This is a genomic window from Kineococcus gypseus, from assembly GCF_050871305.1.
Classification (GTDB): Bacteria; Actinomycetota; Actinomycetes; order Actinomycetales; family Kineococcaceae; genus Kineococcus; species Kineococcus gypseus.
In genome coordinates, this window is the sequence record NZ_JBJLRD010000004.1 from 1 (window position 1) to 56860 (window position 56860).

At 72.5% G+C, this 56860-nt stretch carries 55 protein-coding genes (1 of these 55 cut by a window edge); 30 read left to right on the forward strand and 25 right to left on the reverse strand.

Annotated features, from left to right (window positions below):
- Window positions 1-557: 557 nt before the first annotated feature.
- Window positions 558-920, reverse strand: a complete 363-nt coding sequence (locus ACRYMN_RS01930) for a hypothetical protein (RefSeq protein WP_432491412.1) — start codon at window positions 918-920, stop codon at window positions 558-560.
- 582 nt (window positions 921-1502) lie between these two features.
- Between ACRYMN_RS01930 and ACRYMN_RS01935 the strand changes: the two genes are divergently transcribed.
- The 4 genes from ACRYMN_RS01935 to ligA all read left to right on the forward strand — a co-directional run bounded on the left by ACRYMN_RS01935 (window position 1503) and on the right by ligA (window position 5144).
- Complete coding sequence (locus tag ACRYMN_RS01935; RefSeq protein ID WP_432491414.1) at window positions 1503-1757, forward strand: hypothetical protein; 255 nt, start codon at window positions 1503-1505, stop codon at window positions 1755-1757.
- Window positions 1758-1925: 168 nt separating this feature from the next.
- Window positions 1926-2474 carry a hypothetical protein gene (locus ACRYMN_RS01940; RefSeq protein WP_432491416.1) on the forward strand — a complete coding sequence of 183 codons (549 nt, stop codon included), beginning with the start codon at window positions 1926-1928 and terminating at the stop codon, window positions 2472-2474.
- 191 nt (window positions 2475-2665) lie between these two features.
- The gene (locus ACRYMN_RS01945) at window positions 2666-2860 is read left to right on the forward strand and encodes a hypothetical protein (protein ID WP_432491418.1); all 195 of its coding nucleotides are present in this window, start codon (window positions 2666-2668) and stop codon (window positions 2858-2860) included.
- A gap of 202 nt (window positions 2861-3062) precedes the next feature.
- Complete coding sequence (gene ligA, locus ACRYMN_RS01950; protein WP_432491420.1) at window positions 3063-5144, forward strand: NAD-dependent DNA ligase LigA; 2082 nt, start codon at window positions 3063-3065, stop codon at window positions 5142-5144.
- 327 nt (window positions 5145-5471) lie between these two features.
- Here ligA and ACRYMN_RS01955 read toward each other — a convergent pair whose 3' ends face one another.
- Both ACRYMN_RS01955 and ACRYMN_RS01960 read right to left on the reverse strand, forming a co-directional pair.
- On the reverse strand, window positions 5472-5789 hold the full coding sequence (locus ACRYMN_RS01955) for a DUF4258 domain-containing protein (protein WP_432491422.1): 318 nt from the start codon (window positions 5787-5789) through the stop codon (window positions 5472-5474).
- Window positions 5786-6124, reverse strand: a complete 339-nt coding sequence (locus ACRYMN_RS01960; RefSeq protein ID WP_432491424.1) for a hypothetical protein — start codon at window positions 6122-6124, stop codon at window positions 5786-5788. The genes ACRYMN_RS01955 and ACRYMN_RS01960 overlap by 4 nt, the downstream gene beginning before the upstream one ends.
- A 521-nt stretch (window positions 6125-6645) precedes the next feature.
- Between ACRYMN_RS01960 and ACRYMN_RS01965 the strand changes: the two genes are divergently transcribed.
- Window positions 6646-7680, forward strand: a complete 1035-nt coding sequence (locus ACRYMN_RS01965; protein WP_432491426.1) for a DNA cytosine methyltransferase — start codon at window positions 6646-6648, stop codon at window positions 7678-7680.
- Window positions 7681-7818: 138 nt separating this feature from the next.
- Entirely contained in the window at window positions 7819-8289 is a 471-nt protein-coding gene (locus tag ACRYMN_RS01970) for a hypothetical protein (protein ID WP_432491428.1), read from the forward strand.
- Window positions 8290-8307: 18 nt separating this feature from the next.
- Here ACRYMN_RS01970 and ACRYMN_RS01975 read toward each other — a convergent pair whose 3' ends face one another.
- The 3 genes from ACRYMN_RS01975 to ACRYMN_RS01985 all read right to left on the reverse strand — a co-directional run bounded on the left by ACRYMN_RS01975 (window position 8308) and on the right by ACRYMN_RS01985 (window position 10583).
- Complete coding sequence (locus tag ACRYMN_RS01975) at window positions 8308-9153, reverse strand: hypothetical protein (RefSeq protein WP_432491430.1); 846 nt, start codon at window positions 9151-9153, stop codon at window positions 8308-8310.
- Window positions 9154-9383: 230 nt separating this feature from the next.
- Complete coding sequence (locus tag ACRYMN_RS01980; RefSeq protein WP_432491432.1) at window positions 9384-10343, reverse strand: hypothetical protein; 960 nt, start codon at window positions 10341-10343, stop codon at window positions 9384-9386.
- Between the two features lie 48 nt (window positions 10344-10391).
- Window positions 10392-10583 (reverse strand): hypothetical protein, encoded by a 192-nt coding sequence (locus ACRYMN_RS01985; RefSeq protein ID WP_432491434.1) that lies wholly within the window; start codon window positions 10581-10583, stop codon window positions 10392-10394.
- A gap of 68 nt (window positions 10584-10651) precedes the next feature.
- On the opposite strand from ACRYMN_RS01985, the gene ACRYMN_RS01990 reads away from it, so the two are divergent.
- The 5 genes from ACRYMN_RS01990 to ACRYMN_RS02010 all read left to right on the forward strand — a co-directional run bounded on the left by ACRYMN_RS01990 (window position 10652) and on the right by ACRYMN_RS02010 (window position 16171).
- Complete coding sequence (locus tag ACRYMN_RS01990; RefSeq protein ID WP_432491436.1) at window positions 10652-11617, forward strand: hypothetical protein; 966 nt, start codon at window positions 10652-10654, stop codon at window positions 11615-11617.
- Between the two features lie 166 nt (window positions 11618-11783).
- Entirely contained in the window at window positions 11784-12095 is a 312-nt protein-coding gene (locus tag ACRYMN_RS01995; protein WP_432491438.1) for a hypothetical protein, read from the forward strand.
- Window positions 12096-12922: 827 nt separating this feature from the next.
- A complete protein-coding gene (locus ACRYMN_RS02000) occupies window positions 12923-13759 on the forward strand; it encodes a GmrSD restriction endonuclease domain-containing protein (protein ID WP_432491440.1) in 837 nt (278 codons plus the stop codon).
- 68 nt (window positions 13760-13827) lie between these two features.
- Window positions 13828-14790 (forward strand): phosphorothioated DNA-binding restriction endonuclease, encoded by a 963-nt coding sequence (locus tag ACRYMN_RS02005; RefSeq protein WP_432491643.1) that lies wholly within the window; start codon window positions 13828-13830, stop codon window positions 14788-14790.
- Window positions 14791-15640: 850 nt separating this feature from the next.
- Window positions 15641-16171 (forward strand): hypothetical protein, encoded by a 531-nt coding sequence (locus tag ACRYMN_RS02010; protein WP_432491442.1) that lies wholly within the window; start codon window positions 15641-15643, stop codon window positions 16169-16171.
- 268 nt (window positions 16172-16439) lie between these two features.
- On the opposite strand, the gene ACRYMN_RS02015 is transcribed toward ACRYMN_RS02010, so the two are convergent.
- From ACRYMN_RS02015 to ACRYMN_RS02030, 4 genes are all read right to left on the reverse strand, one after another.
- Complete coding sequence (locus tag ACRYMN_RS02015; protein WP_432491444.1) at window positions 16440-20501, reverse strand: PHP domain-containing protein; 4062 nt, start codon at window positions 20499-20501, stop codon at window positions 16440-16442.
- 9 nt (window positions 20502-20510) lie between these two features.
- Window positions 20511-21314, reverse strand: a complete 804-nt coding sequence (locus tag ACRYMN_RS02020) for a hypothetical protein (protein ID WP_432491446.1) — start codon at window positions 21312-21314, stop codon at window positions 20511-20513.
- Window positions 21315-21540: 226 nt separating this feature from the next.
- Window positions 21541-21714, reverse strand: coding sequence for a hypothetical protein (locus ACRYMN_RS02025; protein WP_432491448.1), 174 nt, complete (start codon window positions 21712-21714; stop codon window positions 21541-21543).
- A gap of 125 nt (window positions 21715-21839) precedes the next feature.
- Window positions 21840-22139: a DUF5983 family protein gene (locus ACRYMN_RS02030; protein ID WP_432491450.1), complete on the reverse strand. Its 300-nt coding sequence runs from the start codon at window positions 22137-22139 to the stop codon at window positions 21840-21842.
- A 338-nt stretch (window positions 22140-22477) separates the two neighbouring features.
- Between ACRYMN_RS02030 and ACRYMN_RS02035 the strand changes: the two genes are divergently transcribed.
- The 12 genes from ACRYMN_RS02035 to ACRYMN_RS02090 all read left to right on the forward strand — a co-directional run bounded on the left by ACRYMN_RS02035 (window position 22478) and on the right by ACRYMN_RS02090 (window position 33917).
- Complete coding sequence (locus ACRYMN_RS02035; protein WP_432491452.1) at window positions 22478-23647, forward strand: ATP-binding protein; 1170 nt, start codon at window positions 22478-22480, stop codon at window positions 23645-23647.
- Window positions 23644-24969 (forward strand): vWA domain-containing protein, encoded by a 1326-nt coding sequence (locus ACRYMN_RS02040; RefSeq protein WP_432491454.1) that lies wholly within the window; start codon window positions 23644-23646, stop codon window positions 24967-24969. The genes ACRYMN_RS02035 and ACRYMN_RS02040 overlap by 4 nt, the downstream gene beginning before the upstream one ends.
- 148 nt (window positions 24970-25117) lie before the next feature.
- On the forward strand, window positions 25118-25450 hold the full coding sequence (locus ACRYMN_RS02045) for a hypothetical protein (protein WP_432491456.1): 333 nt from the start codon (window positions 25118-25120) through the stop codon (window positions 25448-25450).
- Window positions 25447-26877 carry a hypothetical protein gene (locus ACRYMN_RS02050; RefSeq protein WP_432491458.1) on the forward strand — a complete coding sequence of 477 codons (1431 nt, stop codon included), beginning with the start codon at window positions 25447-25449 and terminating at the stop codon, window positions 26875-26877. The genes ACRYMN_RS02045 and ACRYMN_RS02050 overlap by 4 nt, the downstream gene beginning before the upstream one ends.
- A 287-nt stretch (window positions 26878-27164) precedes the next feature.
- Window positions 27165-27407: a WhiB family transcriptional regulator gene (locus ACRYMN_RS02055; protein ID WP_432491645.1), complete on the forward strand. Its 243-nt coding sequence runs from the start codon at window positions 27165-27167 to the stop codon at window positions 27405-27407.
- A gap of 53 nt (window positions 27408-27460) precedes the next feature.
- Entirely contained in the window at window positions 27461-28885 is a 1425-nt protein-coding gene (locus ACRYMN_RS02060) for an AAA family ATPase (RefSeq protein WP_432491460.1), read from the forward strand.
- A gap of 248 nt (window positions 28886-29133) precedes the next feature.
- Window positions 29134-29868, forward strand: coding sequence for a serine/threonine-protein kinase (locus ACRYMN_RS02065; protein WP_432491462.1), 735 nt, complete (start codon window positions 29134-29136; stop codon window positions 29866-29868).
- Between the two features lie 165 nt (window positions 29869-30033).
- Complete coding sequence (locus ACRYMN_RS02070; protein WP_432491464.1) at window positions 30034-30939, forward strand: hypothetical protein; 906 nt, start codon at window positions 30034-30036, stop codon at window positions 30937-30939.
- A gap of 77 nt (window positions 30940-31016) precedes the next feature.
- Window positions 31017-31277: a hypothetical protein gene (locus tag ACRYMN_RS02075; RefSeq protein WP_432491466.1), complete on the forward strand. Its 261-nt coding sequence runs from the start codon at window positions 31017-31019 to the stop codon at window positions 31275-31277.
- 616 nt (window positions 31278-31893) lie between these two features.
- A complete protein-coding gene (locus ACRYMN_RS02080) occupies window positions 31894-32196 on the forward strand; it encodes a DUF4193 domain-containing protein (protein ID WP_432491468.1) in 303 nt (100 codons plus the stop codon).
- A gap of 485 nt (window positions 32197-32681) precedes the next feature.
- On the forward strand, window positions 32682-33170 hold the full coding sequence (locus tag ACRYMN_RS02085; protein WP_432491470.1) for a GNAT family N-acetyltransferase: 489 nt from the start codon (window positions 32682-32684) through the stop codon (window positions 33168-33170).
- A gap of 153 nt (window positions 33171-33323) precedes the next feature.
- Window positions 33324-33917 (forward strand): hypothetical protein, encoded by a 594-nt coding sequence (locus tag ACRYMN_RS02090; protein WP_432491472.1) that lies wholly within the window; start codon window positions 33324-33326, stop codon window positions 33915-33917.
- A gap of 100 nt (window positions 33918-34017) precedes the next feature.
- Here ACRYMN_RS02090 and ACRYMN_RS02095 read toward each other — a convergent pair whose 3' ends face one another.
- From ACRYMN_RS02095 to ACRYMN_RS02125, 7 genes are all read right to left on the reverse strand, one after another.
- On the reverse strand, window positions 34018-34338 hold the full coding sequence (locus ACRYMN_RS02095; RefSeq protein WP_432491474.1) for a hypothetical protein: 321 nt from the start codon (window positions 34336-34338) through the stop codon (window positions 34018-34020).
- Between the two features lie 213 nt (window positions 34339-34551).
- The gene (locus ACRYMN_RS02100; protein WP_432491476.1) at window positions 34552-37968 is read right to left on the reverse strand and encodes an ATP-binding protein; all 3417 of its coding nucleotides are present in this window, start codon (window positions 37966-37968) and stop codon (window positions 34552-34554) included.
- 148 nt (window positions 37969-38116) lie between these two features.
- A complete protein-coding gene (locus ACRYMN_RS02105) occupies window positions 38117-38725 on the reverse strand; it encodes a hypothetical protein (protein ID WP_432491478.1) in 609 nt (202 codons plus the stop codon).
- Window positions 38722-39273 carry a hypothetical protein gene (locus tag ACRYMN_RS02110; RefSeq protein ID WP_432491480.1) on the reverse strand — a complete coding sequence of 184 codons (552 nt, stop codon included), beginning with the start codon at window positions 39271-39273 and terminating at the stop codon, window positions 38722-38724. The genes ACRYMN_RS02105 and ACRYMN_RS02110 overlap by 4 nt, the downstream gene beginning before the upstream one ends.
- 124 nt (window positions 39274-39397) lie before the next feature.
- On the reverse strand, window positions 39398-40057 hold the full coding sequence (locus ACRYMN_RS02115; protein ID WP_432491482.1) for a 3'-5' exonuclease: 660 nt from the start codon (window positions 40055-40057) through the stop codon (window positions 39398-39400).
- Between the two features lie 126 nt (window positions 40058-40183).
- On the reverse strand, window positions 40184-40888 hold the full coding sequence (locus tag ACRYMN_RS02120) for a metal-dependent hydrolase (RefSeq protein ID WP_432491484.1): 705 nt from the start codon (window positions 40886-40888) through the stop codon (window positions 40184-40186).
- Window positions 40889-40944: 56 nt separating this feature from the next.
- Window positions 40945-41439: a hypothetical protein gene (locus ACRYMN_RS02125; RefSeq protein ID WP_432491486.1), complete on the reverse strand. Its 495-nt coding sequence runs from the start codon at window positions 41437-41439 to the stop codon at window positions 40945-40947.
- A gap of 198 nt (window positions 41440-41637) precedes the next feature.
- On the opposite strand from ACRYMN_RS02125, the gene ACRYMN_RS02130 reads away from it, so the two are divergent.
- From ACRYMN_RS02130 to ACRYMN_RS02145, 4 genes are all read left to right on the forward strand, one after another.
- On the forward strand, window positions 41638-42264 hold the full coding sequence (locus tag ACRYMN_RS02130; RefSeq protein ID WP_432491488.1) for a hypothetical protein: 627 nt from the start codon (window positions 41638-41640) through the stop codon (window positions 42262-42264).
- Window positions 42265-42330: 66 nt separating this feature from the next.
- Window positions 42331-43965, forward strand: coding sequence for a hypothetical protein (locus tag ACRYMN_RS02135; protein ID WP_432491490.1), 1635 nt, complete (start codon window positions 42331-42333; stop codon window positions 43963-43965).
- 159 nt (window positions 43966-44124) lie between these two features.
- A complete protein-coding gene (locus tag ACRYMN_RS02140; RefSeq protein WP_432491492.1) occupies window positions 44125-44397 on the forward strand; it encodes a type II toxin-antitoxin system VapB family antitoxin in 273 nt (90 codons plus the stop codon).
- Complete coding sequence (locus ACRYMN_RS02145) at window positions 44394-44810, forward strand: PIN domain-containing protein (protein WP_432491494.1); 417 nt, start codon at window positions 44394-44396, stop codon at window positions 44808-44810. Before ACRYMN_RS02140 ends, ACRYMN_RS02145 begins: the two co-directional genes overlap by 4 nt.
- 192 nt (window positions 44811-45002) lie before the next feature.
- On the opposite strand, the gene ACRYMN_RS02150 is transcribed toward ACRYMN_RS02145, so the two are convergent.
- From ACRYMN_RS02150 to ACRYMN_RS02160, 3 genes are all read right to left on the reverse strand, one after another.
- Window positions 45003-46235 (reverse strand): RNA polymerase sigma factor, encoded by a 1233-nt coding sequence (locus ACRYMN_RS02150; protein WP_432491496.1) that lies wholly within the window; start codon window positions 46233-46235, stop codon window positions 45003-45005.
- Between the two features lie 71 nt (window positions 46236-46306).
- The gene (locus ACRYMN_RS02155; protein WP_432491498.1) at window positions 46307-46657 is read right to left on the reverse strand and encodes a YciI family protein; all 351 of its coding nucleotides are present in this window, start codon (window positions 46655-46657) and stop codon (window positions 46307-46309) included.
- Window positions 46658-46897: 240 nt separating this feature from the next.
- Window positions 46898-49147, reverse strand: coding sequence for a MinD/ParA family ATP-binding protein (locus ACRYMN_RS02160; protein ID WP_432491500.1), 2250 nt, complete (start codon window positions 49145-49147; stop codon window positions 46898-46900).
- 697 nt (window positions 49148-49844) lie between these two features.
- On the opposite strand from ACRYMN_RS02160, the gene ACRYMN_RS02165 reads away from it, so the two are divergent.
- The gene (locus ACRYMN_RS02165; protein WP_432491502.1) at window positions 49845-50324 is read left to right on the forward strand and encodes a helix-turn-helix domain-containing protein; all 480 of its coding nucleotides are present in this window, start codon (window positions 49845-49847) and stop codon (window positions 50322-50324) included.
- Between the two features lie 33 nt (window positions 50325-50357).
- Here ACRYMN_RS02165 and ACRYMN_RS02170 read toward each other — a convergent pair whose 3' ends face one another.
- The 4 genes from ACRYMN_RS02170 to ACRYMN_RS02185 form a co-directional block, all read right to left on the reverse strand.
- On the reverse strand, window positions 50358-50984 hold the full coding sequence (locus ACRYMN_RS02170; RefSeq protein WP_432491504.1) for a phosphoesterase PA-phosphatase: 627 nt from the start codon (window positions 50982-50984) through the stop codon (window positions 50358-50360).
- A gap of 1 nt (window position 50985) precedes the next feature.
- Window positions 50986-52224 (reverse strand): hypothetical protein, encoded by a 1239-nt coding sequence (locus ACRYMN_RS02175; protein WP_432491506.1) that lies wholly within the window; start codon window positions 52222-52224, stop codon window positions 50986-50988.
- The gene (locus ACRYMN_RS02180) at window positions 52221-52808 is read right to left on the reverse strand and encodes a hypothetical protein (RefSeq protein ID WP_432491508.1); all 588 of its coding nucleotides are present in this window, start codon (window positions 52806-52808) and stop codon (window positions 52221-52223) included. The genes ACRYMN_RS02175 and ACRYMN_RS02180 overlap by 4 nt, the downstream gene beginning before the upstream one ends.
- Window positions 52809-52988: 180 nt before the next feature.
- Complete coding sequence (locus tag ACRYMN_RS02185; RefSeq protein WP_432491510.1) at window positions 52989-53498, reverse strand: helix-turn-helix domain-containing protein; 510 nt, start codon at window positions 53496-53498, stop codon at window positions 52989-52991.
- A gap of 461 nt (window positions 53499-53959) precedes the next feature.
- Here ACRYMN_RS02185 and ACRYMN_RS02190 point away from each other — a divergent pair, with 461 nt between their 5' ends.
- Together ACRYMN_RS02190 and ACRYMN_RS02195 are read left to right on the forward strand one after the other, a co-directional pair.
- Window positions 53960-54325: a hypothetical protein gene (locus ACRYMN_RS02190; protein ID WP_432491512.1), complete on the forward strand. Its 366-nt coding sequence runs from the start codon at window positions 53960-53962 to the stop codon at window positions 54323-54325.
- Window positions 54326-55051: 726 nt separating this feature from the next.
- Window positions 55052-55579, forward strand: coding sequence for a hypothetical protein (locus ACRYMN_RS02195; RefSeq protein ID WP_432491514.1), 528 nt, complete (start codon window positions 55052-55054; stop codon window positions 55577-55579).
- A 160-nt stretch (window positions 55580-55739) separates the two neighbouring features.
- On the opposite strand, the gene ACRYMN_RS02200 is transcribed toward ACRYMN_RS02195, so the two are convergent.
- Window positions 55740-56860, reverse strand: the 3' portion of a protein-coding gene (locus ACRYMN_RS02200; protein WP_432491516.1) for a GDSL-type esterase/lipase family protein. Its footprint extends 577 nt past the window's final position; only the last 1121 of its 1698 coding nucleotides appear in the window; the start codon falls outside the window, past its right edge — the gene reads right to left on this strand; its stop codon occupies window positions 55740-55742.

Consider the following 56860-nt stretch of genomic DNA (forward strand, 5'->3'; position numbering starts at 1 on the left):
GGGGGGGGGGGGGGGGGGGGGGGGGGGGGGGGGGGGGGGGGGGGGGGGGGGCGGCCCGCCGCCCCCCCCCCCCCCCCCCCCCCCCCCCCCGCCCCTCACCACCAGGCGGGGCGGCGAGGTCTACGGGCCGCTGGCCGCCCCCAGCCTGACGCCGGCGCCGACCACGAGACGACGGAAGGGGGCCTCAGCCGTTGCCCCGCCCCTCGTCCCGCCCCTCGTCCCGCCCGTCGACGGCCCGGCAGAACGCCAGGTAGGCGGCGGGGTCCGCCGGCGCACGGTGAGCACCGTGCGCCGACCCCAGGGATCGACGGCTACGACCGCCTCGACGTCGCTGACCGTCGAGGTCATCAGCAGGCGCCCCTCCTCGGTGACCTGCACCGCGCCCTCAGCCAGTACCTCCCGCAGCGCGGCAAGCTCCACCCCGCGCTGACGCATCCGCAGCCGGCAGTGCCTGGTCAGCCTCACCTCCGCCCCCACCGAGGTCCGCTCCGCTTGGGATGTGGACCTGTGTCGGAGAGGGAGTGTCGAGCGCCGCTGGGGCGAGCGACCGCGGCGGCTCACGCGACCCACACCAGCCGTGCCAGCACTGCCTTGTCCAGGTGGCGCGTCACCACCCCGCCCTCGAGGTCCACCTCGAAGCGGCCGCCGGCAGGGCGCCAGGCGAGGTAGGCCTCAACGCAGGGGGCCAGGGCGCGGGTCAGCTTGGGCGTCGACTCCCGCAGCGGCGGCCAGTGGTAGCCGCGACTGTCGACGACGAACACCTCGTGGTGGCGGTTGCAGCTGAACTCCGTCGGCCAGGCCGGGTAGTCCAGGGATTTCATGGCGCGGCGCCAGGCCTTCGCCGACATCACGACGGTGGGCTGAAGGTTCTGAGCCGCGATCAGCTGGCTCACGGCCTCGAGCATGGATTCGGTGCTCACGGGGTCCTCCGGTCGTTGACCGGCACCACGGGGATGCCGGGTCACCAGACGTTGGTGACGTCGACCAGTGAGGAGCAGAAGGGGCCAAGAAGCAACGTCGCCTCAAAGGGCCCAGGGACACCGAAAAGGCCCTGCCGCCTCGTGCTCGCGGGCGGGGACCGTTGCGGCAGATGAGGTTGCCGCGACCTTGGATACTCCGCGCAGGACTCGCCCACGCAGGAGAGCAAGCCTGCCGGACAGGCGACTTGACACGCGGGTCAGAAGAACTGCAACGCGCCCGGTCGCGTGAAAAGTTCATCCGGTCGACGCAACAGGTCTTGCGATTCTGTCGCGTGTCTGCTGCAGCCGAGTGCCGGCAGGCTGCAGCCATCTTCAAGGCGCCAGGGGTGCCTAGGTCGCCAACTTCGCGAGGGCCGTCGCGGCCATCGACGGACTCCGCGAGCACCATGTCAATCGCGTGCCAACTCATTGACCCAGCAGCATCTTGACCCGATAGCGTTAGCGCGCTAATATTTAGCGTAGGAGAGGGACAGCGACCCACTCCCACAACGCGATGAACCCAGCGACTCCAGGAGCGCCACCGTGGCCGACGTCATCATCAGCGTGCGCATCGAGAACGTCTACGAGGACGGCACGGAGATCGAGACGACCGTCACCGACTCCAGCCTGCCTGCCCCGATGAGCACCGGCAGCGAGGAGCTGGAGCTGTGGGCCGAGGAGTACCTGCGCCCACTCACCGGCACAGGCCGCGTCAGCGGCGATGCCTGCTACGACGTGCACGTCACCGCCTGCAGCCTGCCCGCGCTCGTCGGCCAGCACTTCGCCTACGGCTACTGACCAGCCATCGAGCAGGCATCGAGCGGCTGCTGAGTCGCTTCCCTGCCCGGCGCCCCACGCCCACCGGGCACCCCCTTCCCGCGCCCCGCCGGCACCGGCGGGCTGCGGCTGCCGCGGGACAGCGACCCGCCGGCCTCTCACCAGCGACCACCTGGAAGGACACCAGCCGTGAAGCACCCCAGCACCGCCGCCCACTTGCCCGGCCCCATCAGCAGCTGCAGCGAACTACCCCGCGCCGCGGCCGCCATGCGCGCCTCGAGCGCCGCCGCGCTCGCCTCAGCCCCCGAGGCTGCCACCGGCACCGCCACTGACGGCTGTCCGAGTGCCGCGCACGAGCGGGCCGAGAACACCCAGCGTGCCGCCAACGCCGCGCGCACCCTGGCCGCCTACGCCCACCTGACCGCCAGCTGCGAGGCCGAGCCCCGGGAGGCCGCCGAGCACCTGCTGACCGATCTGATGCACCTCTACGACGCCCTGGGCGCCTCCTTCACGGCCGCCCTGAGCACCGCGAGCGCCCACCACCAGCACGAGCGGCGGGCCGGCGCCGTGCGTCCCGAGCCCGCCGAAGACTCCGAAGCGGTCGAGGAGGCGGGCACAGCACCCCTCACAGCACCGGCCGCAGTACCCGACACAACGCTCGCCGGAGCGCCTGCCGCCGTCCTGCAGCTGGTGCCGCCGATCACTGAGGCCCCGCAGCATGCGGGGTGGCAGCAGTGAGCCCGCGGGTCGTGCGGCGGGTGCTGACGGGTCTGGGGCGAGCGCCGGGCCGCCTGCTGAGCGGGGACGCCTCAACTGGTGACCCGGGCGGCAGGCGAGGCGGCGGCCCGGCCGGTGAGCTCGCACCCGGTGGACTCGTGCCCGGCGAAGCCGCGGCCGCGGAGGATACGGCCGCGGAGGATGCGCACGAGGTGGAGACGGTGGTCGAGGTGATGGACGGCCCACGCGTCGTGGGCACGGTGGTGGTGCACACCAGCCGCGCCGACCACGGGGACTTCCTCACCGAGCCGGCGCTCATCGCCGGCATCGCGGTGGCGGCAGTGACCTTCCGGGTGGCCGGACGCTGCTTCGACGCCGAGGACGTCCAGCGCTGGTGGTGGGACTGAGAGACGCCCCGGGGCGGGCTGGGGGCGCTGGCGGCCGAGCGCTCTCGGCCGTGTCCGAGGTCGGCTCTAGCCTGCGGGCAGACGACAGCGCGGCGGTGGCGAGCCGGACACCACCTCGCCCTCACGTCGTTAGCGTGCTATTGTTCAGGCTGTGGCCCGGACAGCGACCAGGTCACACCCAGCGACCCGAGGAGTTCCCCTGATGAGCCAGAGCACCGCGCACGCCCCCACCACGACGGACCCGGCCGCTGAGGTGTTCGCCGACCAGGCATCGTTCACCGCCGCCGTCGCCCAGGTGCAGGAAGCCGAGATCGCCTACCGCCTCGAGCAGCCCCTGATGCCCGACTCCGCCTTCGACGCCCTCAAGGACCGGGTGATCGCCACCAAGGCCGCGCACCCGGGCTGGGACGACGAGGGCGTGAGCACGCAGGTGGCCTCCGGCGCCCCGGTCGGTGGGGAGGTCCGCCACAGCAGCCCGATGCTCAGCCTGGCCAAGGCCACCACCGCCGAGGAGGTCCGCACCTTCCTGGCCGGCCTCAGCGCAGACGGGCAGGACGGGCAGGAGCCCGGCCCGCTCGTGGTCGAGGTGAAGCTGGACGGCTGCGCGATCAGCGCCGTCTACCAGGACGGCGTGCTCGTGCAGGCCGCCCAGCGCGGCGACGGCACCAGCGGTGACCCCGTCACCGAGCAGCTGCTGCGCGGGCAGGGCGTGGCGGGCCTGCCCGCCCGCCTGACCACTCCCTCGGGCGCCGGCTGGTCCGGGGAGGTCCGCGGGGAGCTGTTCATGTCCGACGCCGACTTCGAGGTCGCCAACGAGATGCGGGTCGCCGCCGGGCGCCCGGCCTTCGCCAACCCCCGCAACGCCACCAGCGGCACCCTGCGCAACCTCAACCGCACCTACGAGGTGCCGCTGTCCTTCGCCGCCTACGACATCTCCGGTGACGGCATCCCGGAGCAGGAAAACGCGACGTACAGCGAGCGCCTGGACGCCGCTGAAGCCCTCGGCTTCGCCACCGGCCGCCAGCTGCTGCCCGAGGAGCTGCGCGCCCCGCGTGAGGGTGCCGAGCAGGTGCTGGGCGCCATCGAGACCATCGAGGCGCTGCGCCCCACCCTCGGCTTCCCCATCGACGGCGCCGTCCTCAAGGCCGACTCCCTGGCCACCCGCCGCCGCCTGGGCCAGCGCACCGGCTCCCCCCGCTGGGCACTGGCCTACAAGTACGCCCCCGACACCGCCGTCACCACGCTGCGCGAGATCGAGATCAGCGTCGGGCGCACCGGCCGCCTCGGCTTCCGCGCCGTCCTCGACCCCGTCAGCGTCGGCGGCACCACCATCACCCACGTCACCATGCACAACGCCCCCTGGATCACCGAGCGCGACCTGCGCGTCGGCGACGAGGTCTGGGTCTACCGCGCCGGGGACGTGATCCCCCGCGTCACCAGCGCCAACCTCGCCGCCCGTCCCGCCGACGCCGAGGCGTGGGTCGCGCCCACGCACTGCCCGCAGTGCGGGGAGGAGCTGGACACCACCTCCTTGCTGTGGCGCTGCCACACCCCCTCCTGCTCCATCGCCGGAGCCCTGGACTACTGGGCCTCCCCCGACGCCCTGGACATCGACGGCATCGGCGACGCCGTCTGCGTGGCGCTCGCCGAGAGCGGCCTGGCCACCAGCGTCGCCGACCTCTACGACCTCACCCTGGAGCAGTGGGCCGCCCTGCCGCTGGGCGTGACCAAGACCGGCGCCGCCCGCACCCTTGGGGAGCTGAACGCCGCCAAGGTCGTCGAGGGGCTGGAGGCCAGCAAGGCGCAGCCGCTGAACCGCGTCATCACCGGCCTGGGCATCCGCATGACCGGCCGCTCCGTAGGGCGCTGGCTGGCCTCCCGCTTCGGCTCCATGGACGCCCTGCGCGCGGCGAGCGTGGAGGAGCTGGCCGCGATCAACAAGCTCGGCACCATCAAGGCCCAGCACATCGCCGACGGCCTGGCCCGCCTCAGCGAGGTCATCGACCGCCTGGCCGCGCACGGACTGACGATGACCGTGCCCGACGACGGCGCCGACAAGCCGCTGGCGGGCAAGACCTACGTCGTCTCCGGCGCGGTGCCCGGCTACACCCGCACCACCATCGCCGAGCGCATCGAAGCCCTCGGCGGCACCGCCAGCAGCAGCGTCTCGGCCAAGACCACCGCCCTGGTGACGGCCGAGAGCGACACAGCCAAGGCGCGCAAGGCCGCCCAGCTCGGCATCCCCGTCATCGACCCGGCCACCTTCGCCGCCACCCTCGCGTGAAGCAGCTGGCCTGAAGCCGCTGACCTCGGGCCGCCGGGTCAGCCGAGCTGACCCGGCATCCGCGCCGGCCCGGGCACTTCCCCGCCCGGGCCGGCGCGCCCTGTCAGCTCGAGCAGCCTGTGCAGCCCGGTGCAGGACACACGCCTGCACCGGGCTGCACGAGACTCACCAGCTCACCCGCCGCGCGCGCAGCGAGCGCCCCTCGGAGCGCAGGAGGTGCTGGTGCCGGCGACCGGGGAGGCGCTCGCTGGCACGCCCAGTTCACGACGATCCCCGCACCGCGGGAGCCGATCGGCAGTCCTCGTCCGCCTTCCTTACTCACCTCGCTCACCACGCCCACGCGCGCTGCCCGCTCCCTGCGGCCTGCCGGCGCCGGAAGGCGGTGAGGACCGTGCGACCTCCCCACCGCGCGATGGCCACCACGGCCACGACGTCGCTGCTGGTGCAGCTGAACACCAGGCGCCCGTCCTCCAGGACCTGCGCGGTGCCCTCCTGCAGCACCTCGAGCAGTTCTCGGTGGCTGATGCCGCGCTCCCGCAGCCGACTGCGGCAGTGATTGCTCAGCCCGTCGATGCCGCGGGCAGGCTCGTGCGCTGCAGCCGAGCGGTGGGCGTCGCGGGCGGGGCGCCGGCGCCGACGGCTCACGGCAGCCACCGCAGCTGGGCGACGACGGCCGCGTCGACGTGGCGCACGATCAGACCGCGGGTGATGTCCAGGTAGAAGCGGCCACCGGCACCGCGCAGCCGCAGGTACGCCGAGACGCAGCCGTCCAGCGCACGGGTCAGCTCGCGGGTGATGAGGCGGTCCGACTCACGGCTGTACCCACGACCGGGAACCGGCCATACCGCGCCGCGGGCGTTGCAGCTGAACTCGGTGAAGGGACCGGCCCAGCGTGAGGCCGTGGCCGCCTGCAGCCAGTCGGTGATCGAGACGCAGACCACGGGCAGCTTCTTGAACTGCTTCTTGACCTTCTTGCTCACGGAAAACTCCAAGTGCCACGCACCACCGGCACCACGAGGGGCGCCGGGTCGCCAGGGGTTGGCGACGGGGACAGTGAGCACCGGGGCAGCGATCGACGGCAACCCTGCTGTGGAGCACCTGATCCGCTGGAGCAGAGAGCCGCTCAGCTGGGTCACGATGGGCCGTCTTGCACGCGTGATTATGCGCGTCAGGCGTACACGCATGAGCAGCGCCAAAGAGACTGCCGCAGCCGCCGGCTAGCACCGACCACGGCGGCCAAAGTCCACCCTTACGGCCCACGTCGGAGCCAGGTTCGAGAGGGCCGAACGAGTGAGGCGGTGCGCTGAGGACACCACCGCTGCATCGTCGCAGGATGCTCCTCAACGCCGCCGACTCAGCGAGAACCGATACCCACCGATCATAGTTAATATGCTATTGTTAACGCACCGGTGATGGGGACAGCGACCCCTCGCCGCACCAGCGACACCCTCAAGGAGCCCCCGTGGCCAGCACGACGGCAACCTCACGGCACCCACATCTCATGCCTTCCCCGCAGGTCGACATCAGCCCGACCACACCCCAGCCAGCCCTCACCCTCGTCCCCACCCTGGCCAGCGCCCGCACCATCGACCTGTGCGCCGGCCCCGCCGGCTGGGAGGAAGGCGTACGCATCCTCGGCGGCGCCGCCCTGCTCGACGAGCTCGCCATCCTGGGCATCGAGCTCAACGCCGACGCTTGCGCCACCGCGCGCGCCGCCGGCCACCACCGCCTGCAGGCCAGCATCACCGACATGGATCCCACCCAGGCGCTCGCGGCCACCGGCCTGATCGTCTCCACCCCCTGCCCCACCCTCAGCAGCAGCGGCAAGCGCACCGGCCTGGGCGAGGACTACGGGCGCGCGCTGGATGCCATCACCTGCTTCGGCGCCGGCTGCGGCTGCGAGTACGCCACCCTCACCTCGCGGGTGGTGGACCCGCGCACCGCGCTGGTCGTCGAGGCCGCCCGCTGGGCCCTGACTATGCCGAGGATCGAGTGGATGGCCTGCGAGCAGGTGCCCAGCGTGGAGTACCTGTGGGAGGACTTGGCCGCCGAGCTGTACGCCGCCGGGTGGGAGTGGGTGGATGTGCTCACCTTCGACGCGCTGCAGCACGGCACCGCCGCCCGCCGCCGGCGCAGCTACCTGATCGCCCGCCGCTACGTGCCCGGCACGGTGCAGAGCCCGGACCTCGGCGTGCCCCTGCCGCCGCGCACGATGGCCGGCGCGCTGGGCTGGGGCCCGGGCGAGTACGTCATCACCCGCGGCAACCGGCGCCCGACCGGCGGGAACGCCTTCAGCGCCGACGGGCCCTCCTGGTGCCTGACCGGCAAGGCCCGCACCTGGCAGCGCCGATCCGACGGGCTGCGCCTGAGCGCCCAGGAGGCCGGGGTGCTCAACGGCTTTCCGGTCGACTACCCCTGGACCGGTTCGCGCACCGCGCAGTTCCAGCAGGCCGGCGACGTGGTGTGCCCGCCGGCCTGGGCGGCCGTCCTGGGGGCAGCGCTCGGCGTCGACTGGTGCGCCCCGGTCAGCGCTTAGGCTCAGGCCACGGCCGCGCGCGAGCAGTTCGCCCTCAGCAGCTGAGGCACCTCCATCTGCCATCGGGCTGCTCGCCGACCTGGTGAGTAGCCGCCCCCGCGAGCGCCCCCCTCTTCCGAGACCTCTGGAGACCACGACATGAGCACCAGCACCCCGCACGACCGAGAGCACCGCCGCCAGCACGGCCAGCAGCGCAGCCAGCAGCGCAGCCAGCAGCACAGCTGGCAGTACGTGGCCGCCGACGGCAACTACGGCGACGCCAGGGACTTGCGCTTCCTGCCCACCCCGGTGCAGATCACCGGCGACGGCATCGACGCCGTCGACGTCGATGCCGGCTTCGCCTCCGCCTTCGACCCCGAGAGCGAGAGCGCGGTCACCGGCTGGGCCGCGACCCACGGCGTGCACCAGGTGCACGTGCTCGTGTGCATCGACGACAAGGACACCCACATCACCGTGCACCCCGATGAGGACGACGCCCTGGAGGCGGTGCGCGCCAACTACGTCACCGCCAAGGACGGAGTCGTCAGCGACGAGGAGCTGCTCGACTTCTGCCACCGCCAGGGTCTGCTGGTGTACCTGCGGTGCACGCCAATCCCCTTTGTAAAGTGACAATCTGACCGAGGCGCATCACTCCGCGCCTGCCCTGGTCGACGGTGGGCGGTCCAGCAGCTCCGAGACGTCGAAGTGGTGGGTCTGTCGACTGCCGTCCTCACCACTCACCCGTAGGACGCCCTGCCCGAACTGCGGCAGTGCCTCGGCGTGGGCCAACCCCAACTCCAGGCCAGCGCTGTCGGGGTAGGGCAGTTGCATGATGCTGGTGAACCCGGCAAGGATGTTCAGCACCCAGTCCTTGGGCGGATCCATCGCTGCGGCCAGGTGCACGAAGTGGTCGGGACTGTCGTGCACCTGGAGGGAGGGTGCAGCGGCGAACATGGGACGGAGCACGACCTCGGTCGCCTCGTCAGGCCGCCGCAGGACCAGGCGCAGGAGGACGTCACCGGCTTCCACCGGGCCCTCCTGGCGCCACTCCGACAGCACGGGCATCTCCGGTTCGGCTTCGACGACGGTGGATCCGAGAGGCAGTTGCACCATGTTGATCACGTGCAGGAAGCGATGCTTGTCCATGTTGGAGAGCCAACGAAGCCGCTCCAGCGGATGGGCGCTCGCGTCGGCGTCCCAGTGGAAAGGTTGAGCCTGCTCGATCAACTGCCAGACGTCAGCAGGAACGAGCTCCTGTAACTCCTTGGCGTGGTTCTTGAAATCCCGCCGAGAAGCGTCGATCGGGAACTGGATGCGGCTAGGCCGCTCTGGCTGTCCGGAGTGGGCGTTCACAGCGGCCCAGAACGCGTGATCCAACGCGCCGCGCAGGTTAGTCAAGACGTCGCCGATGAGCACCGACCATCGTTCCGGGATGGGATGCTCGATGCGCAGCCGCCACTCCACCTGCAGGCCGCGTTCGTAGAAGGAGCTCACCCGGTCACTGCGCTCGTAGCGGTGAGGGTCCGAGGCTTGCCACTCACGGGTGGCTCTGGCCAGGACGTTGGCGTGCTCGACCGCACGCGCCCACTTCAACCATGCCGAACGCAGGGGCGAGGACGCATCATCAGCCACCACTGGTCGACCCTTCCATCGTGTCATCCCCCTTCTTCATGCCGCAGAAGTAGCGCACAGGAGCAGTAGGCACCGACCACCCTGCACCGGCATCATCGGGCGCTCGGCGTCGTTGGCGCATCACCCAGGGGGTACAACTCGCTCTGGAGGTGCGACAGGCCCACCCGGCGCTCTCCGGTGAGCCAGTGCAGCGGCGCCTGGTCGGCGCGCGCTCGGACTTGGTCGACCTTGGCGGCCCGCTCGGCCGCCTCGGCGCCCGAGCTGTGCAGGGACAGGTGCACCACGGCGCCGTCGGCTGCTTCGCGGCCCACCAGGACCTGCACTTGAGCCCGGGCCGCGTCGGTGGCCAGCAGGTAGTCAGTCTGCACCTTGCCGCCGGGAGTGCAGCCGAGGCGCTCGACGACCTCCACGGTGCTGGCCGCTAACCGGAGAGTCAGCAGTCGGCGCACGATGAGCGTCTCGGAGCACTTGAACCGTGCAGCCAACTGCGGCAAGGCGGTACCGGCCTCCCAGCCGGCGGTGAGCGCGACATCGTCGTCCTTCAGCCACACGGGGCCGTCGGTGTTGGCGCGCAGCGGGGTGCGCCAGTCGTAGTGCTCGTCGGCGAGCAGCTGCTCGCGCAGCCACGCCAGCCGCCGCACCTTGCCGCCCTCAAGGGGGGCATCGGCCGGGACCATGCGCGCAGCCTGCGTCCGGACTGCGGACTCCCTGCGCTGAAGATCAGCGGCGATGTCCGACAGTGGCAACCCGGCACGCAGTCCGGCCACCAGACGCGCCCACTCAGGCTCGCTCCAGCTTTCGTAGGCGCGCGCCGGACCGGCCTTGACCGAGGCATCCGCCTCCTCCTGCGCCGAGCTGGGCTCGCCGACCGTGGCGGACTCCTCGTCCTGCACGTCGTCTTGCACATCGTCCCACCCCTCCTTTGGAGTGTCATCCTGCTTGTGGTCCTGCGCGGAGGTGCGCGCTGCCGCTACAGCATCAGCGGTGCCTCGGCGGGCCTTGCTGGCCAGCACCTGCCGCCAGGGGTAGTCACCGGCCTGCAACTGCTGCACCAGCCAGGCCCGGCGCCCCGAGGCGGCCGCCGGCACCTGGCCGCTGGACTAGCGGGAGCCGGCCGGGGGCACCATTCGCTCCATGCGGCTGGTGATCGCCCCTCGCGAGCGCCGGTGAGCGATGGCGATGTCGTTCACGCTGGTGCCTGCGATCAAGGCAGCGATCAAGCGGGCGTCCTCGTCCTGGCTCCACGGCGTGCCCTGCGCGTCCACGCAGGCCCCCGACTGCTCCTCGCTCATGATCGGGAGTGTGGCGCAGTCCTCGGACACGGCCTCCCCGCAGCCGGCGGGGCAGGCACGATGAGCCGATGAGCATGCAAGGACTGCGGGCCCTACCGGACGGCTCGGCCGGGGACTGGATCGCCGCCCGGCTGCGCGGCTTCGGCAGCACGGTGGCGTGCACGGTACCCACCGGCTTCGCCGCCTACGCGCGCATCCTGCACCCCGTCGACTTCTTCCCCGCACCCCCCTCGACGTCGCCGACGCCGGCACCGGCGAGCGCCGCGTCGGCCCCCGTGGCCGAGACTTCCGCGACGCAGGTGGGGACGGCGCCGGCGGGGACGGCGCCGGGCGAGCTGGTGCCGCAGCAGGCGAGGCTGACGTGGGCGCAGGTGTGCCGGCGCACCGGGCGCACCCCCCACGCCCTCATGCAGTGGCGCTCCATCACCACCCCCATCGCCACCCCCGCCCCCACGCTGGCCGGCGGCGAGCCGCGGCTGCCTGTCACCGACGAAGGCCTGTGGGAGGAGGTCAGCGTCCAGGAGGGCACCTTGGAGCCGGCCGCCCTGGCCGCGCTGCTGGACGTCCTGGCCCCCTTCACCGGTGAGCAGGAGTGCTGCCACGCCCTGTGGGAGGGCTACGGCTGGCTGCACGGCCCTCCCTCCTTCGTGCTCTTCGCCTACGCCGACAGCGAGGGCGGCTCTCCCCCGCCGCCACCGCAGCCGGCGCCGGTGCCAGAACAGCTGCGCCGGGCCCTGGCCGCCCCGCGCCTGATGCTGCCCGGACGCGACTACCTGCTCTTCACCGGCTCGCTGCGCGCGGCGATGAGCATGGGGCACCAGGTCACCGAGGACTGGTTCGATCCGCAGTCGCCGAACCTGCTGTGGCCGCTGGACCGCTCCTGGTGCCTGGCCAGCGAGATCGACTTCGACTCCACCCTCATCGGCGGCTCCGCCGAGCTGATCGAGGCCGTGCTGGCCGCGCCCGGCTTGGAGGCGTGGGAGGTCACCGAGGACGACGACCTGGGCTTCTTCGCCGACACCCTGAACACCTGAGCCCACCGCGGTCCCGGCCACCGCTCCTCGCCGCCCTCGCCGCCCTCGCCGTCGTCACCGACCTCGCCATCGGGTGCGCGACCACGACGGGCAGGGCTCGTGAAGACCCCGAGCAGCACGCTCCCGGCCACACCGCAGCCGCCGGGAGCTGCGCGAGAGTGCCGGCGTGGAGATCCTCCTGCTCGCCGCCCTGGCTGCGCTGCCGCTGGGCGGCCTCGTGGTCCTGCTGGCCCTGCTCGTGGCGCTGACGGCCTCCCCGCGCCGCCCGCCCGTGCTGGCCAGCGCGCTGGTCGGCCTGCTCCTGCTGGGCGCCTGGGTCGTCATCACCGCCGCCGGCGGTGTGCGCGCGGATGAGACGGGGACCAGCTCCAGCATCTTCTCCGACGTCGGCTGGCTGGTCGCGGCCGTCGCTGCGGCCGTCGGCTCCCTGGCCCTGCACGTCCGCAGCACCGGGCGCTTGCGACGTAGTGCTTCCTGAGGGCACGGGCGCGAAGACATCGAGGCATCGGGTCCACGGTGTCGATCGCCCGCCTGTGCTGGCCAGCGTGCTGGTCATGTTGTGGCGCCGGGTGGGCGAAGACGGGGAAGTCGCGCGCTGAGCACCGCAGTGACGACACTGCACTGACGACGCTGCCGAGAGCTGTGCGGATCGCGTCCGGACGCACGACGGCCGCCGGGTCGAGGACCCGGCGGCCGTCGTGCTGCCCGAACGTGCTGATCGACCCGGCAGTCGCCTCTCGGCGAGTGGCCACTCGAGGTGGCTGAAGGTGAGGCCCGGGGACATGCAGCAGGTCGATCACCCCCTACAAGCACCAGCACCGCCGCGGCATTCCCCTGCGCAGCTCTCCCCCACCTCCCCCTCCAATGTCTTGCGTCCGGCTGCCGGTCGCACCGCCTTCGCTCCCAGATGGGAGCGCAGGTGGAGGCCGGCGTGGTCCGGCGTGGTCCGGCGTGGCGGCCGCGGCCGTGCCGCCGCTGCTGTCGGCGTCAGCCTGTAAGAGTGGAGAGGTGACGACGTGGCCCTCCCCGCGCCGCCGCGTGAGCGCTGCGGCTGCAGCCGGCGCCGTGGCGGCGGTCCTGCTCGCCGGGTGCACGTCCGGCACCTCTACAACCGCGGCCAGCTCCTCGTCCGCAGGTGCGAGCGGCACGAGCTCACCGGCCAGCCCTCCGCCGGATGTACCCGCCCCCGCTGCCACCTCCGTCCCCGCTGAGCCGCCCGCGAGCGCCGCACCCGCACCCGCAGCCGGGGCGCCGGCCGGCGGCACGCAGGCGCAGAGCGCCCTAGCCATCCTGGAGACGCTGGAGGTGAAGGGCCGGGCACCGAAGACCGGCTACAGCCGTGATCAGTTCGGCGACGGCTGGATCGACACCGACCACAACGGCTGCGACTCCCGCAACGACGTCCTGGCCCGCGACCTCACCGACGAGAGCTTCAAGCCCGGCACCCGCGACTGCGTCGTGGCCACCGGCACCCTGGCCGACCCCTACAGCGGCACGACCATCACCTTCGTGCGCGGGCAGGACACCTCCTCAGCGGTGCAGATCGACCACGTCGTGGCCCTCTCCGACGCCTGGCAGAAGGGCGCCCAGGGCTGGGACGCGGCCAAGCGGGTCGCCTTCGCCAACGACCCTCTGGAGCTGCTGGCCGTCGACGGTCCCTTGAACGGGCAGAAGGGTGATGGGGACGCGGCCACCTGGCTGCCGCCCAACCGCGCCTACCGCTGCAGCTACGTCGCACGGCAGGTGGCGCTGAAGGCCACCTGGGGGCTGTGGGTGACCGCCGCCGAGCGCGACGCCATCGCCGGGGTGCTGGCCTCCTGCCCGGACCAGCCAGTGCCCATCAGCCCGGCCGCGGCGCCAGCCAGCGGCGGGGGCAGCGCAGCACCGGCACCCGCAGCACCGGCACCGGCTCCTGCAGCACCGGCTCCTGCAGCACCGGCACCTGCCCCGGCACCTGCCGCGCCTGCTCCAGCCGACCCGCCATCCGCTGTCCCCGAACCCGCGGCCGGTGCGGGGACGGATCCGGACTTCGGCACCTGCAAGGCTGCCAACGCCGCCGGCTACGGCCCCTACGTCCAAGGCCAGGATCCCGAGTACGGCTTCTACCGCGACGCCGACGGTGACGGCACGGTGTGCGAGTGAGCCAGCAACCACCCGCCAGGCCGTTCGTACCAGGGCCCGCCGTACCAGGGCCGGGGCAGCCGGCGGCGCTGCAGCGGCTGCTGACGCTGCGCCAGTACCAGCAGAACGGCCTGCGCGCCCCGCACAAGCCGCTGCTGGTGATGCTCGCCCTGGCTCGGCTGCTGAGCACCGGCACCAGCGCGATCACCTGGCTGGAAGCCCGCCGGGAGCTGGCCGCCCTGATCACCGAGTTCGGCCCCACCAGCAAGACCAACCCCGTGCAGTCGGCGGCCTACCCCTTCACCCGGCTGCGCTCGGACGGCTTCTGGACGCTTACTCCCGACGTGCCCATGGACCGCGTCAAGCCGCTGGAGGAGCAGGCGGTCGTCGGCCGGCTCGAGCCCGCGCTGCAGGCATGGCTGCTGGCGCACCCGCACGTGGCGCTGCAAGCCGTGCACGAGCTGGCCAGCACCAACTTCGCGCCCACCGTCGCACCCGACGTCCTGGCCGCCATCGGCCTGGACGCGGACACCCTGCAGTTGCCGCAGCTCGACGAGCGCAGTGGCACGGACAGCACCTCTGCCACCCCTGGCGCACCTGACGCACCCGGTGCGGCGGAGGTGCTGGCCGACGACGCGCGCCGCTCCCCCACCGAGCGCAAGCGCAGCGCCGCCTGGCGCCGGGAGGTGCTGCAGGCGTGGGAGCGCTCGTGCGCGTTCTGCGGCTTCGACGGGCAGCTGCTGCACGCCCCCGTCGGCCTGGAGGCCGCGCACGTGCGCTGGTTCCAGTTCTCCGGCCCCGACGAGGCCGACAACGGCCTGGCGCTGTGCAGCCTGCACCACAAGCTCTTCGACCGCGGCGTGCTGGGCGTGACGACTCAGCTGCGGGTGCAGGTCTCCGCCGCCTTCACCGCCCGCTCCGCCGCTGCGCGCAGCGTCTACGAGCTGCACCAGCGCCCGCTGGCGATGGATCGGCCCGGGCGGGTGCCGCTGGCGGCGGAGCACCTGCGCTGGCACCAGCGGCAGATCTTCAAGGCACCGGCTCTGCCCTGAGCCGAGCAGCCGAGCTGAAGCCCTCAGCCCGCGCGTTATGACCACAGCCATCGCCACAGCCATCACGACCGTCATCACCACCGTCACGACCGACGCCGTCGCCGCTCACCTCTTCGACAGGTGAGCGTCAGCAACGCACGGGTCCCTGCGTTGCTCCCAACGTGTGAACCGAAGGCCTCGCCTGCTCCACGTAGGTGAATCGGCCGGGGAGTTCCATGCCCTTGGTTGGAATTAACAGAGTGAGAGCAGTTTCGGCAGCGTTGAAGCGCCGGCCGCGCACCCTCACGCACCGGCGCCGCTAGCCACTCCGCTGCCACCAGCACGCTCTGGCCGCAGCGGTGCAGGACCACCTGGACGGCGCAACGGTCAGCGCCGGTCTCACCCGTGAAGTACCCGGGTGGGGAGCACCTGAGCGTGCAGCGCCCGGGCAGACCTCGATGCGAGCCGGCGCAGGTGCTTCCGGTTGCGCGAGCGGTCGCCGCCTGCACCCACGCATCCCCGGGCAGACGCTCGAGCCGCCAGCTCAGCAGCTGTGCGCGAGATCCAGCCGGCCAGCCCCCGGCGGTTTGCGGCTGGCGCTTGAGGATCGGCCGCGCATCGCCGGGCTCTTCACGGCTCACCTGTTCAGCCGGTACGCCCGGTCCGCGCTCTGACCTAGTAGGAGTGCAAGGCCTGACGAGGAGGGCGCCACCAGGACTTGGTGGCGCCCTCTTCGTCGTCCGCGGCCTGCACACACCGGCGCGCCACGGCGCACCGGAGGCGCCGTGCAGCCGCACCGCCATCACCTGCACCGCCACTACCCGAGCCGGCACCACACCCGGCGACCACCCACCCCTGAGGAGGATCTTCGATGTACCAGCCGCACCTCCAGCACCGTCCCCTGCCGCGCGTGAACGCCACGCCCGGCCAGCTGAACCGGCTGCACCGCGAACACGGGTGCCTGTTCACCACCACCGCCGAGCAGCAGGTGCGTGCCTGGCTGGGTCCGGGCCGTGTGCGCTCGGCTCCCGGCCCGGACCTGTCCGGTACCCACGAGGTGCTCGACGAGTGCGCGCGCGAGTTCCTGCGCTACTGCCCGCGTGGAGGTGTCTTCGCCGTGCGCTGGCACACCCTGCGGGTGGTGCACCACCCGCGCGAGTACGCCATTGCCCAGCTGAGTAGTGCTAGGGATGCCAGCACGTGCGCGCCCAGCGCCAGCCCCCTGCCGGGTAGGGGTCAGGGTGGCGGCGAGGCCGGTCGTCAGAGCGGTCGTCAGAGCGGTCGTCAGAGCGGCAAGGTCTTCACCGCATCCTTGACCGGCGGCACCCGGCACGAGCGGCGCCTCCTGCGCGAGCAGCTGCTGCAGGCGCTGGGCATGCCCATTCCGGGGCAGCGGCGGTGAAGCACCGCCGTGAGCACCGGCCGCTGCTGAGTGCCGCCCGGCGTGCGGGGTGGCGCGTGGTGGACACCAAGCACGGGTGCCTCGTCTATCCCGACGACCCGGGCCTGCCGGCCATCGCCGTCGGTGGCACCAGCAGCGACTGGCGAGCCGCTCGCAACGCACGCGCTCGCCTGCGCCGCGCTGGCTTGAAGACGCTGTGAGCTTCGCTCGACGTGGGGCACTCCGGTGAGCATCCGCTGCGCTCCTCCCGCACTGAACCGTGCGCTGCTCACCACGACGGCGCCCGCCCCGAGGTGAGCAGGGCCTGCAGGTCCCACAGCTGCAGCGCGCGGACGCTCACCCCGCGCGGGCCGGTGCGGCGCAGCCGGCCGCGCACCAGCAGCAGCGAGCAGCGCAGCAGCACCCGGTGGGGAGTGCCGGCCTGGACGTCGGCGAAGACGGTGACGTCGGCGCAGCCGGTGCCGTCGTCCAGGGTCAGGAAAAGCGCCGCGCGCCCGCTGCGCGTGGGCGGGCTCTGGGTGGCCACCCGCACCCCGGCGACCAGGACGTCGGCGTCGGTGCGCCGGGCCAGCAGCTGCTCGGCGGGCACGACGCCCCAGTCGGCCAGGCGGGGCAGGTGGGTGCTGAGCACGTGCTCGCTGAGGTCCAGGCCCATCACTTCCAGCTCGGTGCGCACCTGCTGCATCCGCCGGTGCCCCGAGGCAGCGCGGCCGTCGGGGCTCCCAGGTTCGTCGTCAATCGACCACCCAGTGGTCGAGGCCGTGGCCGGTGCTGAAGGAGCGGGCAAGAGGTGGCCGGCGTCGTCGATCGGCACGGCCAGCTGGACCGGCACGGTCGCCTGGCCGACGGCCGCGGGGGCACCGCTGGCGCCCGGGGCGCTGGTGCCCGGCGGCCGGTCCTGAAGGCCCTGGCGGGCAGGGCTCCTGCCGAGCTCCGGGGAGGCGCTGTGCCGGCGGGGGCGGGTGGCGTTCAGGTGCGCCAGCAGGTCCCCGCGGCTGAGCACCCGCCCCGTGCCGCAGCGGTGGGTGCCCACGCCCACCAGGGTGTCCAAGGCGCCGACCGCGGCCAGCCGGCGCAGCGTGGGCGCGTGCGGGCGGGCCCGCTCGATCAGGTCGTGCAGGTCGGTGAAGGGCTGGGCGGCGGCCAGGCGCTGGACCTCCTTCTCGTGGATGCCGTGCACCTGGCTCAGCGCCGCCCGGATGCCGGTGCGTCCGTCGGGCAGGACCTCGCAGCGCCAGGAACCGGTGGAGCGCTGCACGTCCAGCGCCAGCAGCGGAACCCGAAGGCGGCGGGCCTCGGCCAGCAGCAGCCGGCGCGGGTACATCCCCGGGTCGTGCTCGAGCAGCCCGGCCAGGAACTGCGCCGGGTGGTGGGCCTTCAGCCAGGCGGAGTGGTAGGTGGTCGCGGCGAAGGCCGCAGCGTGCGCGCGGGCGAAACCGAAACCGCCGTGCCCGGCCACGATCGCCCACACCGCTTCCACCGCTTCGGGTGCGTAGCCGCGCTCGGTGGCCGCGGTGCGGAAGAAGCGCTCCACCTCAGCGCGCTCAGCAGCGTCGGACAGGTGCCGGCGCAGCACGTCCGCGCGCGCCAGCCCGCAGCCGGTGAAGACGTCCAGGATCCGCATGACCTGCTCGTGGAAGATCGCCACCCCGTGCGTCTCCCCCAGGATCGGGGCCAGGTCCGGGTGCGGCAGGTGCACCCGGCGCCAGCCGTGGTGCCCCTCGAGGAACGGGGTGATCATGTCGTTGGCCATCGGGCCGGGCCGGAAGAGGGCCACGTCGATGACCAGGTGGGTGAACGTGGCCGGCTGGAACTTGCCCAGCAGTTCGCGCTGGCCGGGGGACTCGACCTGGAAGACGCCCAGGGTGTGGGTGGAGCGGATCAGCTCGAAGGTGGCCGGATCGTCCAGCGGCACGCGATCCAGGTCAGGTGCGCCGCCGACGCGGAGGAGCGCCGACTCGGGCGCTGCCGGCTGCGGCGCTGCCCAGGTGGGTGTTGCAGGTTCGGTCGTGACTGCCGGCCGGTGGGCTCTTGGCGGCGTGCTCCAGCGCGGGTGCGGTACTGCCTCGCGCGGGCCAGCACCGGAGCAACCGTGGGGCTCGCTGCCGGAGTCGCCGCCGGCCTCGGTGGTCGGCTCGCTGGGCGGCGGGGTGGTTCGTTCAATTTCACGCAGGGTGTGGGCGATGGCGGACTGCATCCGCACCCCCAGCACGTCCAGCTTGAGCCAGCCCATGGGGTCCATGTCGTCCTTGTCGAACTGGGACATGGCCAGGCCCTCGATCCCGCACGGCTGCACCGGAGTGCGGGCGGCCAAGCTGGCGTCGGAGAGGATGATGCCGCACGGGTGCAGCGAGGTGTGCCGCGGCAGGCGGTCCAGAAACGCGGAGGCATCCACCAGCAGGTCCAGCTGCCGGTCCGCGCGCACCAGCTGCGCCAGCTCGCGCAGTTCGGGGCGCTCGGCCAGCGCAGCGCGCAGACCCTTGGCGCTGACCCCGCGCAGGCTCTTGGCCACGTCGTCGATCAGCTCCTCGTCCACGCCCAGGGCCATGCCCGCGTCGCGCACCGCGCCGCGACCGCGGTAGGCCTGCGTCATCGCCATCAGCGCCACCCGCTGCGCACCGAAGCGCCGCGCGATGGCGCGGTAGACGTCGTGGCGGCGCGCGGATTCCACGTCCAGGTCGATGTCCGGCAGCGACTCGCGCCGCTCGGAGATGAACCGCTCGAAGAGCAGGCCGTGCTCCAAGGGGTCGACGTTGGAGATGCCCAGCAACCAGGCGACCACGCTGCCGGCCGCGGAGCCGCGAGCGGCGGCACGCACGCCCATGCCGCGCACCAGGCGAACGGTCTCGTGCACCGCCAGGAAGAAGGTGGCGTAGCCCAGGGCGTCGATGACGGCCAGCTCCGCGGCGACCTGGTCGATGACGCGCCGGCGGCGGGCGGTGGAGGCGCCGGCGTGGCGGTGCTCCAGGCCGGTGGTGCAGCGCTGGGCGAGCTCACCCATCGCGGAGCTCGCCACTTTGAGGACCGCCACCTCCGGGGTGCGCGCGGTCCCCCATCCCAGGTCCGCTTCCGGATCCAGCCGGCAGCGATCGACCACGGCGGCGGTGCCGGACAGCAGCATCCTCACCCCGTGCGCTCCCAGGTCGGCGGCTGCGGCGACCTCGACGGCGATGCGCTGCATCGCGGCGGTCGGCTTCAGCCAGGCCTGCGCGTTCGGGGAGAGCAGGGAACCGCGCAGGTGCCCCCCGAACGGATCCCCCGCCGACGTGGCCAGGGCCGGCGTGCTCGTCCCTGGCAGGTGGGCGCCTCCTGGCGCTGGCGGCGAGGTGCGTGCCCGGGTGCCGGTGCGCCGGGGGGCGTGCAGGTCCTCCAGCGCGCGCAGGGCCGCGACCGCGTCGCCCAGGTCGGCGCTGATCGTCTCCCCGGGGTGCAGCAGGCGCACCGCGTTGGTCAGCACCACCGGGATGCCGGCCTCGGCGGCGGTGCGCAGCATCCGGGCGGCCACCGAGATCGAGCGCGGGTGCCCCTCGACGGTCAGGTGGCACACGATCTCCGCGGCCAGGACGCGCGTGGGGGCGACACCGGCGGGTAGCAACGAGCACCAGCGAGCCCAGGCGGCGCGCGCCAGCCGGGTGCGTCCGTTGGCCAGGGCACGGCCGACGTCGGTGTCCGCGCCCAGCAGCACGCTGAGCACCGCCTCCTCAGCACCCGTCGGCGCGTGGCTCTGCTCGGCTCGGCTTCCGCCTTCCCGGTCGTGGTGTTCTTCCGCGGTTGCGGCGCTGGAGGTCGAGCCGGCGCGCGGGGCGGGAGGTGGGGTGTTCAAGGCCCGCGCCGGCTGAGCGCGTGTGATCGCCGGCATCGGGCGTGTCACCGGCGCCGTGAGCTCCTGTGCATCGGCGCTCCGTGCGGTGCGTGCGCCGGTGCCGTGCGCTGCGGTGGTCAGGTGGCACAGGGCCGCCCAGCCCGCTCCGCCGGTGCGCCCGTGGGCGAGCACCACCACGCGGCTGGGTGAGGCGTGTCGGCGCGCGCCGGCCAGCGCCCCGGCACGGTGCTCACCGAGAGCGTCGGAGACGCCGGAGGCTGGCTCGTGGGCGGGTGCTGCGGCGCTGTCGGGCTCCTCCACGAGGGCGAAGTCCACGCCGGCGATGGCGTCGATGCCTGCGGCGCGGCATGCGCCGACGTGCTGGATGAGCCCGTGCATCCCGTCGCGATCGGTCAGCGCGGCCGTATCGGCTCCGTCGGCCAGCGCTGCGGCCACCAGGTCTGCCGGGGAGGCGGTGCCGTAGTGGTAGCTGTAGCTGCTGGCCACGTGCAGGTGGGCGAACGACATGCGCCGCCGTCAGCCTGTGCTCGACCCGCCCCGTCCGTGCGCGCTGGAGACAACCTGCCCGGGGAAGACTCCGCTGACGTGCTCGAGTCGCATCGAGGTGTCAGTGGAGGAGAGGCTGCCGCCGCCGCTTGCACGGTCGGGGCAGTGTTGTGCGGATCGCTCACCAGGAACGTGCGTGAGGAGTTCAGTGGGCTCCGGGACGGAGTCCTCGGGGAGGTCGGTGAGCACCTCGTCGAGGTGCTCACCGCCGTGGGCGCCGGCAGCCGCCTCCGCGCTCACCAGGTCCATGTGCAGGACCTGCCAGCCGGTGGAGCGGCGCACCGCGTCGAGCAGGACCGCGGCGGCGCTGCTGTGCTCGTAGGTGGGCGCATCGAACGCATCGAACGCATCAATCTTGTCGATCCCGTCAAACGCGTCGATCTCGTCGGCGCTGTCGTCGGTTCTGGTGGGTGCGGCCTGCTCACCCGCGGCGGTGCGGCAGCAGCGGCAGGCCGCGTCGACGCAGGCGCGGGCCTGCAGCTGCCAGCGCTCCACGTCCACCAGGTCCACCAGGTCCACCAGGTCCGACGGAGCCTCCCGCACGGTGCTCGCGCCTGCGACCGTGACCCCGGCCTGCGAGGCAGCGGCAGACGTCTGAGCGCCCCTGTGGCCGTGACCGCTGCCGGTGGTGGGCAAGCGGCGCAGGCTGCGCCACCAGGGGATGGCGGGACGCTCGTGCCAGCGGTGGGCGTGGTGCACCACAAGGTGCCGGCCGTGCAGCAGCACTGCGACCGGAACTCCGGCGTCCTCGACGATGTGCGCCTCGCTGGACACCAGACCTCCCCCCCGCCTATCGAACGCGTGTTCGACTGGCTTGGGAGCTTAGCGACCTTGGTGCGCTGGGCGTCAAGCCGAGACACGCCGGGTTGAGCCGACGGCGCCCGTGCGGGCCGCATGAGGCGGTCCATAGGAGCGCCTCAGGCGCCCGGAGGTCATGGTCCGGCGGCCACGCCCCGGTGAGGGCTGGGTACCGCGCTCGAGGTGGTGCGGCACTGGCGGGTCAAGCGAGGGCGACAGGAGCCCTCTCGTCGGCCGCCATGACGTAGAGGATCTTGTGGTCGGCGGGGATCTGCGCGCGCAGCTCGGCGATGGCCTCGGCGCTGGTAGCGGCGTCGATCACCACCCGCACGGCGTCATCGGCGTCGGCGGGGCGGTGGGCAAGCAGCCAGCTCATGAGCTCCAGTGTGCCCGGAGCCCACCCCGCGTCCGCACAGCGCCACCGACGTCGGCGGATCTGCCGGCGCCCCATCCGCCCCGTCAGCGCCGCCCCGACCCGGACGGCCGCGGACGGCGGCGCGTTCACCACTCATAGACGGGCAATTGCTCGTGCCGTTCACCGTCGGCGTCGAAGTTGATCCAGAACACGTCCGAGCCCAGGACGCGGGCCAGACGCAGGGCGGCGAGCAGGTGGGGAAAGCTCTCACGCAGATGAACCGTCTCACCCTCGAAGGCCTCCGCAGGCTCCTGGCTGACGTGGACCCACAGGCCGTGCTCATGAGCGATGACTCGAGGTCCACTGCCGTGAAGCTGGTGTGCGGCATCGTGCATCTCGCGAGCGCCGAGGTGTGCGGTGGAGAGATCGAGGTATCTACCGATCACGGGGTGCTCCGGTTTCGAGGTGTGCCGGCAGTGCGGGCGGTCGCGGCCGGGTTGGCCGGGCCGGCCGATCCACCGGCGGGCGTGGCGACCAACGAGATCCGTGAGAAAGGTTGACCAGCACCGCCTCTGGACACTCGTAACAATAGCGCATTAACGATGCGGGCGCCACAGAAAGTTCCGCCCACTCATCACACACGAGGTTGCACACACCTCGTTAGGCTGCTATGGTTGCATTACTGCGGCACCGGGACAGCGACCCGGAGCCGCGGACGAACCAGCCCAGCGACGATGGAGAGCCACCGATGCGCAGCACCCAGCCGTCCCCCCAGCCGTCCAGCGTGAACTCCCAGACCGCGTCATCGGCACTGAGCCTGACGACGTTCCTGCGCGTCTCGGCCGCCGCCATGCGCGTCGGCATCGTGCCGCTGTGGTGGGGCGACGCCGGTATCGGCAAGACGAGCATGGCGCGCACCCTGGCCCGCCTGGACGGCGGCCGGTGCGAGGTCGTGGAGCCGTACAAGCACACCGCGATCGACCTGCAGGGCCTGCCGCACGTCAGCGCCGACGAGCACGTGACCCTGATCCCGCCCGCCTGGGCCGTGCGCGCTGCGGCCGGGGAGACCACGCACCTGCTGATCGACGAGGTCACCATCGCCGGTGACGCGCAGAAGGCGCTGCTGTCGGTGGCCCTGGACCGTCGCGTGGGGGACTTGACCCTGCCGAGCGAGGTCAAGATCATCGCCGCCGCGAACCCTCCGGAGCTGTCGGTCGACGGTGACGACCTGCCCGGACCGCTGGCCAACCGCTTCCTGCACCTGGACTTCCCCACCGGCGCTGAGGCGTGGATCGCCGGTATGACGACCGGCTGGCAGTTGCCGGCGGGGGCCTTCGACGGCCTGCCGGACCCGACGCCCGAGCGCCGCGCCGTCACCCGCGCCGTGGTCACCGGGTTCATCCGCCAGTTCCCGGCCCTGCTGCACGACCGCCCCCACGGCCAGCCCGACAAGGAGGGGCGCGCCTGGCCCTCGCACCGGCAGTGGGAGCGCGTGGCCGACGTGCTCGCGGCGCTGGGACCGTGCCCCTCCGACCCCGAGGGCACCGAGGCGGAGACGGTGGCCGTGGCCGGGCTCGTGGGCCAGGGCGCGGCGCAGCAGTTCATGGCCTGGCGGCGCGAGGCAGACCTGCCCGACCCCGACGAGGTCACGCGCGAGCCGGAGAGCATCGCGTGGGCGGGCCTGCGCGACGACGTCGCGTGGGCGATCCTCAACGCCGTGGTCACCCTGGCGGTGCAGCGGGGCACCGTGGTGGCCTGGAAGGCCGCGTGGGGGCCGCTGAGCGTGGCTGCGCAGGCGGGCCGTCCCGACCTGGCCGCCGCGAACGTGCGCAACCTCATGGCCGCTCGACCCAACAACACGGTGCCGCCCGCCAGCGCCCGCAAGCTGATGGGCGCGCTGACCGAGGCCGGGGTGCTGCCGTCGAACTTCACCGACGCGGCGGTGGCGGCGTGAGCGCGGCGGTCAGCGCCGAGGCTCCCGGCGCGCAGGCCAGCGGGGCGCAGGTGCCCAAGCTGCGTCCGCTCACCGACGACGAGCACCAGGCGTTCGCTCTGGCACGGCTGCGCACCTTCGAGCACCTGCCGTACTTCCAGCACGCGATCCTGGCGCTGCGTCCGCTCGCCGCCGAGGGCCTGGGCACCTTCGCCGTCGATCGGTACTGGCGCCTCTACATCGACCCGCAGAGCCTGCGCGAGTGGGGCACCGCCGAGGCCAGCGGGGTGCTCGGCCACGAGGTCGAGCACATGGTGCGCGACCACGCCGGACGCGGGGAGGTGATCGGCTCGCACCGCCACCCCCTGGCCTGGAACTACGCCACCGACGCGGCGATCAACCCCGGCCTGCTCGCGCAGTCGGTGCCGCTGCCTGAGGGGGTCATCACCCCCGAGGCGTTGGACCTGGCTCCCGGGGGGTTCGAGGAGTCCTACTTCCAGCAGTTGTGCGCGAGCCTGCCCCCCGACGAGAGCGACGAGGGCGAGGCCGGGTGCGGCTCCGGCGCAGGAGGACCGGCGGCGGGCTGGGAGCTGGGGCAGAGCGATTCGGGGCCCGAGGGGGTGGCCGCGCCGGTGGGACCGGCGCGCGGGGACCTGATCCGCCGCGCCACCGCACAGGCGGTGCGCGAGCACGCCGCCAGCGGGCGCGGAACGGTCCCGGCCTCCCTGGCGCGCTGGGCGGAGGACCAGCTGCGGGCACCGGCGCTGGACTGGAAGCGCCTGCTGCCCGCCCTGGTGCGCCGGGCGATCCACTACCAGGCGGGGCGGCGGGAGCAGACGTTCGCACGGCTGCCCCGCGTGCGCGTCCCCGGCTTCATCCTGCCCGGGGCGCAGGACCGGCAGATCACGGTCGCGATCGTGGCGGACACTTCGGCGTCCATGAGCGCGGCGCACCTGAACGCGGCGGTGGCCGAGGTGGGCGGGGTGGTCCGCGCAGCGGGCATCCGTGGGCGCGGTGTGCCCGTGCTGGCTTGCGACACGGACGTGGCCGCGACCACGCACGTGCGCCGCCTGGCCGGTCTGGGCAGCAGCATCGACCTGGCCGGGGGCGGCGGGACGGACATGCGTGTGGGGATCGCCGCTGCCGAGGCGCTGCGCCCGCGACCGGACGTGATCGTGGTGCTGACCGACGGGTACACCCCGTGGCCAGCCACGCCGACGCGGGCGAGCCTGATCGCGGGGATCATCAACTCCACCGGCGAGGTTCCGGTGGCACCCGACGGCGGCAACCCGTACGCGGTGCCGTCGTGGGCGCACACGGTGGGCATCGCCACCGCCGACTGATCGGCGAGCCAGGCGGGCCGCGGCGCTGCCGGGGGTGCGACTACGGCGCGCCCCCGGGAGTGGCTGGCGCGGGGGTGGCCGGCCGCGGCCGGCGCCGGCCCGCGGACCACCTCTTGCTGCTCTATTCATAGTGCGCTAGTGTTTAGTCATGCAGTCACCTTCTGAGAGCACCGGCGCAGCCGCGCAGGAAGCGACCGCGCTGCATGCGCCCGCAGCCGTGACCGCAGCCCTGCGCGCGTACGCGGCAGCCGTGCTGGCCGGGACCGACTGCACGCTGGACGAGGTGACCGCGATCGCCTGCGGGGCGCGAGAAGCCGCGCAGGACAGTCCCCTGGCCGCGGTCGCCGATGCGCTGCGGGCCGGTTGGTCGGCCACCGAGCGCGTGCACGGCCAGAGCGACGGCGGCCAGCGCGCGCAGCACGACACCGAGCGCGGCGACGCGCCCGCCCCCCGCCCCGATCTCCCGGAGGACCAGCGATGAGCACCGCCCACTACGACCTGGCCGCGCGGCTGCGCGCGGCCAGCACCGCCCGCCCGGTTCCTCGCGCGGCGGCCTCCTCGATCACGCAGCTGCGCGCGCCGGTCGCGATCACCTTGCAGGCGCTGAGCGGTGGCGGTTTCGCGCTCAGCGCGACCACGCCGACGCCGGAGGCCGCGCCGCAGAGCTCCGCGAGCGCCGGGACGGGAGCCTGCGGCCCCGGTTTCCGCACCGAGCGGGCGCACGGCGCGGACGCGCTGCGCGCGCTGGCCGCCGTCGGCGTCGGGGTGGAGCACGCGCTGCCCAAGAGCCGGGTGCGCCTGACGGGTGCCGGCGGCGCTCCGGCGCAGCAGGCACCGGAGCACGCCGGGGCCGACGGCGAGGACGGCGACGATGAGCTGGTGCCGTCGTGGCGCACGCTGGTGGTGGCCGGCCACGCCACGCTGGCGATGCTGGGACACCTGGTGGCCGACGTGGCACCGGGCGGCCCCTGGGAGGCGCAGGCCGCGATCGTGGACTGGTGGCTGGCGCGCGCGGACCACCCCGGCAGCCCTTCGGTGCTCGTCGTGCCCAGCGCCTGCGCGCAGCGGTGGATCCTCGGGGAGGCGCCGGAGGCGGAGCGCACCTGGCAGACGTGGGAGCGCTGGCTGGGCACGGACTGCGTCGGCCCTGCCTCCGGTGCGCTCGGGCCGGGCAGCGGTGCCTCACCGGCCGCGCGGCCCGCAGGCATCGACGGCACCGGCGAGTCCCTGCTGCGCCTGGCGGCGAAGCTGGACACCGGCTCGCCGCTGCCCGGGGCGCACGCCGTGGTCGGGCGCGAGGACCGCTCGTGGACGTACCTGCTCGACCGGATCGCGGCCGGGGTCAACTTCCGCAAGGGCGACAACCTCGTGGAGGCGTCGATGGGCCTGACCACCCGCTGCCAGGCGGCGGAGCTGTGGGAGTCCATGCGCCTGCACGATCCGCTGGTGGCCGACCGCGCCCGCTTCGACGGCACCGTGCTGACCGGTCAGGTGTGCTGGGTGGCGGCCAGGGAACCGGAGTTCGAGGTGCTGGCCGACCGGCTCGTCAGCCGCTTCCGCGCCGGGCAGGTCGTCACCGGCACCTACGGCGCGTCAGGGTCCTGCGCCGGTGGGCAGTTCACCGCGACCGTCGTGGCCGCGCGCATCGGCCAGGACGGTCGCCTGGTGGTCACGCTGGGGCAGGTCGTGCAGCACAAGCTCAAGACCCGCGCCCTGGTGGTACGCCCGGGTGTGCGCGTGCAGGTGCGCCCGGAGCCGGTGGGCGCGCAGCAGCAGGAGCACGGCAAGCGCAACCTCAGCACGCGCTACCGCGATCGGGGCAACTGGATGGTGCGCGCCACTCCCCCGCCGCGCGCGCGCCGGGACGTGCCCTGGGACGTGCTCATGGCCGCCGCCGAGGACGACTGACCCGCTGAGCGGTGCGCTCGCCGGGCGCTGACCGGCGAGCGCACCGCTCAGGCCCCTGCTTCGACCAGGGACCCGGGTACCCCACCCGCGTCCACCCGTCCGATCCACCCGCACCCGATGATGAGAGAAGGCCAGCCGTGTCCGATGAGCAGCTGCAGGATCCGCCCCGCGAGCCTCGTCGCACCACGACGCCGGCGCGCGCGCAGGCGGGCGACCACGAGGCCGGCCACGAGGCGGCTGCTCGCCTCGAGCCGGCTGAGCTCGGCGCTGGTGGGCCGAGAGCGCTCGTGCACGCGGGCGAGCACGGTGCGTGGAAGCAGCTGGGCCTGTGCGCCCAGACCGACCCCGAGGCGTTTTTCCCGGAGAAGGGCGGCTCCACCCGCGAGGCCAAGCGCGTGTGCCAGGGGTGCGAGGTGCGCCGGGAGTGCCTGGAGTACGCGCTTGCCCGCGACGAGCGCTTCGGCATCTGGGGCGGGCTCTCCGAGCGCGAGCGCCGGCGGCTGCGGCGTCAGCAGCGAGGTGCTGCGTGAAGGGCAGCGCACCCCCCTTGCCGAACTAACTATAGTGCGCTAGTGTTCAGAGCATGAGGAAGCTCCCCGCCACCCGGACCCCGAGCGAGGACACTGCGGCGACGACGACAGCGGCCCCGGCCCCGGCTCCCACCGCCCCGACTCCCACCGCCCCGACTCCCACCGCCCCGGCTCGCGAGCACTACCGCAACCCCTGGCTGGCCCGCGCCCTGCTCGCCACCTGGTCCGGCGACCGCTTCGTGCAGATCGCTTCTCCGCCCGGGGCGGGCAAGACCACCTTGATCACCGAGCTGGCCGAGCAGCTGCTGCACCGCGCTGGGCTGCTGACGGCCGTGGCGGCGCAGACGCGCGCGCAGGCCCTCGACGTGGCCAACCGCCTGGGCAAGGTCATGGCCGCCACCGGCACGTCAGCCAGCGACGGCGCGGACAGCGACCCGCTCACGGGCACCCCCGAGGTCGCCCTGCTGGGCAAGGACAAGCACCGACCCAGCGGCCTGGCCGCGGACGTGGCCTTCATCAGCGACGCGGGCCTGCGCAACTACCGCGGCGTGGTCGTCGCCACCACCGCCCGCTGGCAGGTCACCAACCCCGCCGCCTGGCCCTGCGACGTGCTGCTCGTGGACGAGGCGTGGCAGGCCACCGCCGCCAGCCTGCTCGCCCTGGGCTCGCTGGCCCCGCAGGTCGTCTGCGTGGGCGACCCCGGCCAGATCCGCCCCGTCGTCACCGGCTCCGTGCACCGCTGGCGCACCTGGGCGGCAGGACCGCACCAGCCCGCCCCGGACGCCTTCGCCGCCCGCTACGGCGCCGAGCACGTCACCAAGCAGCGCCTGCCCTACACCTGGCGGCTGGGGCCGGAGACCACCGCCTTGATTCAGCCCGCGTTCTACCCCGACCTGCCCTTCACCTCCGCCCGCCCCGAGCGCTACCTGACCGCACCCGGTGAAGGCACCCACGAGCACGGGCAGCACGATCAGCACGGCGCGCGCCTGCCGGAGCTGAGCGCCCGCACCGTGGCGACCAGCGCGGGCCCCTCGGACCCCGCGCTGCCCGCCGCCGCCGCCGCGCGCGTTCGCGAACTGCTGCACTGTGCCGTGGTCGACGCCCAGCACCCCGGCGGGCGCCCCCTGACCGCGCACGACGTCGCCGTCATCACCCCGCACGTCGATCAGCAGTGCGCCGTCGCCGCGCACCTGGCCGACCTGCCCGGTGTGCTGTGCGCGACCACCAACGCCGCTCAGGGCCTCGAACGCGAAGCCGTCGTGGTCATCCACCCCCTGGCCGGGTACCGCGAGGCTCCCGAGTTCGCCGTGGACCCCGGCCGCCTGTGCGTGGCCCTCTCCCGCCACCGCAGCCACGCCACCGTCCTGTGCGACCCGCACACCTCCACCGTCCTGAACGCCGCGCAGCACGCCGACCCCGACAACACCGACCTGCTCACTCAGCAGCACGTCCTCGCTCACCTGCTGGCCCGCCGGTGAGCACCACCCGCCCGCGGTCGGGGACCGGTGCCCTGCCCCACCGCGTCGGGGCAGGGCACCGGTCCCCGACCGCCGGCCTCAGCACAAAAGGAGTCCTCGTGACCCCCACCCCAGCCGCCACCTCCACGGCGCGAGCGTTGAGCGGAGCTCGCGCCCGCCGGCCTGCCGGCGCCTGGCGCACGGTGCCGCGCGCCGCGCCGAGAGCGCCGGCGCCCCTGCCAGCGGCCGCGCACCGCGATGATGTGCCCGTGCCTCGCCGTGTCGTGCCCCGCTCCGGCCCCTCGCGCCTGCCGGCCCTCGATGCCGACCTCGCCCGGCGCTGGCGCTGGCAGGCCACCGTGGAGGTCCTGGCCGACCTGGGCGTCCTGGATCCGGGCGTGGACGCGGACTCCCCCGACGTCCGCGCCGTGGTCGGTGAGGTCGGGCCGGCTCGAGGCCGGCCCGCGCCGGAGTCGGCGCGCTTCCTGGCCGCCGTCAGCGCCGGCAGCACCGACGACGTCAAGGCGCGCCTGAGCGCCGCCGCGCAGCGCACCAGCCGCGAGGCGCAGGTCGAGCAGGCCGCCAACCAGGCCGTCAACCGCCTGGCGCTCTCGCTGAGTCTGTACGACGAGGTCCCGGTCCTCTACAAGAGCCTGGGGGTGGCGCAGCCGACGTGGCGCACCCGCGAGATCCGCGGCCTGGGCCTGGACCCCACCGCCGAGGCGGACAAGGCCTGGTACCGCGACGCCACCAGCGCTGAGCTGAGCGAGCGGGCGCGCTCCGCAGGCCTCGAGCACGTCGCCGGCGCCGGCGAGCAGCTGCCCGAGGCCGTGCGCGAGCTCATCACCACCCAAGCCCGCTGGGCCGGCGCCCGCCGGGTGCGCGACGCCCTGATCCGTGAGCTCTACCCCGAGCAGTGCAACCAGCCGCAGCTGCAGGCGCTCACCGGCCTGGGGCAGGCGCAGGTCTGGCAGATCATCAACCCCGACTTCCGCCAGCGCTGACCCCAGTCCTCCCCGGCGGCCTGCCTCCCCGGCGGCGGGCCTCGGCGCCCGCGGGGTGCCAAGCACGGCGCTGACACCTCTCGCACCACCCCCTACCGTCCACCTGCATCGTCGACCCCGCGCTCGAACGCCTCGGTCTTCGATCGCAGCGCGAAGGAGCCCGCGATGATCGACCCACCCTTGATCGAAGCGCTGACCGCCTCGGCCGGTTCATCACTGCTGCTCGTGGTGGGGATCCTCGCGAGCTTGATGCTGCTGTACCTGGCCGCCACGGCCGCGTGCACCGTCATCGCCCACCTCAGCTACCGGCGCGCGCACGCACGGGCGGCGATGGCCGACCCTGCCGCGTACCGCCTGCCCGTGACAGAGCGGGTGTGGCTGCGGCAGGCCGTGCGGGTCAGCGACGACAAGTGGCGGCGGATCACAGCTCTGGACCGGAAGCTGCTGCGCCGCCGCACCCGCGCCAGCTGGATGGCGCTCGGCGAGCTCGACGACATCTGCCGACGTGCCAGAGCTGCTCACGCTGGACACCTCGATGCCGACCAGCTGCAGCACCTGCAAGCTCTGGAGGCCCGGGAGCGCCGCGCGGTGCAGGCCGAGCGACGGCGTAGGCGCTCCCGGGACGGCCAACGTCGAGCGAGCACTCCGGTGGCCGTGAAGGTGCCCACCCTCAGGATCCAGAAGGACCTGCCGCAGGAGCTCACCGAGGACGCCGCCTGGATCCGCCGGACCTTCGACGAGCTCGCCGTGGCGCACGAGGACGGCCGGATCCAGTTGGACGCCCGGCAGGCCGCCGAGCTGGAGGCGCTGCACCGCGCGGTCGATGAGCTGTGGACGACCATCGTCGACCTGCCGGCAGACCTGCGTGAGCAGGCCGACGCCACCGGGAGCACACCGCTGCGCGACGCCACCTGCGCGCAGAGCCGACTGGCCCACAAGCTGCGTCAGGTTCGCCGGGAAGCCTGGGCGGGCACCACGGTCCGCGTGGACACGCTGCGGCGCTACGGAAGCGCGCTGGCACCCGTCAGCGCCTTGGACCTGGGAACCCCCGAGCGCTCGGACCAGGTGTGAGCGGGGTCGCCGGGTGCACCCGCCACCTTGCCTGCGCCCGGGCGGTCTCCTGACGTTGCTGCCGTAGCGTCGTTCCCGTGCTGCCTCCGCTTCAACTGACTGCCACGCTGCGCGAGGACGAACTGGTGCTGACGATGGCCAACGGCGCTGAGCACAGCCGGCTGCCCATCGACGACGGCATGGACGCCGCGGAGGCCTTGGAGCTGCTGGAGGCCGGCGCCATGCCCGTGCGGCTGTTGTGGTCGCACCAGGAGCTCGACGCGTGCCTGGAGCGCTACGGCTACGTCCGCACCACGCCCTGGCGGTACGGCCCCAGCGCTGACATCACCCACGCGTGAACGCCCTGATCTTGGCCAGCAAGCACCCGGCTCTCCGACGCCCGGGAGGAAGAGCCAGCCCTTCCGGCAGGGCAGGCGCCCGGCAGGGCAGGTGCCCGGCAACGCCGGGGACGCGGGCGCACGACGGCCGCCTGGTCCTTAGGACCCGGCGGCCGTTGACGTGCTGATCGACCCGGCAGTCGCCTCTCGGCGAGTGGCCACTCGAGGTGGCTGAAGGTGAGGCCCGGGGACATGCAGCAGGTCGATCACCCCTTACAAGCACCGGTACCGCAGCGGCATTCCCCGCGCCGAGTCTCGGAGGCACCTGCGCTGGCCACCGAGCTCGCCGGCGCTCGCTGCCGCCTGGTGCCGCCCTGGTGCTGCCCTGGTGCCGCCCTGGTGCCGCCCTGGTGCCGCCGTAAGCGGGCGCATCCACGTGTGCGGCGAGCCGACACCGAGCCGACGAGGCCGCGAGCGGTGTCGACACGGCCGCGCCATCATGCGGTGACACCCGTGGCGTGGCGCGGGCATGCGGATGGACCCGCCATGGTTGAGCACGGCGCCCCGCTGAGACGGAGCCGCCGGAGAGCTGGGCGGAGCGTGGGGCGGACCGTGCAAGACGTAAGGAGAGGCACCGATGGCGACCGACTACGACGCACCGCGCAAGACCGACGAGGACCTGGACGCCGACTCCATCGAGGAGCTGAAGTCCCACCGCACTGACAAGACGTCGTCCTCCAGCGTCGACGAGGACGAGGCCGACGCGGCGGAGGGCTTCGAGCTGCCCGGGGCGGACCTGTCGGGTGAGGAGCTGTCGGTGCGGGTGCTGCCGCGCCAGCAGGACGAGTTCACCTGCGCCAGCTGCTTCCTCGTCAAGCACCGCAGCCAGCTTCACCATGGCAGCGGTGGGCAGCTGATCTGCAACGACTGCGCCGCCTGACGCGTCACCCCGGCCGGCCGGGCCCGAGCGGCGCCCGTTGAGCGTGATGGGACGAGTGGCTCGCGGCGAGCGCCGTGCCTCTAGGGGTATGGATCGTCGGGAATCGCTGGGTGCTCGATCTGGCAACGAAGCAGCTGCCGAGGAGTTGCAGACCCGACGAGCGACTGGAGCGCTAGGGCTGTGTCCGCACCACGCTCTGGCAGTACCGAGCGAGCGCCAAGGCCACTCGCGCCTGATGACACCCTCGGGGTAGAGCGTGAACGCGTCGGCCCACCCAACTGGGCGCCGCGGCGCTCATAGGGCCTGTCCAGCGGATCATGACCCCAGCGCACGGTCGGGTGGCGCTCAGATCGCGGGATGGCCGCGAGGTGCTTCAGAGAGGTGCTGGGCCCCGTCAGTCCACGACAGGCGGCATCAGGAGGAGACCGCAGCGTGGCGTCGGGTGCGGTGATCGCTCGCTCCACGGCACCCGGCATCCTGAACGCATGCAGGTCGCGGACGGGCACTCGGTGGTCGAGCTCACTGCCAGCCTCGAGGCTCAGCGCGAGGCGGCGGGCATCTGGGCCCGCGCCACCGCCAAGCGGGACCACCTGCCGACGGTGCCCTCGATCGAGGACAAGCTGACCGGCATCCAGCAGGCGCTGACCGCAGCCGGCGCATCGCTGCACCTGGCTCGCCGCGGCCAGTCCGCCGTGGGGTTCTGCATCCTCGTCCCGCAGGAGGACTGCCTGGAGGTCCGCTACCTGGCCACCGACCCCGAAGCCTGGGGCTCGGGAGCAGGCCGGGCGCTGCTGGAGCACGTGCGCCAGCACGCCCGCCGGGCGGACTTCCCCCGCGGTGAGCTGTGGGTCATCGCCGACAACGTGCGAGCGATCAACGTGTACGCGCGCGCGGGCTGGGTGGCCACCGACGCCGTCGAGGAGCGCGGGTCCGCGGGGCGCCTGGAACGCCGCTTCGTGCGCGATTTCCGCTGACCCTTCACGGTGCTGGTCGAGCAGCGACTGCTCAGGCGTCGGCACGAGCGGACAGCCACGACAGCGGGATGAGCGTGCGCCAGTCGGAGAGCTGCGCTGCGGTCGACCGCATGGATCACGGACACCAGGGTGCGCCGCTGCCAAGCTCAAGGCATGCACCTTCACGCGCGAGCGAGCTGGCAAGTCAGCTACAGCGACTTTCCCCAGGCGGAGGTGGCGGCGCTCTACGTCCGCGACGCCGCTGGGCTGCAGCCGGTGATGACACCCGATCTGCCGCCCTTGGCGCCGGCTGTGCCGGTTCGGCCGGTACCGGGCGTGGATGTGCGGGTAGCCGCCGAGCAGTGGGCGCGCTGGTGGGGACGTCGAGACGTCCACGTACCGCAGTCACTGCCGATGCCGGTCGAGGAGCAGTGGCAGCAGGTCGCCGACGGACCTGAGCTCAGGGCCGTCTTGGCCGCGCACTTCATGGACGGGCTGCGCTGGTGCAGCCGCATGCGCAGCCAGCAGCACGCCGCGCTGCCGCCGCACCGTCGGCACCAGCGGGTGGCGGCCGGCGAGCTCGTGCGTGAGCTGGAGGAAGAGGCGGGTCGTGGTGCCCGAGCCTTCGCCTTGTACGTCACCGAGCTGCCGCTGGCTGGTGCTGGTAGTTGGCTGGTGGGCGAGGAGCTGATCGTGACGTGCGCGTTCCTCGATGAGCAGCCGGTGGCGCGTGAGCGGTTGCGTGAGATCTTGGCCCAGCGCGTGTGAGGTGCCGCTCGCAAGGGTGGGACCGCAGGCCGAGTCGTGTGCCGGTGACCGACGGCTGGCCATAACCGCGCGTGGTCGGCGGGATGACCGCGCGGTTGACCTAGCCATCAGCGCGTGTACGGAGTTCGACCTCTTGGTCGTGGATCACGACTTCCTGGTCGGGGCACACGGGGCCTGGGACGGTGACGGTCTTGCCCGAGGGGAAGGTGACCAGGACATCCCCGTCCGTGCACCCCGCATCGAGGACCACCATCCCGCCGTCCGCATGGACAGTGGAGGTCTCCCCGTCGGAGACGACGCTCACGTCGTCGGGTCCGTCGTTGTGGAAGGCGAGGTCGCCGCCCTCGCCACAGCCGGCCAGAGCAACGGCCAGGACCGCCCCTGCCACGACGCTGTGCAAGCTCACCTGTGTCCGGCCCATGAGTGCATCCTGCGCTGTGGCCGACTTCGCTGCTCGGCTCTGACCAGAGATTCCACAGCCTGATCACCGGACCACCGTCCGCTTGGTCATCGCCAAGACCGCGACGTCGTCGACGTCCATGACAGCGGGATGAGCGCGCACGCGGCTAGCGCCATGACCCAGCACCGTCGCGCAGCGGAGTGACACGACGTGCTGGATCGAGGCGTCAGGCGATTAGGCGCCCGGCAGGGCGCGAGCTGTCCGGCGCACTGCAGCGTCGGGGTCGTTGCTCAGTTGCTCGACGACGTCCTCGGGAAGCTCCTCATGTCGAGTAGCGAGAGACCGACGCACGAGGGGTGCGGGGTCGCTGGCGAGCTCGGTGACGAGGCGCTTGTGTAATAGCGCCTTCTGAGCTCCAACGGCTCGCACGATGGGCAGCGGGTGCATGAGCAGTCCGTGGGTGTGCTGCGCGAAGCCGGGCGCGGTCGATGCGATGGCTGCGACGACGAATGCTCCCGGGCGTGCGTACCTCTCCTCCTCACGCAGCAGCGGCAACGCCCGGGAGATGATGCCTGCGGCGAAGTCTGCGTCGTCCTTCAGCGGGTGGCCGGCCTCACCAGCGCGCTGGAACGCCTCCGCAGCCGCCAGAAGCAGGTAGGCGGGAAGCAGGTCCGCATCCGTACCCATCCGGAACCGGCTGAGCTTGTTGTTGGAGCCCATCGACCACTTGTCGTGCAGAGAGAAGCGCGGGTCGTCGTGCAGGTCCATCAGCGCGTGCGCATAGCTGGCGGCGACGTCAGCGGGCAGGCGGGGGATGAGAAGACGCAGAGCTTGCAGTGAACTCACGCGGGACTCGGCGCTGTCCTTGCCGTCGTTGGTGAGGTCGACGAGCTTGGCGGCGACGGCGACGAGGAGCTCGTGCCGATCACCGGCAGCGGTGTGGCTGGCCTCGTCGAGGCCAAGTCCGATCACCTCCTCCCCGGTCTCCTCGTCGCTGACCTGTTCTAGGATGACCGCGCCGACCGGTGAGCAGTGCTCTGGTGTGAGCTGCTCGGCGCCGATCTCCTCCTGCTCCGCGGCGTCCAGGAGGGCGAGGATGGCCTTGGCCACGGCGCGCTCCTGGGTGCTGACCCTGAAGCTGGTGCGGTCGTGCCCGACCGAGCGGCGCAGGAGCACGGCAGCCGCGCGGCGGGCGGTGAGCTGTGCGCCGGGGTGGTCGTGGCTCCAGGCCGTCAGGGTGGCGATCGCCGACTCGTCACCCTGGTTGGCCAGCATGGTGATCATCTCGAGCAGTGGGGCGCGGTCTGCGGCGGTGGCGATGCTTCGCACCATGCCCCACAGGTCGTCCGTGGCGTTGCTCAGACGCGCCATCCTCATCAGCGCTGCACCGAGGTCATCTTGCCTGCTAGGGACGGCGTAGAAGGCGTTGAGCAAAAGGTGCGCGACCTCGCCGCTCACGCTGGTGGGGTGAGATAGGGCCGGTTCAACCAGGGTCAAGATGCCGTCGATGGCTGCAGCGGGAATCCGCTCCCCCAAGCTGTCGAGTGCCTTAAGGGCCTCGCGTTGAGGGTTCGGATTGGCATTGGGTACTTCCCACATGCCCGTGGCGAAGGTCAGCAGTGCATCGGCCAAGGGGGGAACCTCGTCATCGGGGACCAAGCGGTTTTGCGCACTGGTCACCGCGATGGCCACGGCGCGGTGCCGGCGTTGCTGCGACTGCGTTAAAGCCCAGATGGCGGTGCGCTCGGGCAGGGGGCGTGCCGTTGCGACGGCGTCCTTCAGATCTCCAGACCTGGCGAAGCACTCGACCGCCGCCGCGGGATTGTCAGCAGCGCGCAGCACGCGCCCGTACTGCCGCCAGGCCAGCTGCTCGTCCAGGAGGGCGCCGGAGAGGCGGGCTTCGCGCAGCCATCGCCGCGATGCCGCGAAGGCACTAGGCCACTTCTCGTTCTGGGCCTCCTCGAAGGCGGACAGAGCCGGGTCGTAGTGGGCCTCGAGCAGCTGCCGCCGATTCGGCATGGACTGCACCAAGGCCTGCAGGTCGCGCAGGAGCCACTGCCCGGCGTCACTGTAGGCACTCTCCTGGGAGCGCAAGGCGTGGCGGGCGTCGCCGTAGTAGCCGACACGACTGTGGTGCAGGGCGGCTCTATGCCACAGCTTGAACGCCCGCTCGAGACCGCTGTGGGTGGCGAAGGCGTACGCGGCGCGGGCAAAGACCAGGCCGTTGGCGGGGGTGAGGAGTTCGTCGCTGGCGTCATCCAGCAGGTCGCGGTAGGCGGCGTCGACGTCGGTCAGAGTCGAGGTCACTTGCAGGCTGGCGTCGGCTAAGGCGCAGCGCAGCCGAGCCGTCAGCACGTCGTCGTTGGTCTGTACAGCTTCAGCCGCCACGCGCAGGGACATCAGGTGCGTCGGTGAGGTCTCGTCGAGGTCGACACTCAGCGAGCGCGGTGGGGTGAAGTCGAACAGTCCGTCGACAAGGGCGTGTTCCAGCGTCAGGCAGCACAGAGTCGCGGCGTCGGGGTCCCCGCTGGCTGCCAGACGAGTGGCCGCGGCGGTGACCGCTGGGAGGTCAGCGCCAGAGTCTTGCCATCTCGCTGCGGCCGCCAGCAGTGTCCACTTCGCCTGGCACACGTCACCGAGTGCCTCCGCGTCCTCGCGGAGGCTGTCCCTCTCGAAGAGGTGGACAGCGTCGCCGCGGGTCAGCTGAGCGAGCAGGGCTTGCACGCGCAACCGGAAGGATGTGGGCAGGTCGCCCGCGGCGCGGGCGGCGCCGGCTTGATGCGAGCGCATCTGCGCGGCTTGGCCGGGGAAGGACGCGGCGTCGAGCTCTGCAGCCACGCTCGCGTACAGCTCGGCCGCGGCGGCAGGGTCCGTCTTGGTCATTGCCTCGGCATCGGTGACTCGAGACTCCAAGCGAAGCGCCCTGGTGGGGCCGTCTATGAGTCCCTGCGGATCAGGGTCTCCAGGGGAGGTGGGACTGGCGGCGGTACCACAGAACGCCGTGGCCCAGGCGGCACCGAAGACGGCGGTGACGAAGGCGGAGCGGGCCCGCAGGAAGGGGTTGAGCTGCGCTGCGCCCCACAGCTCGATCTCCAGGTCCCCGGCGTACTCACGCCGCAGGTCCTCAAGCTCGTCGTTGACAGCGGTGTCCTCGATGGTCGCGGAGGTGACGACCACGAAGACGCTTGGGTTGAAGCGGCGAGCCGGCAGGTCGTGCCCTACAGGGCGGGGCCGGCCCGCGTACTCGACCACCGCCTTGCGCAGCTTCGCGGCGGTCATCTTCTGGTAGCGCTTGACCTGGTAGAGCACTGTCCCGCGGTCAGGGGTGTAGGCGACGACGTCGAGGCCGTACTGCGTCTGACCGCGACGGCCGTAGAAGAGCACGTTGTAGGTGGCCCGCTGAGCCACCACCTCGGCCACCACCCGCTCGAAGACCTCTTCGTTCAGCTGAGCCATGGGCAGGTGCGGAGGGTTCGGCACCGGCAGACCGAGAGCGCTCTGCGACTGTTCCCTACGCGCGAGGTCGGCGTAAGAGATCTCTTGGTCTTGACCCTCTTCCTCCACGGCGGCGTCCAGTCCTTCCGGGCGAGCTTCGGCATGGGAAGTGGGGACCTTGTCAGACCCATGGTCGGCGTCCCGGCTCGTCGTCATGAGGTTCACGCTAGAGCTGCCCTGAGACAGGTGGGGCGCGGTTGAGGTCGAGCCGACCCAGCGTTCATCGGCAAGTCCGTGAAGTCGCCGGGCCGCCCCGGGCCGCGCTCTGTCCGCGGGATGACCGTGATGTCGGTGCCGGCCAGCGTCAGGTCGCTGGCGACGCCGGTCCGTCGTCCACGAACGGAACCGCGGAGGCTGCGATCTGGCGCAGGTTGGGCAGGTGCAGCGTCGTGGTGGTCGGGGCTAGGGCCGGTCCCCAGGACACCTCGAAGCCGAGCTTGTCGTCGGTGGGCAGGCCGAGGATGCGCACGGCGCAAGACAGACGCAGCACGTCGTATCCGCGGTAGCCGTCGTTGCGCTGACCCAGGACGAGTCGCTGCGGCATGTGGTCGACGAAGGCGTGGACGAGGGGGTCGTTGGGCTGCCCTGGCCAGTGCTCCCACAAGGCGGCCTGCACGGCGGCTTCAGCGTCGCTGCGCGCGGGGAGGACCTGGGGGATGAACGCGGCGTCGGCGCGGGCCACCAGCCAGGCGGTGAGGCGGTCGGGGTGGGCGAAGAGGCAGCGCAGCCCGACGGCGATGCCGGGCACCTTGGCCAGCAGCACCGGGCCGTGGGCGATGGCGCCCAGGCTGCGCCGGGTCGCCTCCGAGTCTTCGATGAGCCACGGCTTCCACGGACGCTGCCCCGGCTCCCAGGGTTGGGGGTAGGGGCTCGGGTCGCCGGTCCGGTCGCCGGTCGGGTCGTTGGTCGTCATCCCAGTCTCACCACCCGTTCGGCCAGCCCGTCCAGGTTGTCCAGGGCCAGCACGGTAGTGGTCATCGGTGCGCCGAGCTCGGGCCAGCCGGCCTCCAAGGGCAGGCGTGCGTCCTCGGGTAGCTTCGGCCACCACAGGTCGAGGTCGTGGATGTAGGCCGGGGCGCCGGGGTCTCCCGCAGGGTCGTCGCCGGTGTAGCCGCGGGCGGTGTGGGCTCGGCTGTCGTAGTGGTGTGTCAGGCGCAGCCAGAGTTCCCCGTCGGGGGTGAGGCCGGCAGCGGAGGCGGGCACGCTCAAGCGCACCTCGCTGCGCGGCAGCAGCGGGCGGTGCCGGCGGCCGCTGCGGCTGCCGGGGTGGATGTCGGACTCGTAGGCGTTGCGGGCGGTCTGACCGAGGGCTTTGACCTCGACGGAGAGCAGCAGCCCGTCGAGGTAGGCGAAGGCGCAGCGCAGGCCGATGCCGATGCCGGGGCCGGTGCTGAGGACGCGTGGGCCGTGGGCGAGGGCTCCTAGTCCGTCGGCGAAGGAGGAGGAGATGCCGCTGTCCATCTTCTCAGCCTGCCGTACCCGGGAGGCCTGGTCACCTGTGTCGGATGTCGAGGGTCGTGTTCGGCGACCGCGCGCAATTCGGCATGACCGTGAAGTCGCCTCTCCATGATCGGCAGGACAGGCCCTAGACGCAGCTGGCCATGAGGCGCAGCAGGGTCAGCATGCTGCGGCAGTCGTCGAGGGCTCGGTGCCCAGCTCCCGGCAGTCGCTTGTTGCGGAAGCGGGTGCGGTCGGCGAGCAGCTCGCCGTTCCAGGCGGCGTACAGGTCCATGGCGCAGTCCCAGCTGGCTGCGGTGTTCAGCGGCCGAGCGATGCGGTGCTCCTCGGCGGCGAGCACGGCGCGGTCGTAGTGGCAGTTGTAGGCGACGACGCGCCGGCCGTGCAGGACCGTCCGCAGCTCGCCGGCGACCTCGTGCAGCTGCGGAGCATCACGCAGGTCTTCCAGGCGCAGGCCGTGCACGGCGGTGGCGTCGGCGGGGATGGGCTCACCGGGGCGCACCAGGGTGTCGAGGAGGACCTGCCCGTCGGCGCTGAGGACGCCGACCTCGATGACCTGCCCCCACAAGGTGGTCGTCTCGGTGTCGAGCAGGACGACGGACGGGTCGGCCAGCAGCTCGCACGCCAGCGTTCGGGCCAGGGCCCGGTAGGCCGGCAGCTCGCTGGGGTCGATGAGCGAGCTGGGTTGGTGCGCGTTGGCGGCGTTCACGACGGCCGGCGCTGGCGTCACCGCCGAACCGGTGACGCGGTTGGCGGTGCGGCTGGTGGCGCTCACGGTGGTGGTCACGGTGTTCCTCCCCTTCCGCACTGCAGCCCGGCCGGTGCGGCACTCACGGTGCCAGGCGGCGCGCCTGCAGCGAGGCGTTCGTGGTGGTGTGTCGACGAGGCAGGGCTGCGCAGTTGAAGCGGCACCTCAGGGCAGGTGGGCCGCGAGGGTGTGCACGTGCTGCCAGGCGCCGGTGCTGCGCACCAGCAGCACCGCGGTGGTCAGGGCGCAAGCCACCGCGATGGGGGTCTCGAAGCGCGGGTCGCCGGTGACGAACAGGTCCGCGCTCATGCGGGCCCGTCGGCCACCGGCCGCGCGGGGCAGCGTGGCCAGCGGCCGCGGCACTCCTCCGCGGGTGAGAGCGTCACCGGCGATGTGCACCAGCGTGCCGCCGGCCAGGGCCAGTGGCATCCAGTGCAGCGTGAAGGGGGCGTGGTAGGTGAGCCACCAGGCGCCGGTCAGGGACAGCGCCAGGTTGCCGACGGTGGTGGTTTCCAGGCGCCCGGGGATGTAGGGGGCGCACGCGTGCAGCGCGGCCCCGGTGACCACGGCCAGCAGCGGCAACTGGGTCAGCGGGTACTGGTCGGCGGCGAGGGCCAGCACCGCCACCGCCAGCGGAGCCAGGACCGGGTCGTGGGTGCCCCAGCGGTGCCCGCCTGCGAGCTTGCCGACCAGACGAGCCGGCGCCCAGCTCACCCAGCCCCACATGGTGACGACGGTGGACCCGGTGGGCTTGGCCAGGAAACCGCCCTCGTTCCAGCTGACGCCGCCCTGATCGAAGTCGGGCAGCAGAGCCGCCCCGCCCCAGGCCGCGGTCCAGGCGAGGACGGCGGCCGGGGAGGACAGGTTCATCAACGGAACGCTGGCAGCGCCCACGAGCAAGCCCGTGGCCGCGTGCGTGCGACCCATCATCCTCGCGCGGCCAGCGGCCCTCGCTCACCGCCCTGGTGCAGGCGCTGCGCGGCGCTGTGCGTGCTGATGTCGCTCCAGATCGCCAGGACGACGAACACGATGGCCGCGATCATCGACACGTCGAGCAGCGGGGCCTGCGGGCTGTCGGCGATGGCGGCGAGCACAGGCAGCGCGACGATCGCGCTCCACCCGAGCAGGCCCGCGGCGACGGCGTGAGGCAGGCGGCGCGAGTGCACACCGGCCAAGACCGCGACGGTCAGCGCGGTGGCGGCCGCCGCGGTGAGCAGGGGCTGAGCCATCAGCTGCATGAGCAGGAGGGCCTCGGAGGCGATCTGCCCGGAGATCGCCGGGGCGATCAACACGGGGGCCAGCGCCGCGATGACGGCGGCGCTGCGGGCGGTGTGCAGCGCTCGCAGGGAGATGCGCTGCGAGCGCCCGCCCGCCGCCTGGCGGTTCGTGCTGCTTCGGTCGGGTCCGGTGGTGGGTGCCATGGAGGGCTCCAGTGCTCGAAGGGCTTCTTGCACCACGTCTAGGTACGCAGCGGCCCAGAAACCGGACAGGCGATCGGTGAGGAAAGTTCCGGCGCGCGGGGCGCGGCGCGCGGCGCAGGCGTTGCCGTCCTGCGACGATGTGCCGGATCGGGTACATCGCTGATGCGGCTGCAGTCACCGCGAAGGGAGCCAGCACGCATGCCCCCCACCACCAGCGCCCGCCCCGGGAGCGGCACCGGCGCGGCGTCGCGCCTGCCGGCGATGGGCGCCCAGCAGGCCACCGCCGCCCTGGGCGTCACCCCTCAGCAGCTGCGCAAGCTGCGCGAGTGCGGCCTGCTGGGCACCCGCGCCGCGCTGGAGGCGCTGCGCAGTCCCGGGGGGCAGTGGCGCTACCCCTACGAGTCCATCCGACAGCTGCACGAGCGAGCGCGGGTGGACCTACCCAGCGCCGGTGAGGACCTCGCCGTGCACGTGGCACCCCTGCAGCTGGACGAGAACGGCCAGGCGCACCAGCGCACGCACCTGGGCTGGAGCGCGCACGCCGTGCAGGCGGGTCTGAGCGCTCAGCAGGTCGAGGACGCCTGGGCGGGGTTGTGGTCGGTGAGGGACCCTCAGCGGCACGTGGGAGCCGCCCTGGTCGCCGACGTGGCCGGCTTCGTCGTCGAGGTCGCCCGGGTGACCGGCTGGCGCCTGATCGCAGGCGACGTCCGCTTCGAGGTCGAGGCGCCCACCGCCGTGATGCTGCAGCGCTACGCCGGGCGGCGCTTCCACGCCGCTCCCGGGGACACGAAGCAGCGCCTGATCAGCGCACCCGCGCCTACCTGAGCCGGCGCTCCCCCGACCACCTACCAGCACCCCGCCTCCAGCACCCCGCCCCACCAGGAGCCCTCGATGCGTCCCGTCCCCTGGACCGTCCGCCCGGTCCCCACCGTCTGGCTGGACTTCACCACCGGCGTCGGCGTCACCGACTCCGGCGCCCGCGTCACCCCCCGCCTCACCGGCCGGCGCAAGCGCCCCACCCTGGTGGACCTGCTCGACACCGCCCATAACCTCTCCGCCGAGCGGATCATGCTCACCGGCAAGCTGCCGGCCGTCGCCCCCGGCCAGCCGCACTGGCTGATCGCCGAGACCCCCTCGTGGACCTCCCCGGGGCACTGGCTGTCCACCCCGCCCACCGGCCGCTTCACCCACGAGGTCACCGGCCGCACCCTCGAGGTGCGCACCGCCGCGGAGTGGTTCCCCGCCGAAGGCCTCACCCCTGACCAAGCCCGGCAGGCGTGGGTGACCACCACCGAGGCCATCAAGGGGGTGGAGGACATGGAACTGCTGAAGTCCCCCGCCGCCACCGGCGCGCAGCTGTGGGCGCGCTCGCTGCCGCGCACCCTCGACCCCGAGCCGCTGCCCGCCGACGTCGCCGAGCTGCTGCACCGCACCTCCGGCCAGCACCGCATCGAGCACCTGACCACCGGCCCCGCCGCCTGCGCCTGCGGCGCCTGCCGACCGCTGGTCAACCTGCGGGAGACCCCCCGCGGCGGCTTCGCCTACGTCGACGGCCGCTTCATGTACGCCTCGCTGTGCCGCGAGCTCGGCAGCGGACCCGTCACCCGGCTGACCGGTGCGCAGGGCCAGGAGCTGCTGGAGTCCGACCCCTACGCCCGCGCCCGCTACCGGGTGCGCTTCACCGTCCCCGACTGGTGGGACCACGTCGGCGTACTGCCGGTGGCCCACGAGGAGGTCAGCGCCGGCTGGCACTACCCCAACGTGCCCGGCGCGAGCGCGGAGACGTGGGCGGACGGGGTGGAGGTGAAGATCGCCCACGACAGCGGCTGGGACGTGCAGGTCCTGGAGGGCCTGCGCTTCAGCAAGGGCCGGTTGCTGGACACCTGGGCCGACCGGCTCAAGCGCGCCCGCGAGCGCCTCACCACCGGGACCGGAGCCGTCGCCCAGCTGGACCCGGCGGTCCGGGCCGCGGCGGTGGCCGCCGTCCGCGGCATCCTCATCCAGGGCATCGGCGCCTTCGCCTCCCGCGGCCGGGAGACCACCCGCGTCGTCTGGTCCGCGCGCGAGGTCCCCCCCGAGGCCGCCGCCACCGTGGTGCGCCACGGGGAGGCGTTCGTCTACCGGGTGCCCAGCCGCCAGACCGGCGGGCAGGCCGCGGCGCTGTACCGCCCCGAGCTGGCCGCGCAGGTGTGGGCCCGCGGGCGCGCCCGGGTGCTGGAGTGCCCCGCCGCGCTGCCGCACCGCCCCGGCGCCCCCCGCCCGGTGGTCGGCGCGCTGCAGGTGGACCCCGCCCAGCTGCTGGCCATCAACGGCGATGCGATCTACACCACGAGCGTGCCGACCTGGTCGCTGCCCACCGCCCACGGCGGCGGCGACGACGGCGCCGTGGGTCGGATGCGCCTGCAGGGCTGGCTGCCCGCGGTGAAGCTGCCTACCACCGCCGCCGAGCGCAACGTGCTGCGCGGCAAGGCCGAGGCCGCTGGCGCGAGGGCCGCACTGCAGGTTCCCTCCCATGAGCCATCCTGACGCGCAAGAGGCACCCTCATGGCGCCGGTCAGGACGTTCCCCAAGCACTTCTCGGTCGCTCGAGTCGCGCCAGTGGCCTGCGACCGGTCAGCGCCGCGACCGTGGCCACTTCGATGTACATCAGCTACCCTCGGGATGTACACACCGAGGAGGTCCGCCGTGAGCAAGACCCACATCGACATCGACGACGACCTGCTCGCCCAGGTGGCTGCGATCACCGGGACGACCACCAAGCGTGAGACCGTCGAAGCCGCCCTGCGCGCGACCTTGCGCCAGGAGCGCCGCCGTGCCGCCGCCGAACGTCTGATCACCCGCGCCGAGAGCGGCTACTTCGCCCCGCTGCTGCAGGAGCACCCCAAGGCCTCCAGTGAGGACGTCGGTGAGGACGTCGAGAGACCGGCCGCCGACGGTCGAGCGCAAGGCGCTGCGTGACCTTCCTGCTGGACAAGTCCGCCCACGCGCGCTGGCACCAACCGCTCGTGGCCGCCCGGCTGAACGACCTCCTGCGCGAGGACCTGCTGATCATCGCTCGACCCAGCGTGCTGGAGATCGGCTTCTCCGCCCGCTCGCCCCAGGACTACCGCGAGGTCATCGCCGACGTCACCGAAGCCATGACCGTCATCGAGGTCAGCGCCCAGATCAGCGCCCGCGCGCAGGAGCTGCAGGAACGCCTCACCCACCGGGGCTGGCACCGGGCACCTGGACCGGTGGACCTGCTGCTGGCGGCCACGGCCATCGAGCACGAGCTGACGCTGATGCACCTGGACAAGGACTTCGAGCTGATCGCCCTCGTCAGCTCGTTGCAGCAGGAACGGGTGGTTCCGCGGGGCACACCCGCTGCGTGACCCCGTCGAGGCGCCCTGCGCTCGACCGGAGCGCTGCGCCGATCTCAGCGCCGTGCCGCCGATCGGGCGCGAGCACCACGGCCGCCGCAAGTCCTGCAGCGTCGATGACCGCGCGGTCGTGCAGGGGTGGCGAGGCACGCCGTCGGCTGTGGTCGATCCTGCGGTGGGTGCGTCGGCGGGTCCGGTCGCAGGTCAGGACTGCAGTTCGGTACGTCGTCGGGTGAGGTAGGCGCGCTGGGCGTCGTTGCCGGCGGTGGTGATCGCCTCGTCGTAGGCGTGCAGGGCTTGCTCCCGACGTCCGAGCCGGCGCAGCAGGTCGGCGCGGACAGCGTGGCGCGGGGGGTAGTCGGGCAGGTCGAGCCCTTCGATGACGGCCAGGGCCTCGGCTGGTCCTTCGACCTCTGCCAGGGCGACGGCCCGGTTGAGGGCGACGATCGGGGTGGGCACCAAGGCGAGCAGGTGGTCGTAGAGAGCGAGGACCTGCGCCCAGTCGGTCTCCTGCGCGGTGCGAGCATCGGCGTGCACCGCGGCGATCGCGGCCCGCAGCTGGTACGGCCCCGGCCGGGCGCGGCGCAGGCAGGAACGCACCACGTCCTGACCCTGCTCGATCGAGGCCCGGTCCCAGGTGGAGCGGTCCTGCCCGCCCAACGGCACCAGCGCACCACCGATGCCGGTGCGGGCGCCGCGGCGCGACTCCGAGAGCAGCAGCAAGCCCAGCAGCCCGAGAACTTCGGGCTCATCGGGCATCAGCTCGGCCAGCGAACGCGTCAGGCGCACCGCCTCGGCGCACAGCTCGGTACGCACCAGCTCCTGCCCCGAGCTCGCCGAGTGCCCCTCGGTGTGGATCAGGTACAGCACCGCCAGCACCCCGCGCAGCCGCGCCGGCAACTCCGCCTGGCGCGGCACCCGGTAGGGGATGCCGGCCTCGCGGATCTTCTTCGCTCGCACGATGCGCTGGGCCATCGTGGCGTCCGGCACCAGGAACGCCCGGGCGATCTGCGGGGTGCTCAAGCCCCCCAGCAGCCGCAGCGTCAAGGCCGCTTGCGCCGCCGTGCTCAGCGCGGGGTGGCAGCAGGTGAACGCCAGCCGCAGCCGCTCATCGCGCACAGCACCCTCCTCCACTGGCTCGGGCGGCTCGTCCGGGGCGTGCAGCAGGGCGGCCTCGGCGTGGCGCTGGGCGCGGGTGGAGTCGCGCCGGTGGCGATCCACCGCCCGGTGGCGGGCGGTGGTGATGATCCAGCCCGCCGGGCTGGGGGGTAGTCCCGTGAGCGGCCAGCGCTGCACGGCGGTGGCGAAGGCGTCCTGCACCGCCTCCCCGGCGGCGTCGATGTCGCCGAGGAGGCGGATCAGGACGGAGAGCGCGCGGCCGTGCTCGGCGCGGAAGACGACCTCGACGTCGTCCACGCCGATGCGGAGCGCTGCCACGGCTCCGGCGTCGGGCGCAGGTCCAGGTGCGGGTCCAGGCACGGGGTCGGGCACGGGGTCGGGCACGGGACTCAGCCCAGGAAGGGCCGCACCTCGATGGCCAGGGTCGTGGCCCTGGCCGCCTCGCGTCCCCACTCCAGGGCCGCGTCCAGGTCCGCGGCCTCGATGACGCAGATCCCGCCCAGGTGCTCCTCGGCCTCGATCCACGGCCCGTCGGTCAGCAGCACCTCCTGCCCCTCCTCCCCGCCGAGGCGCACCACCGTGGCCGACTCCGGCCCGTGCAGAGCGCCGGCGAAGACCCACGCCCCGGCTGCGCGCAGCTCCTCGTGCAAGGCGGCCACGTCCGCACCGATGCGCGCCACGGCCTCGGGCGCGGGCCGCTCACCGGCGGGCTGGATCACGCTGAGCAGGTACTGGGTCATGGCTCCTCCTGGTGCCCCGGGCCGGTCCGGTGCCGGCGCTCAACCTCCACACGAACGCCACTGGTGCGGATCGACACCTCACCGGGACAAACTTCGCCAGGTTCGAAGCATCCGGCTTGGCCGTGCTGCGGCGCGTCCGCAGACAGCGCCCTCAGGACATCGGGTCACCGCGCTGCGCCGGCGCGGTGAACTGATGAGCTGCCGCGCGACCGGCCCTGATCGCTCTGGGCGCCGCGGCGTCTACTGCTGGCGCGCGCGGCCGTAGTGGGGCAACTCCGCCAGGCCGGGTAGCGCGTCGCCCACTGCACCCTGCGGCAGCGGGACGGGGCGGTGGGCGCGCTGCCACCAGTGCCGGCGCGGGGCGCGCGGTGCACGCGGCTGGTCCGGCTCGGGCTGCACGCCGAGCGGAACGCTGTGCGCCGACGCCGCGGGCGACAACGGGGTGTGCTCGTGCGGCTGGAAGTTGCCGGCCAGGGCGGCGGCGGCGTCCATGTAGGCGTCGCGCACGTCGGAGCCGACGGTGCCGATGCTGACGTGGACGCCGTCAGCCAGCGCCGCAGAGTACGGCACGAGGACGACGGAGCCGCAGCGGCGCTGGAAGTGGTCCATCAGCGACTGCACGTGCACGCCTCCGCCGCGCCGGGCGCGGGCCAGGGCGCTGCCCTTGCTGGAGCGGGAGACCATGACGGCGCAGGCGCGCTTGACCAGGTCGTGGTGGCCGAGTTCCTCGAGGAAGTCCAGGGCCTGGGAGGAGCGGGTGGCGGCGTCGAGGTTGGTGCCGGCGACGATGATCAGGTCGTCGACGGTGTCGAAGGCCTTGGGCATCTCGTGCACGCCGCCCGGGCCCATGTCGGTGATGACGATGTCGTGGAAGCGCATCAGCACTTGCAGGGCCTGAGCGTGTTCGGCCTCGCCGAAGGGGCCAGCGGCGCGGGAGTGGTCCGCTCGGTACAGGTGCAGGCGGTGGCTGCGCACGGCGTAGTCGCTCAGCTGCCGGATGGACTGGATCGGCCGGCGGTCGTTCTGCTGCAGCATCTGCTGCAGGCTGAGGTTGTCGACGGTGGCGAAGCGGTGCAGCAGGTTCCCGGCCACGGGGTCGGAGTCGACGGCCGCGACGGAGTCCTCGCGGATGGTGCTGAAGACCTGACCGAGCAGGCCGGTGGTGACGGTCTTGCCCACACCGCTGCCGAAGGAGATGACGGCGATGTGCCGGCCATCGCGCAGCGGTCGGCGGATGCGGGCCAGCAGGTTCTCGTGCTCGATCTGCTGGCGCGTCGGAGAAGGCATCACCCGGCCGGCGGTGACGCGGGCCGTGGCGCCGCGCCAGCCGCTCTGGGGGCGGGCGGTGTCCGCGAGGACGAGCGGAGCGGCATCGCGCAGCGTCGCTTCGCGGTAGCGGCGGATGAAGTCCTCGTCCTCCGCGCTGGTGTCCACCTCGGCGTTGCGCGCCGGCGTGCCCGGCGGCGTGACCGGCAGCTTGGCCGGGCTCTCCTGGGGCGCCTGGTCGCCCTGGGTGGCCAGGAACTCGTGCGCCTGCGGCGCGGCGAGGGGCTGGCTCACGCGAGCCTGCGGCTGCTCCACGCCCTGCCAAGTCCGCTCTTGCAGCTCCTGCTCGACGAGGTGCGCATCGACGGCGCCCATCAGAGCCGGCGGCTCCTGCTGGGTGGCGCCGTCTGCCTCCTCGACGTCGTAGGTGTCGGCGCTCTCGGCCTCGTCGTCCTCGTCGTCCTCGTCGTCCTCGTCGTCCTCGCCGTCGGTGTGATCGTGCATCTCGACGTCGAGGCTCGCCGGGGCGGCTTCGTCGTCCGGCTCGGTGAACGCGGCGGTGTCCAGGTGGTTGGCGACGTGCTCGTCGCGCTCCTCGGCGCGCAGGTCCTGCACCGGCTGACTCACCGCCGCACTCGGGGTCTTCGCCGCCTCCACAGCCTCACCTGAAGCGGCGTGCGGGTCCTCCTGGATGCCGTTGCTGGCCTGCGGCGCCAGCTGCTCGATCCGGTAGACGTGCGGAGTCGCCTGCCTGAGGGACGTGGCCGCCACCCGCTCCTGCTCGATGCCCTTCTCGAGCTCGACGTCGACCTCGACGTCGTCTCCGGCGCCCGCGCCACCCCGGAGGTCGACGGCGGGGTGGGTGGCGGCGGTCGGGACCGCCGGGGCGCTGAGGCGGTGCAGGCGATCGGTCAGGGTGTCCGGCTGCGTCGCGGCCGCCGGCTCGGTGGTCTCCTCGAGCGGCTGAGCGAGGACCGTGGCATGGGCGGGTTGACCATCAGCCTGCCCGGCACGCTCCAGGGCTGCGACGTCGATCGTCGTGGCGCTGGTGGTGCTCGCCGCGGAGGCGGAGTCCTCCACCGGCTCTTGCTCGCTGTGCTCATGCTGCGCCTCGACCGGCTGCGCCGCGGCCGACTGCTGCTTGTGCTGCTGGCGCTTCAGTTCGGCGCGCTGGCTGGCGCGCACGCTCGCGGCCGCCGTGCTGCGCGTGCGCGAGCTCGGCATGCGCGGCGGCCGCCTGGTCGTGACGACCTCGACCGCGGCTCCCTGCTGCTCGACGGGCTGCTGCGCGGCGCTCTCACGTGCTGGAGCAGGCGTCGCCGGTGCGCTCGGCGCCTCGTCACCGGGGCGCGGCGCCCTGCGCAGACCGCCGGAGTCACCGCTTCGCGGGGCTGCGCGCAGCCCGGGGGCTCGACGTGCGGGCCGAGCCGGCTGCACGCTGGCGGTGGACTCACCGAGGGCGTCGTGGTCCGGGTAGGCGGTCCTGGAAGCTTCGGTCATGACGTCCTCCGAGACGTATGGCAGGTCGCTGGTGGGGTGAGGCGGTGGTGCGTGCTGCGCGGATCGCGGCTTCGCTGTGGGCCGCAACGCGCGCACCAGCGCCTTCACTCTGCCAGAGTAACGGTTTATGCGCCAAGAGAGTCACGACATCCCGGTCCAGCTTTCCCGTCCACCGCATCGGGCCACACCCTTGGGCTCCTGAGGGCTCCCCTGTGCGCTCAGGGGACGCTCATCACGCAGCGCAGGCCTGAGCACGCTCGACGCACCGGCCGTCGCGGGTAACGCTGCACCGCAGCAGGCAACCACGGCGCCCACACCGCTGCCGCTAGTGTTGATCAGGCACACCGCCGGTGTGCAGGGCCCCACCTGCGGTGGCACGCGGATGGTGCTCATACCAGCAGACGGGCGATGGAGGAAGTAGATGGCCAGCGGCGCCTCCGGCGGCGGCCGTCAGAATGCCCTCCTCCTTCAGCGGATGAAGCACCTCTTCGAGAATTACGTCTCCCCCGGCACCAATGCACCGCTCACCGGAAAAGAGATATCGGAGCGCGCAGCGGATCTGGGGTACAACCTGAGCACCTCTTACATCCTCTCCCTGCGCAACGGCTCCAAGACGAATCCGAGCATCGAAGCGCTCCGGGCGCTCGCGGAAGTGTTCGGCGTGCAGATGAGCTACTTCTTCACCCCTGACGACGTCGACAAGTCCCGCAAGCCCTCGGCAGTCGAGACGGCCGTCGCCGCCGCCATGCGCAATGACGATGTCCGCGACATCGCTCTCAGCGCGGCGAAGATGACTCCGCAGACACAGCGGGCACTGGCCAAGATCGCCCGAGAGCTCAGCCAGCTGGACATCGTCAAGCACGGCGGCAATCCGGAAGAAAAAGGACCGACGCATTCCTGACCTATCGGGCGCCGAACATCAAGATTGACGGACTTAGCGCAGCGGCAAGTACACGCTAGCTACGACCACGGCCCCGAGCAGGGCGCCCGCGATGACTTGACCCGTGGTGTGATCACGCAGGCGCACCCGCGCCCAGGACGTCAGGGGCAGTACCGCCGCGCCGGCGACAGCGGCAGGCGCACCGAGGATGTCGGTGAGCACGACCAGCGAGCCGCCCATGCACCCTGCGTGGATGGAGATCTTCCACCAGACGTTGATGAGCACGAACGGTGGGATGGAAGCGATGATCGCCACCAGCACGACGAGGAGCTGAACGGGCGCGCCCCACACGTTCAGGAGCACCAGCCCGAGCAGGCAGGTGCTCAAGCCGAAGAGCGTCGGCACCAGCCGCTGGTGACGCACACGGATGTGCCGATCGCTCCAGCGCCCCAAGCGCACGCCGAGCAACACGAAGGCGTAGGGCACCACCGCGGTGAACATGCCGGTGAGCACCGCCCAGCGCAGCGCCTGAGCAGTACTGGAAGTGACGTGCCAGGCCACGACGAGCTGGGTGGCGAGCATGACCCAGGGCGGGGCGAAGACGTCGGAGAGCAGCACCGCTGCTCGCGTCGACCTGCTGGAGGCGCCGTCGACAGCGGTGCCGGTGGCGTCAACCGGCACCTCAGCCTCCCTGCGCACTGGAGCCGAGAGCCTGCGTGGTGCGCTGCTCGTGCGTCTGCTCGTGCTGCTGCTCGTGCTGGACCGCCTCGGCGAGGTCGACGGCCTGTGGGTAGACCGCCGCGAGACGTTGCAGCATCGGCCCGTCGTCGTGGTGGGCGAGCGCCAAGGGCGCAGCAACCTCCTGGCCGTCGAGCTTGCGGCGCCTGGCCAGCTCGATGCGGGTGGCGAGCAGCAGCGCCTCGTCATCGCGCTGTGCGTGCAGTAGCCGCCGTGCGCGGGCTTCGTCGTCCTGGTGCATCCACTCGGCCAGGTCGCTGATGCCATCGCTGATCTCCCGCTCGCGCCGAAGCAGACGTGCCCGCGAGCCCAGCACCCCCAGACCAGCGCTGGAGGCCGGGCTGGCCACGCGCAGCGCGCGTGCCAGGTGGCGCAGCAGACCGGCACGCGTCACGTCCGCCACGCGCTGCAGGTGCGGCAGCAACCACGACGGGGGGCAGGTGCTGCGGCTGCGCCACTGGCCGTAGCAGATCGCCGTGAACGCCAGGACGAGGGCGGCGTTGCCGATGTCGTTCGATGCCGCGCTGAGGACATCACTGTTTGCCGAGGCCAGCACCGCGGCCATGATCCGACTGGCGCCGTAGGTGAGGGCGCCGAGGCCACCGACACCCAGGACGCTCATTCCGGCGCGCTGAGCGGTGGGCTCACGGGTCTGCTGCCGAAAGCGCAGGGCTTCTCGCGTGAAGGCGAGGGCTGAGTTCACGAAGTAGCCCATGAACACCAGCCAGTAGATCAACCCGCTGTGACCACCCAGGCCGCTGGCGCGCTCGAGCATGGCGCGGGGATCGTCGTTGAGGTGGAAGCAGGTCTGCAGGAGGATCGCGACCACCAGCCACCGCCGTGAGATCCACCCGGAGACGCTGCGCGGCCGGTAACGGGGGGAGGTACCGGCCAGCAGTTCGGCTTGCACCATCGCCTGCCTGATGGGTACGAGTCCGATCAGGTGCTTGACGTGGTCCGTCAAGCCGGGGCGGCCGGTCGCGTCGTCCAAGGCTCGGGTGATCGGTTCCAAGCTCAACGTCAGTGCGATGGCCGCCGCACCGATGACCCACAGCAACCGCAGCGTGTTGTCCCGCCGTCGGGGGCTCGACTCCCCGCCACTGCGGGCGCGCAGCACGAGCAGGAGCAGCCAACCGGCCGTCAGCCAGCACAGCAGCGCGATGCACAGCCGCGGAACGCTCACCGTTCAGCGTCCTCGATGCCGAGCATGGAGCGCACCCGCACGCGGGCGAGCGCCGAGGACGGCGGGCGGGGAGCGGAGGCGTGCAGGGGTCGAAGGCGCATGCCTAGGTGGGTGGCCAGCAGTTCAGCATCGCGTTCGGCGGGGTCGCGCCACTCACCACGCGCCAGCAGCGGCTGCGCTGGCGCGGGCTCGGTGGCCAGGATGCGCCGGGCGGTGGCAGCGGAGACACCTTGCAGGTGGTGGTTCAGGCCGCACTGGTGGTCCAGGAGCATGTGGGCCAGTTCGTGCAGGATGTTGTGCGCACGGCCCTCGTGCCAGGCCGCCTCGTCGACCAGCAACACGTCGTGATCGGACATGCGCAGCCAGGCGGCACGAGCATCGTCCTTGCCGGTGACCGAGCGGACCCGGTGACGTGGGACGTAGCTGATGATGATCTCGCGCCCCGTGCGCTGTTCCACGACTTCGCGCAGATCACCCACGTCGGCGCCGGCGGGCAGTGCCAGGGAGTCGGCCAGGCGCCGGCAGCGGGGACTGGCCAGGACATCGCGTGCCCGCAGGTACACGCTCAGCACCTGCTCACGCACGGCGGAACGTACTTGCTGAATGGAGCGGGGCGCGTACTGAGTGTGCAGGTGGTGCTCGGTGCGGGCGCTCGAGGTGGTGCGTGGACGCATGGTCGGTGGTCTCCATGACTCGACGAACCCGCGCAGTATGCACACGTCCGAGCGGGCGAGCGAAAACCGCACGGCACCGTTCGGGTGCCCCTAGGGCTGCTCCACCTCTTCGTCGGCGCCCTCTGCCGCACTGGGCTCTTCAGCAACACCCGGGGAGTTCGCCTGGGCACTGTGCTCTCGAGGTCGGCGTCGGCGCAGGGGATCTTTCGCTCGTAGCGCTTCCCTGGACTCGAGTCCCTCGATGGTTGAGCGCAGCACGTCCAGGCCTTCCGTGCTGAGGTTGGTCGCTCGTAGCAGCAGGTCCTCGATGCCTCGCTGACGCATCGCGGCCAGCAGTTGCAGCTCCGCGCTCGTGCGGGTCGCCACCTGATCGCCTTCGAGGAAGTACTTCGGGTCGACTCCGAAGAAGGCAGCGATGGCGGTGATCTGGTCGAAGCCGGGGTTGCGGCTGGCACCGGATCGCAGACGTGACAGGTGCGAGGGCGTGATGCTGACCTTGCCGGCCTCGTTGATGCCGTCGGCGACCTCGCGTAGGGAGTACTGCCGGCCAGTGGGGTGGCGGATGTGGTGGAACAGTTGATCGAGTCGCGCGGCGAACACCCCTGGATCGTTCGGGGGTGTCATGCGTCCTCCATGCCTGCTCGGGCCACCGCTGTCGTCGACCCCGCCACGTCAGGGCGTCACAGCGGAGCGTGGCGAAGCCTGCCACACGCCGACTGCTGCGATGCCTCATCTGCAGCGTGCATCAATGCACGCCTGGGCTATGCTCGTGCACCGTGAACCACGCCCATCCCGACTGACCCTCCCGAAGGCGCGCGGAGCACAGCCTCGACCTACCGCGAGCCACGAGCCACGAGGAGACGACACTCGACTCCCCCACCGCACGACTGCACCACCCCCTTCAGGGCGCACCGGACATCCGCACTCCTCGTGCGCGGTGGCGCACCACACAGCCGGCCGCCGACTCCAGGACGACCCGACCTCAGGAGCAACCTCAGGAGCAAGGGAGGACCGTGTCCCGCTGCAGCACCGTGCGCGACGCCCACCGCGAGGTAGAGCGGTTGGCCGACGAACTGGACCTTCCCGCCGCTTACACCCAGGACACGTGGTTGGAGACGGTCAGTCGACGCCTGGGCCGCCCCATCTACTGCAGCCAGATGCCGGTGAAGCTGCTGCGACTGCTCGCGCTCGTGCACTCCGAGTGCATCACCGGCTTCACCCTCACTTACCGCGACGGCTGGCTGATCTTGCTCAGCGCAGACCTGAGCGAGGCGCAGCGACCCGTGGTGCTGGGTCACGAGCTGGCCCGCATCTGCTCCGGCGACGTGCCGGCCGGAACGGATCCCCACACCAACACCGACGTCGCCCAGGCGCTCTTCGCGCTCTTGGGCCTGGCCGAGCCGAGGGACGCTCCATCCGAGCGCTGAGCTCCAGCCCCGGCCAGAGGCGTCGCACCGATCGCCTGAGGAGGCCGCTGACGAGCAGGTGGTCCACCGGACACCTGGGTCGCTGCGATCCTGCATGTGCCCGTGGTGGCGCGCACACCACGACGCGCTCGTCTGGGCAGCTGAACGGCACCAGCTCGGATGCCCGCGCGACGAGGCTCCTGCCCCCAGCGTCGTCAATTGATCAGCAGCTCGCGCCGGGTGAGCCGCTCGGCGCTTCTCGCGCCTGAGCCGGTCATCATCGCCTGAGCGAGCGCACGAGATGACCTCGGCTCGGCGGGGCCGGCGGACCCGCGCAGGCTCGAGCGGGCGTTCCGCGCGCTCGCACCGGTCGTGAACGCTCGCGGGAGGTCGCGCGCCCTAGCGAAGGCGCCGAGAAAGCTGCGGCACTGCTGGAACGAGGGGTGAGCAGCAGCAGCTGCGGGCGGTGTCGGCGGCCACGCTGGGTGAGCGGTGCAGGCACTACACTGCGGGGCGGGTGGTGCTCGGACCGACGAAGGCGCTGTCAAGGGGTGCGGATCCTGTCGTCGCTGGGAGGACCGCGCTGCAGCAAACCGTGAGGCCCCAGACGCGGCCGTCCACGGGGTCGAGGGATGCGTTTCGCTGGCGCTTAGATCTCGACTCGCGGCACCTTCGTCGGCCCCGGCACCGCCCGCGCCGCCACCCGCGGCGCTGACCGCTGCACGCCGACGAGGAGGACCGACCCCGATGCCTGAGGCCAGCTCCCGGCGCACCCCTGACCCCGCCGCGGTCCAGGTCCAGGTCGAGCGCCTCATCGCCGTGGACGACGAGGCGCTCGCCGGCGCCTTCAGCGACCACCTGTGGTGGCTGACCAGCGCCGTCACCGCCGACGGTGAGCCGGTGCACGACATCTCCGATGACGAGTTCGCCGAGCAGGCGGCCTACCGCGCCCCTGCGCTGGCGGCACGAGCACTGAAGGCCGTGCGGCGAGCGCAGCAAAGCGTGCACGAGACGGTGCCGCGCCAGCCCGCTGAAGATGAGCAGGCCTGGCAGCGGCGGGTACGTCGCTACCTGAGCCACCTCGAACGCGAGGAGGTGATCTTGCAGACGGTGGTCGCCGGGCTGAAGGCGCAGCGCGGCATCATCGCGACGCCACGCAACCCGCGACGCCGAGCAGAGCACCGCCTGGCCCAGATGAACCTGGCCCAGGACCTGCCTAAGGGCACGATCGTGGAGCTCACCCAGCAGGAGAAGCGCGTGGCCAAGCGTCGTTGATGCGCCGACACGCTGACGGGTCAAGGGCCGCGAACTCACTGCCGGAGGGAGGAGTCCGCGGCCCGTGAGACATCTGCGGGCTGGAGCGGGCCATTGAGGCGCGGTGGGCGGTGCTCACCGAGGTGCGCGCCCGCTCGGGCGCCGGTGCCGTCGCGCGTGATCAGGAAGCGCTGACGGTGAAGTCTTTGATGTCGATGTAGCTGTCCTGCGGAGCGCCCGGAGGGTTGAAGAAGGTCTCGGCCATGACCTGGTTCCACCGCGTGTCCACGCCGGCCGCGCGCCAGCGCACGTCGTCGATGGAGACCGCGTGCACGCCGTCGAGCCACACGTCCAGGCCGCCGTCGTCCTTGCCGGCGGTGTTGGTGCTCACCTGGATCTTCACCGGCACCCAGCGCTCGGTCGGGATGCGCAGGCGCTGCCCGTCGCCACCGCGCAGCGGCACGGAGATGCCCCACTGCCGGTAGCTCTGGCCGGCCGCACGAGGGGCGTAGACGTAGGCGTCGGCGTGCGGGTAGCCGACGCTGTCCTCGCTGGACTTGCGCGTGTGCAGGCGCACGGAGAAGGCATCCGGCTCCAAGGTGCCGCCGCTAGAGCCGTACCAGCCGCTCTCGTCGTTCGGCTTGCCAGCCAGCCCTGGCCACTTCATCTCCGCCGTGGTCAGGCCGTCGTCGTGCAGGTCGCTGCTGACGCGCACCTGGTAGCTCAGGGTGAGCTGGTCCGTCTCCGGCAGCGGTGAGCGCACCTTGTAGCCGTTCATCTCGCCTTCGACCAGCGCGACGCGCGAGATCCCGTCGCTGGGGGTCCTCACGTTGCCCGCGTCGACCTGCACAGCCGAGGGCTCGTGCGCCAGGGAGGCCAGCGTGACGCTCCTGGCGGACCGGGCGGCGGACCGGGTCGCGGACGGGGAGGGCTCCGAGGCGTTGGAGCCCTCGTCGCCGTCCTCGCGTGAAGGGGTGGCCTCCTCGGCGTCGGCGTGCTGCTCGTCGTTGCCGGTGGTGACGTCGCTCAGGGCTTCACGCAGCACCGGGAACCACCGCTTGGCCATCGCGGCGTAGCCGGCCTCGTCGGGGTGCACGTCGTCGGGCAGCATGTCGTCGGAGATGGCGCCGGCCATGCCCACGACACGCACCGTGCAGCCGCCCTCGGCGACCTCGTCGTCGCTGGCGACGATCAGCGGGTTCAGGTGCTCGGCGATGGCCGCGTTCTCAGCCGCCTTGGTCTTGGTGTGCAGCTGGTGGTTAGTCGCCGCGACGATCGGCACGCCTGGCGCCGCTTGGCAGA

Excerpts from the sequence above, each read along its gene's own strand:
- ACRYMN_RS01970 (WP_432491428.1), top strand. The coding sequence starts at position 7,819 with ATGAGCACCAGCACCCCGCACGACCGAGAGCACCGCCGCCAGCACGGC.
- ACRYMN_RS01965 (WP_432491426.1), top strand. The coding sequence starts at position 6,646 with ATGCCTTCCCCGCAGGTCGACATCAGCCCGACCACACCCCAGCCAGCC.
- ligA (WP_432491420.1), top strand. The coding sequence starts at position 3,063 with ATGAGCCAGAGCACCGCGCACGCCCCCACCACGACGGACCCGGCCGCT.
- ACRYMN_RS02155 (WP_432491498.1), bottom strand. The coding sequence starts at position 46,657 with ATGACCCAGTACCTGCTCAGCGTGATCCAGCCCGCCGGTGAGCGGCCC.
- ACRYMN_RS02060 (WP_432491460.1), top strand. The coding sequence starts at position 27,461 with ATGAGGAAGCTCCCCGCCACCCGGACCCCGAGCGAGGACACTGCGGCG.
- ACRYMN_RS02100 (WP_432491476.1), bottom strand. The coding sequence starts at position 37,968 with ATGACGACGAGCCGGGACGCCGACCATGGGTCTGACAAGGTCCCCACT.
- ACRYMN_RS02010 (WP_432491442.1), top strand. The coding sequence starts at position 15,641 with ATGTACCAGCCGCACCTCCAGCACCGTCCCCTGCCGCGCGTGAACGCC.
- ACRYMN_RS02085 (WP_432491470.1), top strand. The coding sequence starts at position 32,682 with ATGCAGGTCGCGGACGGGCACTCGGTGGTCGAGCTCACTGCCAGCCTC.
- ACRYMN_RS02105 (WP_432491478.1), bottom strand. The coding sequence starts at position 38,725 with ATGACGACCAACGACCCGACCGGCGACCGGACCGGCGACCCGAGCCCC.
- ACRYMN_RS02160 (WP_432491500.1), bottom strand. The coding sequence starts at position 49,147 with ATGCCGAGCTCGCGCACGCGCAGCACGGCGGCCGCGAGCGTGCGCGCC.
- ACRYMN_RS02135 (WP_432491490.1), top strand. The coding sequence starts at position 42,331 with ATGCGTCCCGTCCCCTGGACCGTCCGCCCGGTCCCCACCGTCTGGCTG.
- ACRYMN_RS02080 (WP_432491468.1), top strand. The coding sequence starts at position 31,894 with ATGGCGACCGACTACGACGCACCGCGCAAGACCGACGAGGACCTGGAC.
- ACRYMN_RS02130 (WP_432491488.1), top strand. The coding sequence starts at position 41,638 with ATGCCCCCCACCACCAGCGCCCGCCCCGGGAGCGGCACCGGCGCGGCG.
- ACRYMN_RS02045 (WP_432491456.1), top strand. The coding sequence starts at position 25,118 with ATGCAGTCACCTTCTGAGAGCACCGGCGCAGCCGCGCAGGAAGCGACC.
- ACRYMN_RS02095 (WP_432491474.1), bottom strand. The coding sequence starts at position 34,338 with ATGGGCCGGACACAGGTGAGCTTGCACAGCGTCGTGGCAGGGGCGGTC.
- ACRYMN_RS02125 (WP_432491486.1), bottom strand. The coding sequence starts at position 41,439 with ATGGCACCCACCACCGGACCCGACCGAAGCAGCACGAACCGCCAGGCG.
- ACRYMN_RS02165 (WP_432491502.1), top strand. The coding sequence starts at position 49,845 with ATGGCCAGCGGCGCCTCCGGCGGCGGCCGTCAGAATGCCCTCCTCCTT.
- ACRYMN_RS02070 (WP_432491464.1), top strand. The coding sequence starts at position 30,034 with ATGATCGACCCACCCTTGATCGAAGCGCTGACCGCCTCGGCCGGTTCA.
- ACRYMN_RS02050 (WP_432491458.1), top strand. The coding sequence starts at position 25,447 with ATGAGCACCGCCCACTACGACCTGGCCGCGCGGCTGCGCGCGGCCAGC.
- ACRYMN_RS01990 (WP_432491436.1), top strand. The coding sequence starts at position 10,652 with ATGAGCATGCAAGGACTGCGGGCCCTACCGGACGGCTCGGCCGGGGAC.
- ACRYMN_RS02195 (WP_432491514.1), top strand. The coding sequence starts at position 55,052 with ATGCCTGAGGCCAGCTCCCGGCGCACCCCTGACCCCGCCGCGGTCCAG.
- ACRYMN_RS02025 (WP_432491448.1), bottom strand. The coding sequence starts at position 21,714 with ATGAGCTGGCTGCTTGCCCACCGCCCCGCCGACGCCGATGACGCCGTG.
- ACRYMN_RS01985 (WP_432491434.1), bottom strand. The coding sequence starts at position 10,583 with ATGAGCGAGGAGCAGTCGGGGGCCTGCGTGGACGCGCAGGGCACGCCG.
- ACRYMN_RS02120 (WP_432491484.1), bottom strand. The coding sequence starts at position 40,888 with ATGAACCTGTCCTCCCCGGCCGCCGTCCTCGCCTGGACCGCGGCCTGG.
- ACRYMN_RS02015 (WP_432491444.1), bottom strand. The coding sequence starts at position 20,501 with ATGTCGTTCGCCCACCTGCACGTGGCCAGCAGCTACAGCTACCACTAC.
- ACRYMN_RS02090 (WP_432491472.1), top strand. The coding sequence starts at position 33,324 with ATGCACCTTCACGCGCGAGCGAGCTGGCAAGTCAGCTACAGCGACTTT.
- ACRYMN_RS02110 (WP_432491480.1), bottom strand. The coding sequence starts at position 39,273 with ATGGACAGCGGCATCTCCTCCTCCTTCGCCGACGGACTAGGAGCCCTC.